The organism is Arthrobacter alkaliphilus (assembly GCF_021483235.1).
Classification (GTDB): Bacteria; Actinomycetota; Actinomycetes; order Actinomycetales; family Micrococcaceae; genus Arthrobacter; species Arthrobacter alkaliphilus.
The window spans coordinates 1-57,671 of the sequence record NZ_JAKEEC010000003.1; the positions used below are offsets into that span (position 1 = coordinate 1).

The following is a 57,671-nucleotide window of genomic DNA, read 5'->3' on the forward strand; positions in this document are numbered from 1 at the left end:
TGAGCCCAGCGAGCTACCGAACTGCTCCACCCCGCGTCGCAACAACTACTTTACCTGCAGGTGAATGTCAGGCCAAATCCACGCGACGTGACATCCGTCTCGTTCGCCGCGGGCTCGGGGAAAACGAAGACCGGGCCAGCCCTGGTGGGGGCTGGCCCGGTCTTGCAAATCCCGGCGAGCCAAAATCGGTCCGCTCGAGAGTCAGCTATTTGCTCGGCGAGGGCGACGGCGTCGGGCTCGCCGAGGGGCTGGCACTCCCCGACGGCGCCGGGGTGACGCCAAGCCGGGACTGGGCGTCGAGCGCCTTCTTGATTGCCGCGGACAGGATGCTCTGCTGGGCGCCGTATCCGGCGAAGTCGCCCTTGGCCAGCGCAGCTTGACCATCCTGGATGGCCTTGTTGGCCTGGTCCAGCGCGGCCTTCAACTGGGCCTGCGCATCGGCAGTCGCCGGTGGCGTAGTAGTCCCCGGCGGAGCGGTGGTCTGGCCGTTGTTGGCCGAGTCGCCCGCCGAGGCTCCTGAGTCTCCCCCGAAGAGGATCTTCAACGCACCGTCAAGGGTGGGCGCGAAGCCCACCTTGTCGCCAAAGGCCACGAGCACGCGTTGCAGCGTCGGGTACGACGTCTCACCGGTGGACTTCAGATAGACCGGTTGGACATAGAGCAGGCCTCCGCCCACCGGCAATGTCAGAAGGTTGCCGTTGAGCACATCGGAGGCACCCTGCCTGAGCAGGTTCAGTTCCCGCGACACTTCAGGATCGGAGTTGAACTTGTTCTGGGCCTGGCCCGGACCCGGAACCTGGGTATCCGTTGGCAACTGCAGTAACCGCAACTGGCCGTAGGTGTCCGCCTTCACCCCCTTCTGGCTGCCGGCGTCGGAATCGGCCGCGAGGAAGCCGTACAGGATGTTACGGGCGGCGCCGTTAACCACCTGCGGGATGAAGGAGGACGTCAGCTGGAAGGCCGGCTTGGTCTGGTCTGGCATCTGCAGGGACATGTAGAACGGAGGCTGCCGCACGGGATCGGTCACTGTGGGATCGTTCGGAACGCTCCACGCGTCGTTGTTCTGGTAGAAGCTGTCCGCATTGGTCACATGGTAACGGCCAAGCAACTCACGCTGGACCTTGAACAGGTCCTCCGGGTAGCGGACGTGGCTCATGAGCTGACCGGACATCTCCGAGTACGGCTTGACGGTGGTCGGGAAAATCTTCTGCCACGATTTCAGGATGGGGTCCTGGTCATCCCAGGCGTACAGCGTGACCGAGCCGTCATAGGCGTCAACGGTGGCCTTGACCGAGTTCCTGATGTAGTTGACGGCGCTGTTCGGCAGGGCTGCCGTGCGTCCGGAGGTGGTCTGGGAATCGGCCGTAGCGTTCCCCAGTTGCTGCTGCTGGGAGTACGGGAAGTACTGGCTGGTGGTGTAGCCGTCCACGATCCATTTCACCCGGCCGTCGACCACCGCGGGATAGGCGCTTCCGTCAACCGTCAGGTAGGGAGCAACCTTTTGAACGCGATCACGCGGAGTGCGGTCGTAGAGGATCTGGGACTTCTCGTTGACGCCATCGGACAGCAGCAGGTCGGAGGACTGGAACTTAATGGAGTACAGGAGGCGGTTGAACCAGTTGCCCACGTTGGGGCCGCCGTTGCCGGTGAAGGTGTACTGGGTTTCAGTTGAACTGTCCTTGCCGGCCGGCCGGTCCTGTTCCCGGTGCGGGGCCCCGTCCGGGGCGCCGACCACCGAGTAGTCGGGCGAACCGGCACCGAAGTAGATGCGGGGTTGGTAGCTTGCGTCGCTGCCAAGGGTGCCCATTGAGGGGATTCCGGACAGCAGGAAGTCCGGCTTGCCGTCAACTGTGAAGGTGTTGCCCTTCGCGGCCACTACGCCGTAACCGTGGGTGTAGACGATGTGCCTGTTGACCCAAGTCTGCTGGCTGGCGTTCAGCCCGTCCTGGTTCAATTCGCGGACAGCAATCACGGTGTCCTGGGTCTTGCCGTCCACGGTGTAGCGGTCAACGTTCAGGGCCTTGGGGAATTGATAGTACGGACGGTACTGCTCCAATTGGGAGAACGCCGAAGAAACGAGGTTCGGGTCCAACAGGCGGATGTTGGCCGCAGTCTGCGCATCCTTGGCAAGTGCTCCCGTCTTCGCGTCCGTAGTGGCGTTGTACGGGCTGACCTTGATCTTGTCCAAACCGTAGGCGGACCGGGTCATGGAGATGTTGCGGTCGATGTACTTGTTTTCCAGAGTCTGCTCAGAGGGGCGGACTTGGAACTGCTGGATGACCCACGGATAGACGCCGCCGGCAAGGATGGACGTGATGATCAGCATGGCTGTGCCAATCACAGGCAAGCGCCAGCGTCCGATCACGGCAGCCACGACGAAGAGGATGGCCACCAGGCCGGCGGCAACGGCCAGGATGGTCTTGGTCGGGATCACGGCATTGACGTCGGTGTAGAGGGCGCCTGCCCAGTGTCCGCCGTTGTTCTGGACGGTGCTGTAGACGTCAAGCCAGAAGTTGACTCCGAGCAGCAGCAGGAAAACGGCACCGGTCACGGCCAGGTGGATCTGGGCGGCACGGCTGGTGAAAATGCCGCGTTCCATGAGCCGGATGCTCCCATAAAGGTAGTGCGTCAGGATTCCCGCGATTCCGGCAATCACCACAACACTCATGAGGAAACCCGTGACAAAGCCAAGGAACGGCAACGTCATGAGATAGAAGCTGATGTCCAGGCCAAACTGGGGATCGGCTTGCCCGAATGGGACCTGGTTGAAGAACAAAAGCACCGATTGCCACTGGCTCGCGGCCGCGCTGCCGGCAAAGAGTCCGAACAGCACGGGGATGCCGATCATGACCACGCGCCGCACGGGCTCAAGCTGGGCCTGGTACCGGTTCAGGTTGTCCCTGACCTCGGAATCCGGAGCGTAGACGGGCCGTGCATGGTAGGCAACGCGGATTGCGTAGAAGACCGGCACGAACATCAGGACAAAACCGGCGAGGAAGATCAGGATCTTGGCAAGGTTCTCCCGGAAATAGACTTCGAAGAAGCCCAGCTGCTGATACCAGAGGACGTCTGTCCACACGTTGGCGAAGAAAATGAATCCCACCACGGCGACGGCGACGATGATCAAAGTTGGAGTGAGCGCACCCCGTCTCCGCTGCGGTCTACCGGGCGGGCTGGTGCTGGCTGGACGGGACAAACTCGATACCTCATCGCTGGTCGTCAGTTAACGGTCGTCAGTGCGTGTGTTCGTCGGCCCCGGTGCCTGGTAGTAATGGCGGAGGGCCGTCATTAGTGCCACGAGTGGCGGTGGAGCTAAGTTCCATCATCAGTCTAATTGTTGGAGCATGTCGGAAGGCGGGACACATCCTGGCCGGAACCGAGTCGCTCCACAGCTGATTTTGCGTCCGCCAGAGTGTCCACCTTGACTACTTGAAGTCCGTCCGGAACGTGCCCTACAACTTCGTCGCAATTGGCGGCCGGCGCGAGGAAAAGGGTTGCACCGCCGTTGCGGGCTCCGCGCATTTTCTGGGCGATTCCACCAATGGGTCCCACCGCACCGTCCGGCGAAATGGTCCCAGTGCCGGCCACATGCTTGCCGCCCGTGAGGTCTCCGGGGGTGATGCTGTCGATGATGCCCAGTGCGAACATCATGCCGGCGCTCGGTCCGCCCACCTGGTCGAGGGAGATTTTGACGTCGAACGGGAACGTGAACTTGTACTGAAGCAGTACGCCCAGGATGTATTTGCCGTTTGAGCCCTTGCCGGGAGTAATGCTCACCGTCACCGGCTGGCCGTTACGGTCGACGACGACGGCGGCAGGCGCGCCCGCCCCTTCGGCCAGTGCGGTTTGGACGACGTTGAGCGACGTGACCGGTTTGCCGTTGATCGACGTGAAGACGTCTCCCGTCTGCAGCTTTCCTGCCGAAGCCGAACCGTCGGACAACCCCGCGACTGCAAGCTTCTGGCCGTACGGAATGTTCTCTTCCTGGAGGGCCGCGGCTATCGCATTCTCCTGGGACGTGGTCATGGCAAGCGCGCTTTCCTGTTCGGACTGCTGCCGGGTGGTGCCTTTGGGGTAGAGGAGCTCTTCGGGGTACACGGACTTCGAACCGTCCAACCAGGCTTGGAAGGCCGCGAAAATGTTCACCGGGCCGTTGGGGCCGCCGTTGATGTAAACGGTGGTCAGGTCCAGGTTTCCTTTGGCGGGATACGTCGGGTGCCCGGTGACGGTGATGACCGGCTTGTTGTGGTCCGTGCCCAAGGTGTTGAACGTCGGTCCGGGAGATTCAATGACATAGGGAACAGGGAGGACAGCAGCGGCGATTCCCAAGACTATGGTCAGGGCCCCGGCGACGAGCATCGCGACGTACCGGCTGTCGCGGCGCCGTTCGGGTTGTGGAGCGTCGGGCGTTTCCTGCCCCGGTTCCCCGGCAGCACCGTGGCTCGGCAAACTAGTCAATGAAGGACCTCTCCGCGCGGGAACCGTATGTCCGACGCTACCGTTTCGACCTCCTCAGCGTGGAGGCGGTAAAAATACCAACGATTCACCCTACTTGCTGTGCGTGCCAGCGGTGCTTTGCCTAGAGCGAACGACGCGTTCTTGAGGCAGACAGCCCCCGGCCATCGCGGTACCTTGAAAGTGATCACCAGTCACACCGACGATCGGCGGCACCATGACTTCCAACCCCAATACTCCCTCCAATGGAGACGATTCACCCGTGGATCCCTTGGCGGAAATGCTGAAGAACCTGATGGGCGGGCAAGGCATGGGCAACATTGACCCCGCCGAACTGGCGAAGGCCGCAGGGCTGCCGAACGATCCCAACATGCTGCAGCAGATGTTCGCCCAGGTGCAGGCCATGATGAGCTCAACTTCGGAGGGCCCTGTCAATTGGCAGCTTGCCCACGAGAATGCGCGCCGGGTTGCTGCGGCGGGCGCGGATCCGTCGGTGAATGCCCAGCAGGCCCGCGAGGTCGACGAAGCGCTCCGGCTCGCAGAGCTCTGGTTGGATCCCGTCACCGATCTTCAGGCAACGGGCCTCATCGGCCGCGCTTGGTCCCGTGCCGAATGGGTGGAAGCCACCCTTGCTACCTGGAAACGGCTCACGGAACCGGTGGCCAACAGCATCGCCAATGCCCTGTCCGACGCTCTCACGCAGCAGATGCCTGAAGAAATGAAGGCCATAATGGGCGGTACCTCGTCCATGCTGCAGAACATGGGCGGAGCAATCTTCGGCATGCAGCTGGGCCAGGCCATCGGTGCCCTGTCGGCCGAAGTGGTCAGTTCGACCGACATCGGCGTTCCGCTCGCTGATCTTGAGATGGCCCTGCTGCCGGCCAATGTGGCGAAGTTCGGCGAAGGCCTGAGCGTCCCGGAGAGTGACGTCCGGCTGTTCCTTGCTGTCCGCGAAGCCGCGCATGCCCGGCTTTTCGTGCAGGTCCCATGGCTGCGCGGCCACCTCCTTGGAGCCATCGAAGCCTACGCCCGCGGAATCCACATCGATTTGTCCCGTGTCGAGGACCTCGCCCGGGACATCGATCCCGGCAATCCCGCGGGGATCCAAGAAGCGCTGTCCCAAGGCGTCTTCATGCCCGAGCGCACTCCCGAACAAGCGGCAGCCCTGGAGAAACTCGAAACTGCCCTGGCATTGGTGGAAGGTTGGGTGGACGAACTTACGGCCGCCGCCACCGAGAAGATGCTGCCGTCCGCCGTCGCGCTTCGCGAAACCGTGCGGCGGCGCCGCGCCACGGGAGGACCCGCCGAACACGCGTTCTCCTCGCTGGTGGGGCTCGAGCTGCGCCCGAGGCGCCTGCGCGAAGCGGCCCCCTTGTGGGCCGCGCTGAAGGACGAACGTGGAATCGCCGGCCGCGATGCCATCTGGCAGCACCCCGATTTGCTCCCCACGGCACATGACCTCGACGATCCGGCGGGCTTCACCGAACGGCGCCGCCTGGCTGAAGCCAGCGACACCGAAGTGGATGATGCTCTGCAGAAGCTCCTCGAAGGTGGCTACGACGCTCCGAAGGATGAGGAGAAAGAGGCAGACAGTCCCGAGGCTCCGAAGCCTGAAGACGGAGAATCGACTGACGACACCGAGCCCGGAGGGCCCAAAGCTTAGCGGCTCTTCAAGCGCCTAATCGGCGTCGGCGTCCCGGCCCCCGGCTGGTGCGCCGGCGCCTTCTTCATCAGGTCCAAGCCCCCGCGAGGTCGCAAAAGCGACACCCTCAAGGAAGGCCTTGGCCCGCTGTGTTTCGGGATAGGCCTCGAGCAGGCGCCAAAACGCGGCGTTGTGCCCGGCAACCAGCAGATGGGCGAGTTCGTGGAGCAACACGTAATCGATGACCCATTGCGGCATGGCCTGGAGCTTGTCCGAGAGCCGGATGGTCCCGTCCGCTGGAGTAGCCGAACCCCACCGTGACCTCTGGTTGCCGACCCAGCGGACCGACGTCGGGCGGGCCCGCCCACCCAGGTACTTTGCGGACAGTTCACCGGCATGGGCCGCGAGGGCAGCATCGCTCGCGGGTTTCCTTCCACCCGGGCGCCGGGCGCCCCTCTCCCCCTGGCGCTTGAGCTTGTCCAGCATCCGCCGGACCCATTCGTTCTCTTGGGCCTTCGTGAAATGGGCGGGGATCGCGACAACGGCGTTTCCGTCCTCCCAGAAAGCCGCAACGGTACGGCGACGGCGGGCTGAGCGACGAACGACGACGGGCGCGCCGTCCTCAGTTGTCAGCGGCGACGCGGGCTGGGCCGTGAGCCGGGGCACTAGGCGGATCCGCTCTCGACCAGAACCGCCAGCACGGCTTCGCCGTACTTTTCCAGTTTGGAGGGCCCGACACCGGCGAGATTTGCCAGTTCCTCAAGGGACGCCGGCCGGGCCTCGGCGATCGCCGTCAAGGTCGCATCCGTGAAGACAACGTAGGCGGGAACGTCGTTGCTCAGGGCCTCTTCCTTGCGCCATTGCCGCAAAGCTTCGAAGGTCTGTTCCTCGTACGTCGGCGGACATTGGCTGCAGCGGCCCACTTTGCGTTCGGCGCCCGTGGCGAGCATCGTGCCGCAGACCCTGCACGACGCCGGCGCTGCCGCCTTCCGCCGAGGCGTGGCGCGGCTGCGCGCGCTGGCCCCGAGCACCGAATCCGGGCGAAGGCCGTCGAGGAAGCGCGAGGGCTTGCGGTTGGCGCGGCCGCCTGGCGTGCGTGCCGTGGACCAGGACAGATTCAGGTGCTCCCGCGCCCGCGTGATCCCGACGTAGAGCAGCCGGCGTTCCTCGTCAACGCTCTCAGGGGTGTCGGCGAAGGAAATGGGCATCAGGCCCTCGCTCAGGCCCACCAGGAACACGGCATCCCATTCCAAGCCCTTCGCGGCGTGGAGCGATGCGAGCGTCACACCTTGGACGGTGGGTGCGTGCTGGGCCACCGACCGTTCCTGGAGTTCGTTGACGAACTCCATCAACGTGAATTCCGGCCCGCGGCTGACGACGAGTTCGTCCGCCAGCGCCACGAGGGCTGCCAGCGACTCCCAGCGTTCGCGGAGTGCGCCGCCACTGTGCGGGGCGGAGTCCGTGTAGCCGAGCGAAGCCACGATGTCCCGGACCAGTTGCCCGAGTGGCTCCTTCGCCGAATCCTCGGCAACGGCACGCGTGGCGGCGCGCAACTGCAGGATGGCGTCGCGGACTTCCTTGCGCGCAAAGAACCGCTCGCCGCCCCGCAACTGGTAGCCGATACCCGCCGAGGCAAGGGCTTGCTCATACGCTTCCGATTGGCCGTTCGTGCGGAACAGCACAGCAATCTCGCTTGCCTTGGTACCGGCGTCGATCAATTCCCGGATCCGGCCCGCGACCACGGCCGCCTCGGCCTCGTCGTCGGGACACTCCATGAACCGCGGCTCTGGTCCGGACGGGCGCTGGGCAAGCAGCTGGAGGGGTTTTGCCCAAGCGGCATCGGCAACCATTCCGCCACTGCGGCGGGAGCCCAGGAGATCGTTGGCCAACTTCACTACTTGCGGCGTGGAACGGTAGTCACGAACCAGTTTGACCACCGTTGCCGAAGGGTATTGGGCCTTGAATCCCAGAAGATGCTTGGGGGAAGCCCCCGTGAAGGAGTAGATGGTCTGGCTGGCGTCGCCCACAACGCAGATTTCGTCGCGCCCGCCAAGCCACAGTTCCAGCAGCCGCTGTTGCAGCGGGGAAACGTCCTGGTACTCATCCACCACAAAATGCCGGTACTGCTCGCGGACCGTAGCTGCCACTTTCGGGTCTTCCTGGAGGATGCCCACGGTGATCAACAGGACGTCCTCGAAATCGATGACGTTGCGGTCAGTCTTTACGTCCTCGTAGGACTGGAAAACCCGTGCGACGGCTGTCAGGTCGAAGCCTCCCGGGGTGCCCCGGCCGTGCGCGTTTTCAAGGTAGTTGGCGGGCGTCAGCATGGAAACCTTGGCCCACTCGATCTCGGCCGCGAGGTCACGGATGGAAGCACGGTCGGTACTCAGCCTGAGCCGCCGCGCGGCTTCGGCGATCATGTTCGCCTTGTGGTCCAGCAGGTTCGGCAGGACGCCGCCGATCGCCTGCGGCCAGAAGAACTGCAGTTGCCTCAGCGCTGCGGCGTGGAAAGTTCGTGCCTGGACGTTCCCCACGCCGAGGTCCCGTAGCCGGCTGCGCATCTCGGCGGCGGCCCGGGAGGTGAACGTGACAGCCAAGAGGCGCTGCGGACTGTAGACGCCGGAGTGGACGCCATAGGCGATTCGGTGCGTAATAGCCCGGGTTTTTCCGGTACCAGCTCCGGCGAGGACACACATGGGTCCCTTGAGGTTGCTGGCGACCTCCCGCTGCTCGGCGTCAAGGCCGCCAAGGATCCGGTCCTCGAGTGAAATGGTGTCGCCGAAAATGCCGCCTGTCACTGCTGGAGGTCCTCGATGACGCCGCCGTACCAGTGCTCGATCAGGGAACGCGCAATCGAAAGCCTCGTTGAGATGGTGATCTCGCCGCTGAGCACCGCCTCCTGGAGTTCCTCGCGGCTGAACCAGCGCGCCCGGGTGACCTCGACGCCGTCGGGCCGGGCCTCGACGTCGTCCGTCGTGGCGGTGAACCCGAGCATGAGAGAGGCTGGAAACGGCCACGACTGCGAGCCGAGGTACTGGCAGGCGGTGACCCGTATGCCCACTTCTTCCCCGATTTCGCGAACAACTGCCTGTTCAAGCGACTCCCCTGGCTCAACAAAGCCGGCCAGCGTGGAGTAATTCTTGGCGTCAAGCGGCCCGCCGCCACCCAGGAGCAGCCTGCCGTCGGATCCGACCACGGTAACAATGATGGCCGGATCGGTCCTCGGATAGTGCTCCGACTGGTCGCGCGGGCAGCGCCGGACCCAGCCGGCGGCTTCGATTTCCGTGGGAGTCCCGCACTTCGGGCAGTGCGTATGGGTGGCATGCCAATTGGAAATCGCGCTGGCCTCGACAAACAAGGCGGTGTCCATGGCACCAAGGCGGCCGGCTACCTCCCGGAATCCCGCCCAGGAGGCGCCGGACGGAAGGCCGGCGACTCCAGGCGAAACCGGCTCAGACGGGACGAACAGGACGATTGGAGTTTGCGCCGACAAAGAGGAATCGGCCAGAGTCCGGCCGAGATAGATGGCAGTGAGCGGTCCGCCGGCGGCCTGAAGGGATTCAAAGAGCGGCGCGGCCTCGCCAAACCACAACTTGTCCTCGACGACGAGGGCTTGGCGCTCCGACAGCACCATGGCCTTGGCCGAGCCTGACGAGATCACTCCGTCAAGCATCCCCGGTTTCAGCCGCTCGGCAGATCCGCGGTCAACCATGGCAGGGCGCACCGGAAGAACGGTATCGATAAGGTGGTTTGCCGGCGCCTGGAACTCGGTGAAACTCATGTACCTACCGTACTGACTCGCACCGACAATTGACATTTGGATCGTTCAGCGGGGCAGGCCCGCGGACCCTGTTTTCCAGTGGATCTGAAGACTCGCCGCACTGCCTCGCTGCGACGGGCGCTTGTCAATCTACCGTGGAGGCGTGAGAAAAACACCGTTCGAACTGGCCGCTATAGCTACTGCGGCGGTGCCCGGCCTGACGCCGATGGCTGCCGCCTCCGCCCCGGATGATGCTGCCGATTTCGATTCGGCGCTTCTCCTGGACGCCGACGGCAAGCGCTGGCGTGTCCGTTCGCCGCGCCATCCGGAAGCCAGCGCCCGGCTGGAAACCGAATTCATGATTCTGCGGGCTTTCACGCCGGCCATCCGGGCGGAGCTGCCCTTCTTGATGCCCACTGTGGCCGGAACCGTTCGCCAAGGTGCGCTGAGCACCTTTGTCTACGCCCACCTGGCCGGGGCCACCCGCAGCATCGAAGAGTTGTCCACCTGCAGCGATGCCTTGGCCAAGGAGATCGGCACGGCGCTGGCCGCCGTCCACGACCTTCCCCAATCCCTCGTCAAGAACGCCGATCTTCCCAGCTATACGGCCAACGAATTCCGCCAGCGAAAGTTGAACGAACTGGACCAGGCCGCCACCACGGGCAAGATTCCGCCCTCCCTGCTCCGACGCTGGGAGCACGCGCTGGAAGACGTGGCCCTGTGGCGCTTCAACCCGTGCGTGGTCCACGGCGACCTCCATGAAGACAATCTGCTGGTCCACGGCGACAGCGTGTCGGCGGTGACAGGATGGACCGATTTGCGCGTCGGCGATCCTGCCGATGACTTCGCTTGGCTCGTGGCGTCAAACGAACAGAAGTTTGTTGAATCCGTCCTCCGTCACTACACGGAAGCCAGACGGGATACCCCTGACAGCCATCTGCTGCGGCGCTCGGCACTTCTCGCTGAATTCGCCTTGGCCCAGTATCTTGTCAAGGCCTTGGCTGCCGGTCACAGCGAGATGACGACTGAAGCCGAGGCGATGCTCAAATCCCTCGCCGAGGACATCGAACAGCAGGAAGCGTTGCTGGCCGAGGAGGCCGAGGCCGCCGCTGCGGAGCGCGCCGCCGCTGCGGAGCGCGCCGCCGCGGAGAGGCTGGCGGCGCCGCCAGTTGTCATTGTTTCGGAAGCAAAAGCTCCGGCGGGCGGCCCAGCGAAGCCCACAGTGAGCGTCACAGCCATCCCGGAGCCTGCTCCCGACGACGTTCCCGAGCTTCGCCCCGAACCCGCCGCCACCACGGCCTCGGTCCCCGTCCAACGGCTGGAGCCCGAGGCCTCCACGGCCTCGGTCCCCGTCCAACGGCCGGAGCCCGATGCCTCGGCGGAAGCCGCCGGGAAGCCTGCAGATGCTTCAGTGACAGGGACCGCCTCGACGCCGGCGTCGGCCTCCGAAGCGGACGACACGTCGACGACGGCCCTCCCGGTAGTGGAGAGCGCGCCGCTCCAGGACGCCAAGGACCGTTAGTGCCTCCCCGGGCAGGCTGCCCGGGTTTCGGTAGCCTAGCGGTTTCGGTTGCCTAGCGGTTTCGGTTGCCTAGCGGTTTCGGTTGCCTAGCCGTTTCGGGTGCTCAGCGCGGAGGCGATGATGTTCTCCAGTTCCTCTGCGGTGTCCAAGTCGTGGGGCCTCACCACCGAGTCGTCGGCAACGTAGTAGAACACGGCGCTGACGTACTCCAACGGCACACCTTTGAGCCGCGCCCATGCCAGCCGGTAGACGGCAAGTTGCACGGCACGGGTCTTCAGTTGCCTTCCGGCCGGCCGCTTGCCCGTCTTCCAGTCCACCAGTTCCCATGTCCCGTCCGCGCCGCGGAAAACGGCGTCAATCCGTCCGCGCACCACAACGTCGCCGATCCTTGTTTCCACAGGAACCTCGACGAAGGCCGGTGACCGGTGTGCCCATTCTGAGTTACGGAACGTCGCCACCATTTCGTCCAGTCCATACGCTTCGTCGATGTGGGAATCAGAGCCGGGCGCTTCGTCGAGGTCCAGCATGCCGGTGGTTCCGTAGTATTCCTCTACCCAGGAATGGAAAGCGGTGCCTTTGCGCGCCGAAATCCCGGGTTGCCGGGGCACCGGGCGCCTGAGCTGGGCCAGGACCGCTTGGGGATCGTCTCCCAGGTCGACGAACATGGATGCTGAGATGTGTCCGGGCAAATGGACGTCCTGGACCGGTTTCCGCTTCAACTGCCGTTCCAGCAACAGCTCGGCTTCGGCGGCCCAGCCGGCGGACGCCCCACGGAGGAATGCCGGAGGGGCATCACTGACCAGGGGCGAATCCGGCCGCAGTCCTTCGATCGAGTCCCTGACCCGGGTTGCCGCCGCCTCCATGGCCGCCCGCCGCCCGGGTACCAAGCGGAGCCGCTCCCCCGTGCGGGGGTCACTCGGGCCCTCAAGCGGATCATAGGGGAAGACGGCCACCTCCATGCCTACGGTCAAGGGACTCTCCGTAGGCAGGGCGTCTTCGCTCAGGGACTGCGGGTGAATTGCGGCCGATGCGGCGCCGTCGCGGCCTCCTGCGTCACCTGCGAGGCAGGCCAGCTCGGCCAGGAAGGGGGACGTCTCGGCAATTCCTGCGCGGGAGCCATTCCACGCGGCGCTCGATGCCCAGAGGAGGAACTTGGCGCGGGTGTAGGCGACGTAGGCGAGTCGCCGTTCTTCGGCCTCGCCGTGGTGCTGTACTTCCGATTTGAAGTCCTTTTCAGCATCCAGCCAGCCCTTCTGGTCGGGCTGGTCGAGATCCCATTGCGGGAGGTCCGCCCTGTCGCCGCGCAGGGGCCACGGCAGGGCTGCGGCACCGCTGGTCCACCGCGAGTCCCGGTTGCTCGGGAAAGCCCCGGCGTTGAGGCCGGGGACGAAGACAACATCCCATTCCAAGCCTTTGGAGGCGTGGACTGTCAGCAACTGCACGGCCTCGTGGTTCACCTCGGCGTCGGCCATGTCCAGTCCGCCTTCCTCGGATGCGGCCGCTTCAAGCCACCCCAGGAAAGCCAGGAGGTCCACGCGCTGCGAGGTCTGCAGGAAACCCGCAGCGGCGTCATGGAACGCATCCAGGTTCCGGCGGGCCTGGTGGATGCTCGTCCCTGGCTTGGCGGCGACCTCGATGTCCAGCAGCATGGCACGTTCCACCTCGCCGATCAGCGTGCTCAGATCGTCTCCGATGAATCCCCGCAGGTTCCGGAGCTCCGCAGACAGCCGGCTGAGACGGTCCAAAGCCGCCGGGCTGAGCGAGCGTCCGTGGCCGGAAGTCCACCCCGGGCGCGGCAGGAAGTCCAGCGCCTCCACAAGGCTGGCCGCATCGGTAATGTCGCTCTCAACGACCGTCTCCATCGGGCTTTCATCCGCCCTCAACGGATCTTCCGCGACGCCGTCTCCCGGACCGCCGTTGGACCGGCGCCTGGCCAGAAACTGGGACCAGTCGCGGAATGCCATCAGATCCGCAGTTCCGATCCGCCACCGGGCGCCCGCCAGCAAACGCATCAAGGCGTCGGAACGGCCGGGATCGGCCAGGACACGGAGCGCAGCCACGAGATCCACGACTTCCGGAGTATCGAGGAGCCCGCCGAGGCCGACAATTTCGTACGGGATACCTTGGGCTTCGAATTCGCGGCGCAAGCACTCCATCTGTGCCCGACGGCGGCAAAGCACCGCCATGGTGGGGGAAACGGGGGTACCGTCGGCCTCGGTTTCAAAGACTGTGCGGCGGTAGCGGCGGACGTCCCCGGCAATCGCCGCGGCTTCGTCTTGATCGGTGGCAAACCGTCCGAGAACAACGGTGCCGTCCACGGCTGCCGGGCTCGGTTGCAGCGGAGGCACTGCAACGGCGCTGTCTCCGGCAGCCGAGCCCGGGGCTCCCTCATTCGCGGCCGCCTTGTTCAGAGGGGTGGAAATGACATTGGCGGCAGCCAGGATGTTGCGCCCGTTCCGCCAGGCAGTGGTCAGATACGAGGTGGGCGCCGTGGCAAGGGATGCCGTTCCAGAGCTGTCTTCCACCCGGACGGGAAATTCCTGGACAAAGTGGAACAGCTGGCCTGCCGAGGCACCGCGGAAGCCATAAATGGATTGGTTGGGATCCCCCACCGCCGTCACGGCGTGCCCTCCCCCGAACAGTCGGGAGAACAGGACCAGTTGCGCGTGTGAGGTGTCTTGGAATTCATCCAGCAACACCACCTTGTAGCGGGCCCGCTCGGTGGCCGCCGCCAAGGGAATGTCCTGCGCGATCTTCGCAGCGAGCGCCACGAGGTCGCCGAAGTCGAGGACTCCGCGGTTTCTCTTGGCCTCTTGGTAGCGTCCCACCATGTCCGCGACGCTGGCCCTGGTCCGCAGCATGGCGCCGAGATCGCCGGCAGCTTGGCTTGGGTTCTTTTTCGCGGCAGACATGTAGGGCAATTGCGCGAATTCAGATACCCGGTCCATGAGCCAGCCCTGAACCTCGGCGGGTTCGCGCAAGTGCTCGGCGCACTCGCCGGCCAACTGCATCACAGCGTTGACCAAGGTGGACTTGGCGGCGGTGAAGTGCTCAAAGTCGCCGTCGTACGCTTCGACCACTTCGCTCGCGAGCTGCCAGGCCTGGGCGCCCCCCAGCAGCACGACGTCGCGCTCGATCCCCAGGCGCAGGCCGTAGTCGGACACGATCCCGCTGGCGTAGGAGTGGTAGGTGGACACCTTGGGTTCAAGCTCATCGGAGCCTGCAACCCCTTCAGGGAAGCCGTACTGTCCGTTGTCCGAGGACGCAATCCGCTGCAGGGTGGCCAGCTTGGCCCGGATACGGCTGGCCAGCTCCCCCGCAGCCTTGCGGGTGAAGGTGACGCCAAGGACCTCTTCGGGGCGAACCCACCCGTTCGCGACGAGCCACACGACGCGGTCCGCCATGGTTGCGGTTTTCCCTGATCCGGCGCCGGCGATGACCAGCCGCGGAGTAAGCGGCGACGCAATAATGGCGGCTTGCTCTTCTGTCGGACGGTTCCGTTCGCCAAGGATTTGGGCCAATTCGCCAGGCGAAAATCGCGGTTCCGGCAGTGCCCGGACGCCTTCTGCGGCGTCGCCCGGCTCGATTCCGACGAGTGTCTGGACGGTCATTCAGTGACCTGCTTTCCCCTGGCGCACAACGGGCAAATATCGGGCAGCCGGCAGCCGTGGCCTCCATGGCTGCCTTTCGAGGGATCGTGCCGTGCTTCGAAGCTTGCTCCGGCCATCAGCACGGAGGCCTCGCTGACGAGGTCCTGCGCCCAGTTGTCTCCCGGATCCAAGGGCTCCTGCACCTGGACCACGGGGGTCTTCGTCTTGGTTCCCAACTGGGCCAGGACGGCACCGCCGGGAATACGCCCCGGGCCGGGCAAGTCTTCGAATGCCCCGTGCAGCACCGCAGCCTGATAGGCGCCGAGCTGGGGGTGCGTGGCGAGTTCGGCCTTGCCGGGCTGGCGTTTGCCCGTCTTGAGGTCAACGATCACCAGCCTGCCCTCGGTGTCTATTTCCAAACGATCCACTTGGCCTCGGAGCACAGCGTTCCGGCCGGTGTCGGGGTCCTCGGTGGCGTGGCCCAGGAGCACCTCAGGCAATGAAACCTCGAAATCCGCTTCGACCGCGGCGAGGCTTCGGCCTTCGCTCCGCATGACAAGGACGTATTGTGCAAGTTTCCGGACCATCTGCTCGGCCCGTTGGAAGTCCAGCCTGCCTTCCCAGTTGTCTTTCATGCCCAGCGTCGGCCAGCGACGGACGAGCTCCGCGACATATTCGGAGCCGGAAGCTTCCGGCAGTTCCTGGGCAATCGCGTGGACCAAGGTGCCCAGGCTGCGGGCAAAGTCGGTAGCGGCTTCGCCACCGGCCGCCTGGACGAACCAGTCCAGCGGCGATTTGTGCACGGTTTCGACCTTCGAAGGAGAAACGAACACCGTGCCGCCCGCCGGCACTACCGGGGCCGCGCTGCTAAGCGGCGCCAGTCCCCACCAGGAATCCGGATGCGCGCCCGGCACCGCGGGCTCCGCGGTGGCGAGGTGGGCGAGCACACGCGCAGCTTCCGCGGCCTCCTCCGCTACGCCGGGACGGCCAAGCGCCGCATCGTCCGGCTGGACGCGCTGCCGCAGCTCAGCCACCAAGGCACGAAGTGTCATAGGGCGGCCGACCGGCGTGTACTCACGCTGGTACTGCCCCGGCTCCAGAGGTGCCACATAGTCGAGAAAGGCCGACTGCTGCTCGTCTTCCGAAGACACCGCCGTGCAGATGAGCACTTCCCGGGCACGAGAAACGGCCGTGGAGAAGCTGCGCAGTTCGTCGTAGCGGATGTCCCGGAGCCTGCTGAGCGGCCCGCGCTGCAAGGCATGCTCCACTCCATGTTCCACTGCGTCGGCAAATAGGGTACTCCCGAGGAGTTCACCCCGGAGCCTGGTATTGGGCCAGACACCTTCCTGCAGTCCTGCCACGATGACCACGGCCCACTCCCGCCCGGCCGCACTGGCAGGCGTCATGAGCTCCACGGCGTCCTCCACCTGGGCCCTGGCGGCAAGGGTGTCCATGGGAAGTTCCTGGCTGAGCAGGTACTCGAGGAACTGTTCGGGACCGGAGCCTGGGAGCTGGTCGACAAAGCGTTCAGCGGTGTGGAACAGGGCCATCATGGCATCGAGGTCCCGGTCCGCGCGCGCGCCGGCCGCTCCGCCGTCGAGCGCCATTTCAGTCCAGCGTGAAGCCAGCCCGGTGGCTTGCCACAACGCCCACAGCACGGTCTCCGCGTTGGCTCCGGGTTCGGCGGCAGCCGAACGTCCTGCCGCGATCATGCGGGCCAAGCGCCGGGCCGAGCTCCCCTCGATGCCGAGAGAGCCCAGCGCTCCCGGCTCCAGCAACGCTTCGACGAGCAACGCGTCGCTGGACCGTCCGCCTCCGCCCAGCAGCTCCTCCCTGCGCAGGGACTGCCGCAGGCGGCGCAACTCGATGGCGGTGGCCCCGCCGATCCTCGAAGTGAGAAGGGAGACGGCAGACTCCGGCGTCAGTTTGGCAGCATCCAGCACCACGCCGTAGACCTCGAGGAGGGGACGGACAGCCACTTCGTCACGGACAGCGGAATCAGCGACGGGGACACGGACCGGTATTCCCTGACCGCTCAGGTAGCGCTGAAGTTGAGCCAATTGCCCACCGTTGCGGACAATCACGGCGATGTCGCCGAACTCGCGGTTCTCACGCAGCTGGGCTTCGAGGATGCGCTGTGCAACGTAGCGCAATTCGTGGACCGTGGACGGAAGGACGTGGGCTTCCACCCGGCCCGCGGCCTGCCCTCCCCCGGAACGGGCCCCTTCGGCCTTTGTGGGAAGCGGGTCCAGGCGCCGGGCCAGTTGGCCCCCCGCACGCTGCGAAATGCGCGCCGCCACGCCGGTCCACGCTTTCGCGACACTCGGGAGGTGGCGGTGAGTGTGCCACAGGGGAAGCTCCCGCACGGTGCCTTCAAGACCTCCAAGGAGCCGCGGCAGTTCGGCGACGAGGTCCGGACGGGCGCCGCGGAACCCCTGGACCACGGTGTCCGGGGAGGACGCCACCAAAACGTCCTTTCCTTCGGCGATGTCCGCGAGCAGTTCAAACACAGCGGGATTTGCCTCTTGGACGTCGTCCACCAGGATCAACTGAAGCCGTTCGCGCTCTGCCGCCAGGAATCCGGGCGAGTCCTGGAAGATCTGGCGTGCGGCGGTGATGATTCCGGCCGGATCAAAGGCTTCCGGCATCCGCAGGTCCAGGACATCCCGGTACTCCGAATAGAGGTCCGCGGCGGCGATCCAGTCCGGCCTGCCGCACTCGTAGGCGAGGGACGTGAGATCTTCCGCCGTCCGGCCGGATTCGATGATCCGGTCGAAAAGCTGCCGGATCTCCTGCCGGAACCCGCGCGTGGGCAGCGCGGCGGACAAGTCCTGCGGCCAAGGTAGTTCAAAACCCGGCCGGGCGTGCCCCTCCAGCAGTTCCTTTATGATGAGGTCCTGTTCGGGCCCCGAGAGCAACTTGGGCGGCCGCTGCAGCGGCAGCGCACCCTCGGCTTTGGCCCGCCGGATCAGATCGAAAGCGTATGACGCCCAGGTGCGCGCCGGCGTCGTGCTCAAGCTGCGGTCCAAGCGCCCGGTGAAGGTGTCACGCAACGCCGACGCCGCATGCCGGCCGGGTGCGAGAATCAGGATCCGTTCCGGATCCAGGCCGTCGCGCTGGACACGCCGGACGGCGGTTTCCACCAGGACGGTGGACTTTCCAGTGCCCGGCGCCCCCGGCACCAGCACCGGCCCGGAGCCGTGCGGGAGCCCGACGACGGCGGCCTGGTCGGCGGACAACTCCGGCGCCGCGTAGTGGACCTCGCGCGGGGGAAGCAGGCGCAAGCGGGCAGACGCGTGCGGCGGCTGTGCTTGCCGCGAATGTGCCTGCCCGGATTGTGGCTGGCGTGCCGGCGGCGTTGCTTCCTGGGGCGTTGCTTCCTGGGGCGTTGCTTGAGGTGGCGGTGTTGGACTCACACGGTCATTTCATCATCGGGTACCGACAATTTATGGAGCTGACGCTCGAGTTGCTCGGAGATCGCGTCGATGCTGTCAAACTCACGCTCGGTCGGAGCCCACCGGGCCAGGGCCAAGTCAACCCGCCAGCGCCCTTCTCCGGTCCGCAGATACTCAGCAAAGGCGCCGAGAAGCGGCGTTCCCTCGTCCAAGTAGTGGCGCAGCGCTTCCGCCTCAAGGCCCGGGGGCGCCTCACCGCTTGCGCGCAGTACCCGCCACCAAGCCACGGCGCTCCCGTGGTGGCTCATGACCGATCCGACCTGGCGGGGACCGCCCGAGCCCAGAAGCTCCGCAACATCTCCGTAGGACACAGCAACTCCCGGCGGCATGAGGTCGACGACGGCCAGGACCGCAGTGACAAACTCCATCCGCATGCCACCAGCCTAACGGCATCGGCCGCCGGATCGGCGCGGAAGGAGTGTCGCTCCGGTTCTTGTCGGAGGGCGCCGGTAGCGTTGACGCATGAGCTCCTGGAACATCCTCCCCCGTGCCGCGTTCGACCTTGAGACCACGGGACGGAACTCCCGTTCCGCGAGGATTGTCACCGCTTCCATCACGGTTGTGGACGACGACGGCGGCATCGTCAAGGAACTCGAGTGGTTGGCGGATCCCGGGGTGGAAATTCCCGCGGAGGCCAGCGACGTCCACGGCATCACCACGGAGAAGGCGAGGACCGAGGGCCGTCCGGCGGCAGAAGTGACGCGCGAAGTCGCCGCCGCACTTCAGGAGCTGTTCGACGGCGGCGTGCCTGTCATCGCGTTCAACGCCAGTTATGATTTCACGGTCCTGGCCGCCGAATCCGCCCGCTATGGAGTGCCGCAACTGAGCCGGTTCCCTGTGCTTGACCCGTACGTCATGAACAAGCAGGTCGACCGGTACCGCAAAGGCAAGCGGACGCTGACCGCGCTGTGCGAGGAATACGGGGTGAACCTTGAGAACGCCCACACCTCCGCTGCCGACGCGCTGGCCACCCTGCGTGTCCTCGATGCCATGGCCGGCAAATTCCCGAAGTTGCAGATGCCGGCCTCCAAGCTGCACCACCTCCAGGTCGATTGGGCCGCCGCGCAGGCCGCCGACTTCCAGAGCTACCTGCGCAAGACCAAACCGACGGCCGTCATCGAAGGGAATTGGCCGGTTCTTCCCCCGGAAGATGCCAGCCGCGGAGACTTCTAAAGCGTCCGGGTCCAGGTCCGTCGGCCCGGCACCCGCGTGATGGGACGCACGTCACATGGCGCGCATTGCCTGAAAGCCACCTGAGCGTCAGTCACGAATTCCCCTCGAGGCTGGAGTGGCGCGGCACTTCGCCTTCGGTTCGCACGCTGCGCTGAATTTAATTCGGATCTTTCGCGAATAGCGCGTCATATCGCCTTCAATTTATCGCTGAATGGGTCGATGACATAATTAAGTTTGGCGGGTCGAGTTCTGATATTGCGGCCCAAACCTGCTTTGGCTGCGTTCCCCGCCCGTCTCGATACGAACGTGTGTTCCCCGATGAAAGTGATTTGCTTGATGAAAATCAAAGCCTTGAAGTGGTTCTCCACTGTCCCCGTGGCTGCAGTCCTCGCCGTCTCCCTGGCCGCCTGCGGTGGCGGAGCGGGCACCAACAGCAGCGCCTCGCCAACCGACGCCCTCCAAGGCAGCGACCAGAAGACGCTGGACAAGTACACCACCAAGGACGTCACCCCGCTGGACAAGATCGACAAGTCCAAGCTGGGCCTCATCACCGATGGCACCCTCCACGTCGGCACCCTCTCGGACGCCCCGCCGAACATCTTCATCGACCCCTCCGGCAAGTTCACGGGCTACGACAACGAACTCCTGCGTGCCGTCGGTGCGAAGCTGGGCCTCAAGGTCGAGTTCGCCTCCACTGACTTCGCGGCACTCCTCTCCCAAGTCAAGAACAAGCAGTTCGACGTCGGATCCTCCTCGATCTCCACCACGGACAAGCGCCGCGAGTCGGTCGGCTTCACCAACGGCTACGACTTCGGCTACATGGCGGTCGTGACCAAGACCGATTCCAAGGTCAAGGGCTTCGCCGACCTCAAGGAAGGCGTCCGCATCGGCGTCGTCCAGGGCACCGTCCAAGACGACTACGTCACCAACACGCTCAAGCTTGAGCCCGTCCGCTTCCCGGACTACAACACTGTTTACGCCAACGTGAAGAGCGGCCAGGTTGACGCCTGGGTCGCTCCGTCGCAGCAGGCCACCGGCCAGGTCAAGGACGGCGACAACACCAAGATCGCCGAAAAGGTGGTTAACACCCAGAACTTCACCGCCTGGGCCGTGAACAAGGACAACAAGGCGCTGATTGACGCGCTCAACTCCGGCCTCGACGCGGTCATCGCCGACGGGACCTGGACCAAGCTGACGGCCGAGTGGTACAAGGACCGCCCGACCACTGCTGAGCAGACGCCGCAGGGCTGGAAGCCGGGCAGCAAGGCCGTCCAGATCCCGGCCAAGTAACCCCGGCGTTCCATGGATCTCCAGGAAATCCTCAAACAACTCGGTGAGACCTTCCTTGATTGGAAGGCGATGGGCGAAGTCATACCCAAGATGTTCGCGGTCGGCTTGCCGAACACGCTCGTCCTGGCTGTGACGTCGGGCATTATCGGATCGTTCCTCGGCATGTTGCTCGCCCTCATGGGGATCTCCCGGAATCCTGTCGCCCGGTGGATCGCCAGGGTCTACACGGATGTCTTCCGCGGGCTGCCGGCCGTGCTTACCATCCTCGTGATCGGCCTCGGGTTCGGACCTATTATCCGGCACATGACGGGCTCGACGAGTCCGTACCCGATGGCCATCGCGGCGCTGTCGTTGATGTCGGCCGCCTACATCGGCGAGATCTTCCGTTCCGGCATCCAGAGCGTGGACAAAGGGCAGCTCGAGGCCACCCGGGCCTTGGGGTTCGGCTACAGCGCTTCCATGCGCCTCGTCGTCGTACCCCAAGGCATCCGGCGGGTCCTGCCCGCACTCGTGAACCAGTTCATCGCGTTGATCAAGGAGTCTTCCCTCGTGTTCGTCCTGGGCCTCTTGGCCTCCGAACGGGAAGTCTTCCAAATCGGCAAGGATCTGGCGTCGCAGAGCGGCAACCTGTCCCCCTACGTGGCAGCAGGGCTGTTCTACCTGGTCATGACGATTCCGCTCACGCACTTCGTGAACTGGCTGGACCACCGCCTGCGTTCGGGCCGGCCTGAAAAGAAAGAGCCGGACGAGGCAGCCGCCGTCGTCGGGAAGGGAGCCCAGGCATGAGCGAATTTGCTTCGGGAACATTAACGGCCAAGGACATCCATTTGTCCTTCGGCTCGAACCATGTCCTGCGCGGCATCGACCTGCACGTCGAGAAGGGCACCACGGCCTCCGTGATCGGCCCGTCCGGCTCAGGCAAGTCCACGCTGCTGCGGGTCATGAACCGGCTTATCGAACCCGAGCGGGGCGACATCCTGCTCGACGGCCGTTCGGTCCTCAAGGACAACCCCGACGAACTGCGCCGGCGGATCGGCATGGTCTTCCAGCAGTTCAACCTATTCCCGCACAAGACGGTCGCGGAAAACGTTTCGTTGGCCCTGCGGAAATTGCGCGGGATGCCCAAGGACAAGGCACGGGAAGAGGCCTTGGCGCAGCTGGACCTCGTGGGACTCAAGCACAAGGCCGACGTCCGGCCAGCCAACCTCTCCGGAGGCCAGCAACAGCGCGTGGCGATCGCCCGCGCGCTGGCCATGAAGCCCGAGGTGATGTTCTTCGACGAGGCAACATCGGCCCTGGACCCTGAACTGGTCAAGGGCGTGCTCGCGCTCATGACCGACCTGGCCAAGGGCGGCATGACCATGGTGGTGGTAACCCACGAAATGGGCTTCTCACGGAACGTTTCCGATTCCGTGACGTTCATGGACGCGGGCGTCGTCGTAGAGACCGGCTCGCCGGAACAGCTCTTCACCGAACCGCGGACCGATCGTTTGAAGGGCTTCCTTTCGGACGTGCTCTAGCGCAGGCCCTGGGAAATCCCCGGCTTCCGGACGTAACACCCGCGTAGAGTATGCGGTGGTGAATCGTCCGGAAGCCGGGGATCTTTCGTACCTGGCTACTTCCCGTCTTTGACCTGGAGGACAGTCAAGGCCGCGGCATCTACTGATTTGCGGAATTCAGGGTCGGCCTGCGCCCGCTGCAGGACCTGGGTGAACATCGCCGGAACTGAAGCAGGGTCCGCGCACAGAACCATGGTGCCGCCCGCGGCGATGAACTTCGTTGCCCTGTCCCCCACGCTCCAAGGCGACAGTTGCACGGCATTGCACAGGTCATCGGACACGATAATGCCGGTGAACGCTGCGTCTTCCCGCAACATCGTGCGCATGATTGCCGCTGAAAACGGAGCCACGTTCTCCGGATCGATTTTGTCGTAGTAGGCGTTCGAAATCATGACCCACCGTAGCCCGGCATCGATCGCCGCCTTGAACGGCATCAGGTTGGGATCAGTCCGGGTGGTTTCCGTGTCGTGGACGTTCGCGCTGACGTCAGTGTTCAGGGTGACGCGCCCCATTCCGGGAAAGTGCTTGGCCACGGGCGCCACCCCGGCGTCCCGCAATCCTTCCGCCATCGCCTTCCCGTGCTCCGCTACCGCCGCGGCATTGAAGCCGAATTCGCGCTTGAACGCCCCGATGGGTTTGTTTGATGGCGCAAATTCGGGGCCGGGCACCGTATCCATTACGGGAGCCAGATCAACATTCACTCCGGCCTGCAGGAGTTGTGACCCCCAGTTTCTGGCGTCTGCGCGCAGCTGTTCGGGACTTGAGCTACCTTGGTCCAGGGCTGCGGGGATGGGCAGGAATCCGGGTCCCTTGAGGACTTGGACCTGGCCGCCTTCCTGGTCAGTCGCGACGGACAACGGTAACCCGCGGCTCGCGGCCGGGGAAACGGCCGCCTTCAGCTTTGACACAACCGATGCTGCCGCAGCAACGCCTGCCTCGCTTCGTCCCGCCAGATAGATATTACCGACGTGGTTGTTCAGGAGGTCGGCCACAGCGCTCGAATCGCTTCCGTCGGCCTTGGCTGCCACCATGAACAACTGGCCTACCCTCTGCTCCAGGGTCAGGTCCGCGAGACGCTGCTCCAGCGTCGGGTGTGGAGGCGGCGGCGGTTCAGCGGGGCTGGCCGGAGTAGCCGACGCAGCCGGCGATCCGCCCGGTGGCGAGGGGGAAAAACCAGGGACGGCATGCGGGGCGCTCGGCTTCGCGGACGGGCCCCCGGCCGCCGACAAACCGCGGTCAACGGTGTCGGCATGCGCCATTCCGGCGAATGCCGCTGCCGTCAGGGCGAAAAGGATGAGCACAGAGGTTCTGGATCGCTTGAGCAGATGAATCATCGCCTTGTCGATTCGGCCTTGTCGATTCGATCGATGCCCGCAGCCTGTTCCCGGCACGCATCGGGCGCAAGGAACAGGCTGCCAGGCATCGGAAAAGAGCGCAGATCAGGCAGTGGCCTCCGCGGCCGCCTTGGCCGCAGCGGGAAGAGCGTCGAAGATCCGGTTCATCGCGGCATCGTCGTGGGCAGCGGAGAGGAACCACGCCTCGAAGACCGACGGCGGCAGGTAGACACCGGAGTCCAGCATGGAGTGGAAGAACGGCGCATAGCGGAAGGCCTCCTGCGCCTGGGCATCTGCGTAATTGTGGACGCCGTTGGCCGAAGTGCCGAAGGCCACGGAGAAGAGATTTCCTGCCCGCTGGATGGAATGGTCCACGCCGGCGGCGTCCAGCGCCGATGAGAGAGCCGCAGAGAGGTCCAGTGAGCGGGCATCCACGAAGCTGTAGACCTCAGGGGTCGCGAGCGACAGGGTGGCAACCCCTGCAGCCATCGCCACCGGGTTCCCGGACAAAGTTCCCGCCTGGTACACCGGGCCCAGCGGCGCAAGGTAATCCATGACGTCGGCACGCCCGCCGAGTGCCGCCGTCGGCATGCCGCCGCCAATGACCTTTCCGAAGGTCAGCAGGTCGGGCACCCAGCCTTCCTGGCGGCCGGTGAGGCCCCAATAGCCTGCATAGCCGGTGCGGAAGCCGGTGAGCACCTCATCCAGGATCAACAGGGCGCCGTGCTCGCGGGTGATGCGGGACAGCCCTGCGTTGAAGCCTTCGTTCGGCGTGACGACCCCCATGTTCGCAGGAGCGGCTTCCGTGATGACGGCAGCGATGTTGTTGCCGTGCGCAGCGAATGCGGCTTCCACCGCGCCGAGGTCGTTGTACGGCAGCACAAGGGTTTCAGCCGCTGCGGCTTCGGTGACGCCGGCCGAACCGGGCAGCGCCATGGTGGCAAGGCCGGAGCCGGCCGAGGCGAGCAGCCCGTCGAGGTGGCCGTGGTAGCAACCGGCGAACTTCACGATCAGGTTCCGGCCGGTGAATCCGCGGGCAAGGCGCACTGCGGTCATGGTTGCCTCGGTGCCCGTGGACACCATGCGGATGCGTTCCACGGCGGATACGCGGTCCTGGACGATCGCGGCGAGGTTTGCCTCATCCGGCGTCGAGGCCCCGAAGGACAAGCCACGGTCGACGGCGGCGTGTACGGCGTCGAGGACTGCCGGGTGTGCGTGGCCCAGGAGCGCCGGGCCCCACGAGCAGACGAGGTCGACGTAGTCGCGGCCATCCGCATCGGTGAGGTACGCGCCCTTCGCCGAAACCATGAACTTCGGGGTGCCGCCGACGGAGCCGAAGGCACGCACCGGCGAGTTGACGCCACCGGGCATCAGTGAACGGGCACGGTCGAACAGCTGGTCGGAGACAGGGGTGTTTGAAGTCATGGTGTCCATTCTTTCAGGGATTCGGGACGGTTCAGGCGCCGGAATGACGGCTCAAGCGCCGGCAAGCTGCTCGGCCACCAGCGGGGCAACCACAGTGCCGAAGAGTTCGATGCAGCGCATCATGGATTCGTGCGGCAGGGTTCCGTTGCTGTATTTGAGGTCGAAACGGTCCACGCCGAGGTTGCGCTTCAGCAACACGATCTTCCGGGCAACCGTTTCCGGGGATCCGACATACAGGGCTCCTTCGGGTCCGCACATTGCGTCGAACTCGTCCCTGCTCGCCGGTCCCCAGCCGCGCTCGGCGCCGATGCGGTTGCGCTGGGCCAGCCAATGCGGGAAGAGTTCCTCCCGGGCCTCTTCGTCGGTCGGGGCAACATGGCCGGGCGAGTGCGTGGCAATTTGCTGCATGGGCTGCCCGTATTTTTCCATTGCCTCGCGGTAAAGCTCCACGAGCGGGGCGAAGCGGCGCGGTTCCCCGCCGATGATCGCGAAAATGATCGGGTAGCCATATTGGGCGCAGCGCAATACGGACTCAGGAGTACCGCCCACACCGATCCATGTGGGCAGCAGGTGGTGTTCAAGCGGCGGAAAGACGCTCATTCCGCTCACGTTCGGCCGGGTGCGGCCTTCCCAATGCACCGGCTTCTGGGCCCGGACCTTGTCGAACAGTTCCAGCTTCTCCTCGAACAGGACTTCGTAGTCCGCCAGGTCCAAGCCGAACAACGGGAACGATTCCACGAACGAGCCGCGTCCCAACATCACTTCCGCCCGGCCGTTGGAGAGCGCGTCAACTGTGGAAAAGCGCTGGAAGACCCTAATGGGGTCATCGGAGCTGAGCACGGTGACCGCCGAGCCGAGTTTGATCCGCGATGTCCGTGCGGCCGCGGCGGCGAGGAAAACTTCGGGCGCCGAGACGGCGAAGTCGCGCCGGTGGTGCTCCCCCACCCCAAAAGCATGGAGCCCGACGGCGTCCGCCAGTTCCGCTTCCGCCAACAGCTCCCGCAGCACCTGGGCGTGGGGTTTCGGGTTGCCTTCGGCATCGACCCCGGCGTCACCGAAAGTATTCAGCCCGAGGAGTATCTCCTTGGGTCCGACAGGGGCTGTGGGCGTGGAAGCGGCGTCGGTCATCAGGACTCCTTAAGCCAGCCGGCAAGCTCTGACGCCCAGTACGTCAGCACCATGTTGGCACCGGCCCGCTTGATGCCGAGCACGGATTCTGTGATGGCGCTCCGGCGATCGATCCAGCCGTTCGCGGAGGCCGCTTCGATCATGGCGTATTCACCGGAGATTTGGTAGGCCGCTACGGGAACAGGGCTCATGGCGGCGACATCGGCGAGGATATCGAGGTAGCTCATGGCCGGCTTGACCATCACCATGTCCGCCCCCTCTTCGAGGTCCAGTTCCACCTCGATGATGGCTTCCCGGCGGTTGGCGGCGTCCATCTGGTAGGTGCGGCGGTCGCCCTTGAGCTGGGAATCCACTGCTTCCCTGAAGGGGCCGTAAAAGGCGGAGGCGTACTTTGCCGCATAGGCCATGACCGCAGTGTTCTTGTGTCCGGCGTCCTCAAGGGCCTGGCGAATCACCGCGATCTGGCCGTCCATCATCCCGGACGGCCCCAGGACCTGGGCACCGGCGTCGGCCTGCGCTACCGCCATTTGGGCGTAGATTTCGAGGGTGGCGTCGTTGTCCACGTAGCCGTTGGCGTCAAGGACACCGCAATGGCCGTGGTCGGTGAATTCGTCGAGGCACACGTCGCCCATGACCACCAGGTCGTCGCCGACTTCTGCGCGGACGTCGCGTATGGCCTTGTTCAGCACGCCGTCGGGATCCAGGGAGGCGGTGCCCCGCGCATCACGGACCGCGGGGACACCGAACAGCATGATTCCGCTGACGCCCCGTTCCACGGCTTCGGCGGCGGCACGCTTGAGCGAGTCCGTGGTGTGCTGCACGACGCCGGGCATCGAGCTGAGCGGGGCCGGTTCGGTGAGTCCTTCGCGGATAAAGGCCGGCAGGATGAGGTCCGCGGGCGCCAGCCGGTGTTCGGCGGTCATCCGGCGGATGGCGGCGGTGGTGCGGAGCCGGCGGGGCCGGTGGTTTGGAAAGCTCAACTTTCGTTCCCTTCGGTGTCGAATACGGTGCAGAGGGCGGCCACGATGCCGGCGGGTGTGGGTTCCTTGGCGATTGCCGCAACGGGGATGCCGAGAGCGTGAGCCTCTGCCGCCGTCGAGCGCCCGATCGCAATGAACCGGCAATCATGCAGCGGTGCCAGTGAGGCGTGAATGCGACGGGCCGCACTGGGCGAAGCGGCGACGACGGCGTGGAGCCGGCCGCCGGAAAGCTCGGCCTTGGCGGCTTCCGGCGTGAGCTCCGGAGCTGCGGGCTCCTTCCCCTCGTGCCACCCGTTCGCTGCTGCCAAGGCGGCAGTCAGCCGGCGTTCGGGGGCCGCCGGATAGTCCACGGTGTGATACGCCGTCAGTGCCTGGACCAGGGCGCCCTTGGCTTCGATACCGTCCGCCAACGTCGCATCGGCGATGTCCGCTTGGGGCAACAACACGCTGGCCGGGCCTGCCGGCCAGACGGAGACGAGCCCGGCGGCCGACTGGACGTCCTCCGGTGCGAGGTCCACGGCAATCCCTTCCGCCTCAAGGACGCGCCGGCTCGACGGACCGATCGTCGCGACCCGGACGGAATCCGGAATCAGGTCCTTCAGCTCCAAGCGACGCTCGGCCGCCTTTTCCGTCAGCGCGCGCACCGTGGTGATGCTGCTGACCACCAGCCAGCCGTACGCTCCCGCTCGGAGGGCGTCCAATGCGACCTCGAGGGAATGCTGGTCGCGGGCACGCTCGAAGTCGATCAAGGGCAACAGGAGCGGCTCGGCGCCCGCTTCGCGGAGGGCAGTGACGAGCGGGGCGGCACGATCCGGGCTGCGCGTCACAAGAATCCGGGCCCCTTCAAGGACCCGGGCTTTACCCGCTTTCGCCGCGCTGTGCCGTCCCATGGTCTCCTGTCGGCTCCGGTTATCGGGACGCCGCAAGATCTGTGATGTCCGCAGCACCAGCGGCAAGCAGGAGCTCCGCGACTTCAATCCCCAGCAACGTCGCCCCCACTTCGGTGAGTCCGTCGGTGGCCTTTTTCTCACGCACCGACTTGCTCCCGTCCACGGCACAGACTACCGCTTCCAAGTAGAGCATGCTGCCCTTGCGGTAAGCGTAGGCGCCCACCGGTGCAGCGCATCCGGCTTCGAGGCGGGCAAGGACAGCCCGCTCCGCGGTGACGGCGAGCCGCGTGTCTTCGTCATTGAGCGCGGCCAGGGCCTGGGCTAGCACGCCTTCGGAACCCTCGGCCGGCCCCGATTGTCCCTCCGAGTCAGCGGTGCGGCACTCGATCGCGAGCGAACCCTGTCCGGGGGCGGGAAGCATGACGTCGGTGTCGAAGAGCTCCGTCACGACGTCGAGCCTACCGATCCGTTCCAGTCCTGCCGCCGCGAGGACGACGGCGTCAAGGTCGCCGCTCTTTCCGGGAACCAGCGCGTCGTCGATGTTCCCCCGGAGGCCCGGCACACGGCCCAGCCGGGTGTCCACGTTTCCGCGGATGTCGACGACGTCGAGATCCGGGCGGACGGAGCGCAGCTGGGCGGCGCGGCGCGGCGATCCGGTGCCGACCTTTGCGCCTGCCGGAAGGTCCGCCAGCTTGAGTCCGTCGCGGGCGCAGAGCGCGTCGCGGACGTCGACGCGTTTGGGGGTCGCGGCAATCGTGAGTCCGGGCGCGGCGCCCGTCGGGAGGTCCTTCAGCGAATGGACCGCGACGTCGCACGCGTTCGCCAACAGCGCGTCACGAAGGGCAGCGACGAACACGCCGGTGCCGCCCATCTGCGACAGGGATCCCGTCCTGACATCGCCTTCGGTCTTGATGCGAACCAATTCCACGGGGAAGCCCCCGACGGCGGCCAGCTGGTCGGCTGCCTGCTGGCTCTGGGTGAGCGCGAGCTTGCTCGCGCGCGTCCCGATCCGTACGGTCATTTCGCGCCTTCTCCCGCGGGGTAGGCATCATGTCCGGTGCCGACTGTGGTGTCCGCACCGGCAATCGTGGGCTTCTCGCCGCGGAAGTTCGCGCAGCAGCCCGGACGGCAGATGTCGTACCACGGCCCCAGACCGGTCACGGCGGGCCGATCGGCGATGTTATTGGCCACAGTCCGCTCGCAGATGAGGTCCACCAGCCCGGAGACGAATTTGCGATGCGTTCCCGGGGTTGGAACACGGGTGGCGGCGAGCCCGAGGTTCTTGCAGGTTTCCAGGGCCTCAGTGTCGAGGTCCCAGGCCACTTCCATGTGGTCGGAGACGAAGCCGAGGGGAACGATCACGACGCCTTTGATTCCCTGACCGGCTAGTTCCTCGATGGCGTCGTTGATGTCCGGCTCAAGCCACGGAATGTGCGGGGCGCCGGAACGGGACTGGTACACGAGGGACCAAGGTGCGGTCAGCCCGGATTCGGCTTCAACACGGCGGACCACCTCGGCGCCCGCCGCCAGGTGCTGTGCGACGTAAGCCGAGTCCTGCTCGAACTCGCGGGGCTCGGCGTCCGAACGCCCGGCGGCCTCGGCGTCACGGGTCGGAATGGAGTGGGTCGCAAACAGGATGTGCACCGGAGCATCCTGGAGGCCTTCCGCCGCCAGTTTCTCCTTGACCTCCGCGAGTCCTGCGGCAGTACCTTCCACGAAGGGTTCAACGAAGCCGGGGTGGTCGAAGTACTGGCGGACTTTGTCCACCTCGAGCTTGCCGTCGAGGCCGGTCTCGGTCAGGGCGATCCCGATGTCCTCGCGGTACTGGCGGCAGCTGGAGTAACAGGAGTACGCGCTCGTGGTGACCATCAGCAGCTTGCGGTGGCCGGCGTCGTAGGCTTCCTGGAGCGTTTGCGGGATGTAGGGATCCCAGTTGCGGTTACCCCACAGCACGGGCAGGTCGATGCCGCGCGACGCCAACTCCGCCTCAAGGGCGGCCTTGAGGTCCCTGTTTTGCTGGTTGATGGGGCTGATACCGCCAAAGGCGCGGTAGTGGTGGGACACCTCTTCCAGACGCTCATCCGGGATGCCGCGGCCACGGGTCACGTTGCGCAGGAACGGAATGACGTCGTCCTGGCCTTCGGGGCCGCCGAAGGAGGCGAGGAGGACGGCGTCGTACTCTTTGGGAGCCATGCGTCCTGCCTCGGTGACCTCATTAACCTCCGTGAGGCTGACCGGGCCGGCGGAGTGGCGGCCGCTCACGCGAGGACCTCGGCGATCTCCGCGGCGGCGATGCGGCGCCCGGTATAGAACGGGATTTCCTCGCGGACGTGGTTGCGGGCGTCGGTGGCCCGAAGGTGACGCATCAGGTCCACCAGGTCAACGAGTTCGGGTGCTTCCAGGCCGAGGATCCACTCCCAGTCGCCCAAGGCGAAGGAGGACACGGTGTTGGAGATGACCTGAGGGAAGTCGCGGCCGAGCAGCCCGTGGTCGCGCAGCATCTTTCCACGCTCCTCAGCCGGCAGGATGTACCACTCGTAGGAGCGGACGAACGGGTAGACGCACAGCCAGGTGCTGGGCTCGACGCCGCGGGCATAGGCGGGAACGTGGTTCTTGGCGAATTCGGCTTCGCGGTGGACGCCCATCGCGGACCAGACGATCTCGGTGCCGGCGAAGAGCGAGCTGCGGCGGATATCGCGGACGGCCTGCTGGAGGGCCTCGGGCTTGGCGCCGTGGAGCCACACCATGACGTCGGCGTCGGAGCGCATGGCGGAGACATCGTAGCTCCCGCGGAGGACCACGCCGCCCTCGGCGAGCTTGGCAGCCAGCTTCTCGAAATCCTGGACAGCGTCGGCGCTGCGCGTGACATCGGCCGACCGCTTGAAGACGGTCCACAGCGTAAAGAACTGCTCTTCGGATTCAGCAGTTTTAGTGACAGATTCGGCGGAAGTGTGGCTCATGGTACAAGTCTGCCCCGTCGATGCCGCTAAGTCGAAATGCACCACTTCTACAGGACGTAGAAGTGGTGCATCTCACAAAACCGCTTCGATTTGGGCAGCAGTGTCTGCAACCACCGCGGCCAGGCCGTTTCCGGCTAGCCAGCCGCCCACAACGGTCAGGCCGTCGGCTCCGGCGCAGATGCGGCGCACCTCGGCAACGCGCAGTTTGTGACCGACAGCGGCGAACGGCAAGGCGCCGGCCCACCGGACGACGTCCCAATCGAGTACGTCCTCCCGAGCGATCGGCACAGTCAGCAAGGCCGAGGCGTCGCGGAGCGCAGCCTCGAACAGGGCGTCGTCATCGAGCGCGGCAGCGGATGAGGCGGGGTCCGCGCCCTCGCCGCGCCCATAGGACAGGCGCAGCACGTGGGTTCCGGGTCCGGCTTCTTGCGCGAGCCAGTCCCATTTGGCCGTGGCATGCGTGAGCGCTTTCGCCTCGATGCCCGCGGTTTGCGGAGCGACGAGAATACCGGTGCCGCGCGGACGGGAGTCCAGTTCGGGCACGTCCACCACCAAGGTCACCAGGCTCACCAAGGGACCCGCGGCGGGACGCAACGCGGACAGCTCCGGAAGCGCCCCCTCGAGCAGCCCGACAGCGGCCGGACCGTCAAGCGCCACCACCAGCCGCCCGGCGTCGTACGTTGTGCCCGCGGCGTAGACCTGCCAGCCGCGCCCGCCGCGGTAGATCGACTCCACCCGCGCGCCGGAGACGAGGATGGCACCCAGCGAGCGCAGCTCCGCCACGAGGGCGGAGACCAGGGTGTTCATCCCGCCTTTCAGGCCGCCGACGGCGGATCCGGCCTTCGCCGTTCCGCTTCCGTTTTGCCGCGAGGCGGCTGCGCGTTGGCTCGCCACGGCCGCGGCCAAGGAACCGTGCTTGCGCAATGCCGCGCGTAGGCCGGGAGCCACCATGTCGACGTCGAGCAGTCCGGGGTCGGCTGAATGCACTCCCCCGACCACCGGTGAGACGAGCCGCTCCAGCACCCGTTTGCCCATCCGCAGCCGGACCAAGGAGGAGACGCTGGTGAGCTCGGCGGAGGTGCCCAACGATGCGGGCAGATAGCGGTCGAGCGAGGCCCGCAAGGAGCCGGCGAAGCCCAAGGAACGCCGCACTTCGGGATCCCAGGGGTTCGCCGGAATTCCGAGCACCCCGGTCTTGGGCAGTTCCTGCGCACCGTCCGGCAACTGCACCCAGGCACCCCCGGGATGCGGTGCCACGATATTGTCCCCGAGCCCGAGATCGCGGGCGAGATCGGCCACGGCAGTGGAGCGCGTGGCGAAGGACTCGGCTCCGCTGTCCAGCTCAAGGCCGGCCACCGTGTGGCTTCCAACGCAACCGCCCCAGGCGTCGCTCGCTTCGAGCACGGTGACGGCGAATCCGGCTTTGGTCAGCTCCCGGGCGGCGAGCAGGCCGGAAATGCCGCCGCCTACCACGACGGCGGTGGTGCCGGGCTGGGTGTGCCCGCGGCCCATGACCGCTAACCCGCCGGGATCGAGTGGATGAGTTCCACGACCCGGGTGAGGACCGCGGGGTCCGTCTCCGGGGGCACGCCGTGGCCCAGGTTCAGGACGTGGCCCGGGGCTTCGGAACCTGCGGCGATCACCTCGCGCACATGGGCTTCCAGGACCTCCCACGGCGCGGAGAGCAGCGCGGGATCAATGTTGCCTTGCAAGGGCACGGTGCCGCCGAGCCGCCGGTTTGCTTCGTCAAGGGGCAGCCGGTAGTCCACACCGACGACGTCCACGCCGACATCGCGCATGGCGACGAGCAACTCGGACGTTCCCGTACCGAAATGGACCAGCGGCGCGCCGAGGTGCCGGACGTGGTCAAGGGCGCGGGTCGAGGCGGGTGCAACGCACTTGGCGTAGTCGGCCAAGCCAAGGGAACCGGCCCACGAGTCGAACAGTTGCCCTGCGGAAGCTCCCGCTTCCAGCTGGGCCCGGAGGAACATGCCGGAGGCGTCGGCCGCCCAGTTCGCCAGGGCCGTCCAGGTCTCCGGATCGGCGTGCATCATGGTGCGCGGGCCGAGGTGGTCCCGGGAAGGCTTGCCCTCCACCATGTATGCGGCGAGCGTGAACGGCGCACCGGCGAAGCCGATCAACGGCGTAGTGCCAAGCTCCGCCACCGTCAGCCGCACGGCCTCACGGATCGGCTCGAGGGCGTCCCACGTCAGTTGCGGCAGGGCGGCCACGTCGGCAGCGGTGCGGACGGGCTTGTCAAGGACCGGGCCGACGCCGGGGACGATGTCCACGCCAACGCCCGCCAGCTTGAGCGGGATCACGATGTCGGAGAAGAAGATGGCGGCATCGACGCCGTGGCGGCGCACGGGCTGCAGGGTGATCTCGGAGGCGAGTTCGGGCCGGAGGCAGGAATCCAGCATCGCGACGCCTTCACGGACTTTCAGGTATTCCGGCAACGAGCGGCCGGCCTGTCGCATGAACCACACCGGACGGCGGGACGGCTTGCCTCCGCGGTACGCCTGGATCAGCGGGGAGTCGGCGGTGCGGCCATCCATGAGCGGGTGGCTCGCATCGAGGCTCGGGGCGGTGCCGGAAACGCCGTCGACCGGCACAGAGTGAGGCAGTGCGGAACTGGAAGTCATGCCATCGATTGTGCCGAAGATCCGGGCCAAAAGATAACGACAGCCTGTCCCACACCAACCCGGGTGACGGGCATCACTCCTGACAGTGCGGAGAAGCACCTCTGTCCGTTGTTCTACAGGGCACCGAAAAAGCTATGATTGCTTTGCTGTGGTTCTTTTCTCATTGGTGGCTACACACGCCGACATCGATCTCGAGACCGTCGCTCAGTTGAGCAACGGTTCATCCGAGGTTGCCTCGTCCGCCCTGGCCGATTCCCAACTTGTCTCCGGCGCCGTGGTCCTCGCCACCTGCAACCGCTACGAAATCTACGGCGAAACGCCGCAGGCCGAGAATCTCGAAGCTGCCCGCTCCGCGCTTGTCACGCAGATCAGTGGCCTGAGCGGACTCAACGAGCAACTCGTCTCACGCGCCTTCACCACGCACACCGGTCCTGAGGTCAGCAGGCACCTCTTCGCCGTCAGCGCCGGACTGGACTCCGCCGTCGTCGGCGAACGCGAGATCGCCGGCCAAGTGCGCCGGGCCCTCATCACCGCCCAGCACGAAGGAACCGCGAGTTCCGGGCTGGTCCGCTTGTTCCAGGCCGCCTCCAAGACGGCCAAGGATGTCGGAGCCCAAACCGCCCTCGGTTCGCGGGGCCTGTCCATCGTTTCCGTTGCCCTGGACCTCGCCACCGACCTCTCCGAGAATGCCGACTGGAGCACCAAGAAGGTAGTTGTCTTCGGGACGGGGGCCTATGCCGGCGCCACGATGTCGCTGCTTCGCGATCGCGGCTGCACCGATGTCTCTGTCTACTCGTCTTCCGGCAGGGCCGAGGCTTTCGTGGCGACCCGCGGCGGGACCGCGCTCGACGCCGAAACCCTTCCCGCCGCAGTCGCAGCCGCCGATGTCATGATCGGTTGCAGCGGATCGGACACCCGCGTTGAGGCTTCCGAGCTTGCAAGGGTCCGGGCTGCGTCCACGCAGCCGCTCATCGCGATCGACCTCGCGCTCAGCCACGACTTCGATCCCGCGGTCGGCGAGCTCGACGGCGTCGAACTCCTGACGCTCGAATCGGTGCGGCTCGCGGCGCCGCAGGAGCAAGCGGAGTCGCTGGCACAGGCAAGCACCATTGTTTCCGGCGCGGCTGAGGCCTTCGAGCAAGAGCGCGAAGCCCGCTCCGTAGACTCGGCCATCGTGGCCCTTCGTCGCCACACCATGAACGTGCTCGACGCCGAGATGGAGAAGGTCCGGGCCCGGCACGGCTGCACCGCCGCGGCCGAAGAGGTCGAGTTCGCGCTCCGCCGCATGGTCAAGCAACTGCTCCACATCCCCACGGTCCGCGCACGCGAACTCGCCGCCAGCGGCCAGCAAGACGAATACGTGGCCGCCCTCGAAGCCCTATACGGCATCCAGGTGGAGCAACAACCGCCTGCGGCACCAGCAGCTGAGTGCCCGGTGGACCACCACCAGTCACCTGGCCAGGCTGAAAGCGCGTAGCCCCCTCGACGCCGCCCCTGCCTGGGATGCGCTGCCCACCCCCACACGAGCATGCCCTCCCTTGGCCACCAGCAAGGGACATAACAGCAATATGTCCAACCCTCAGGACCAACGAGGGGCATGTCCAACCCGTGACAACCCACCCCCACACGAGCATGCCCATCCTTGGCCACCAGCAATGGACATAACAGCAATATGTCCAACCCTCAGGACCAACGAGGGGCATGTCCAACCCGTGACAACCCACCCCCACACGAGCATGCCCATCCTTGGCCACCAGCAATGGACAGAACAGCAATATGTCCAACCCCCAGGACCAACGAGGGGCATGTCCAACCCGTGACAACCCACCCCCCCACGAGCATGCCCATCCTTGGCCACCAGCAATGGACATAACAGCAATATGTCCAATCCCCAGAACCAACGAGGGGCATATCCCTTGGTGGCGGGCGCGGAACCGGGACCGCGCAGTCCTACGCGAAGGCGTTGACGCCCGTCATTTGCGCTGACACGGCCCACAGCCTCGTTGCGGCTTCCGGGTCCACAGCGTGCGCATCCACTCCCTGGTACCGGGCGAGCGGGGAGCCCGGATCCGTGGGCTTGGCGATGTCGCAGTCTTCGCAATACACCCCGCCCATGCCTTCCAATGCCGGCGACGTCGCTGCCCACGTGGACGTCGCGGCGCCCTGCTCCGGAGTCTTGAAACCCTCCCGGACGTTGCCCGCGTCGTCCATCCAGCCCGCCGCGACCATCTCTTCGCGGGGCAGGTAGCGCTGGAGTTCGGTCATGATGCCGCCGGGGTGGACGGCGAACGCCCGCACCCCGGAGGAGCGGCCCAGGCGGTCAAGCTCGACGGCGAACAGGGCGTTGGCCGTCTTCGCCTGGCCATAGGCCTTCCATTTGTCATAGCCGTTCTCGAAGTTGATGTCCTCGAAACGGATGGGCGAGAGTTTGTGTCCGGTGGAGGACAAGGCCACAACGCGGGCCGAACCCGCGGCCGCGAGGGCGGGCCACAAAGCGTTGAGGAGCGTGAAGTGGCCCAGGTGGTTGGTGGCGAACTGGGATTCCCATCCCGGACCCACACGCTTTTCCGGGCTGGCCATGATGGCGGCGTTGTTGATCAGGATGTCCAGGGTCGGGTTCGATTCCAGGAAACGTGCCGCGAAATCCTTCACTGCGTCCTGGTCGGCCAGGTCCAAAGCGTCGACGGCCACTTGCTCAGGTCCCAGGCCGGCCGCGGCAAGGACTTCCCTCGCGTGTTCGGGACGACGGGCAGGCACCGTGACCCGGGCTCCGGCGGAGGACAATGCGCGGACAGTCTCCAGGCCAAGCCCCGAATACCCGCCCGTGACAATCGCGGTCTTGCCGTGAAGGTCCAAACCGGCAATGACCTCAGCTGCGGTGGAGCCGTGGCCGAAACCCGATCCGATGGGAGTTTGAGGCGTGGTCGTGGATTCCTGGCTCATATCGGGACCTTTCGTGCGTATCGGTGGTGGGGTTTCAGTAAACCGGCTTGCCCGGCTCGACGTCGTGAACCCAAGCCAGGATCCCGCCGTCGAGGTGGCTGACGCGCGTGTAGCCGGCGCGCTGTGCGGCCGCGAGCACCGCGGCGGAACGGGTGCCGGCCTTGCAGTGGAACACGATGTCCTTGTCCTGCGGCAGCTCCGCCCAGGCCTCCCCGGCGAGGATGCGCCCTTGCGGGATGAGCACCGAACCGTCGATGCTCACAATCTCGTGTTCACCGATCTCGCGGACATCGACCAGTTCGAAGTCGCGCTCCCCCGCCGCCCGGGCGCCGAGCATTTCCGAAAGTTCGGTGGCAGTGACGGTCGGAACGGAGTCCTTGGCGGGTGCCGGAGTGATGCCGCAGAAGGCTTCGTAATCGGTCAATTCGGTGACCGGTTCCGCCTCCGGATCCTTCGAAACCTTGATTTCACGCCAGCTGCCGCCGAGCGCGTCGAAGAGCGCCACTCGCCCCAGCATGGAGCGCCCGACGCCGGTGATCAGCTTGACTGCCTCCGTCACCATAAGGGACCCCACGGCGGCGCACAGCATGCCGAACACGCCGCCCTCGCCGCAGGACGGAACCGAGCCTGCAGGAGGGGCCTCCGGGTAGAGATCGCGGTAGCTGGGTCCGTGCTTTTCCCAGAACACGCTGACCTGGCCGTCGAAGCGGAAAATCGATCCCCAAACATACGGTTTGCCGAGAATCGCGGCGGCATCGTTGACGAGGTACCGGGTGGCGAAGTTGTCCGCGCCGTCGAGGATGAGGTCGTAACCGGAGAAAATCTCCAACGCATTGGAGGAGTCCAGGCGGACGCTGTGCAGTTGAACGTTGACGAGCGGATTGAGTTCCTTGATGGCGTCCCGTGCCGACTCGATCTTCGGCCGTCCGACGTCGCCCACGCCATGGATGATCTGGCGTTGCAGGTTGCTGAGGTCGACGTTGTCGTCGTCCACGATTCCGAGGGTTCCCACGCCGGCGGCCGCCAGGTAGAGCAAGGCCGGAGAGCCCAGCCCGCCTGCCCCGATCACGAGAACTTTTGCGTTCTTGAGCCGACGCTGCCCGGTGGCGCCGATTTCGGGAATAATAAGGTGGCGCGAGTAACGTTCGACCTCTTCGGTGGTCAGCTCAGCAGCCGGTTCCACAAGGGGCGGCAGTGTTGACGAAGAAGAGGGCGGCAACGTTTGGGCAGCAGAAGTAGTGGCCATACTCCAAAGTATGCCTGCCGCTGGCGCCCGGTCACATTACTGCGAAGTATTGTGGTCATAACTGCAAAGGAAAGGCGGCAGACAAGTGGCTGAGGGCGCACGTGTCAAACAGGAGGCACAGGTCAGGCAAGATCGGGCCGGTTCCGCACGCTCGGCGAGGCTGCCGCGCGATGAGCGCCGGGCCCAGCTCTTGAACGCCGCTTTGGAGGTCTTCGTCGCCAACGGTTTCCACGGCGCGGCGATGGACGAAATCGCCGAGACCGCCCACGTCAGCAAGCCGGTGCTGTACCAACACTTCCCGTCCAAACGGGAGCTTTACATGGCGCTCCTCGACAGCCATTTGGCCATGCTCACGGAAAAGATGCTCACGGCACTGAATTCGACGACGGACAACAAGGAGCGCGTCCAGGCCGTCATGCGCGCCTATTACCGTTTCATCGCGGCCGATGACCAGGCCCACCGGCTCGTCTTCGAATCCGACCTCATCAACGACCCTGATGTCAGCTCCCGGTTGGAGACCTTCAACCGGACCTTCGCCGACGCCGTCGCCAAGGTCATCGCGGAAGACACCAAGCTGCCGCCGCTGGAGGCCCAGTTGCTGGGCCGGGGCCTGGCCGGAATGGCACAGGTCAGCGCCAGGTACTGGCTCGAAACCGACGGCGATTTGGACCTCGATGTCGCCAGCGACCTGATCTACCGTTTAGCTTGGCGCGGAATCAGTCGATTCCCGAAAGAGTCCTAGGCTAGAAATAAAGGACTGAGTAAATTCTTGATTGGCTGGGAGGCCCTGCTGTGGAAGTAAAGATCGGCATTCAGAACGTTGGCCGTGAGATCGCGCTGGAGTCCGCACTGGATGCCGAGGCTGTTGCGAAAATCGTGAGCGATGCGATTGCCAATGGCACGGACCTGCGTCTGGCCGACGAAAAAGGCCGCCAGGTCATCGTGCCCGGCAGCGCCCTCGGGTACGTGGAAATCGGCGCCGAGGAAGTACGCAGGGTCGGCTTCGGCGCTCTCTAAGCAACACGCAGAAGACCACTGAGCCAGGAGTCCACATGCTCTCACTTGTCATCGTGGCGCTAGCCACCATCGCTTCAGGCTTCATTGTCTGGGGAAACGACAAACGCCGTGGAACGTACGGAATCACCCTGCCCGCGGGCGTTTCCGTGGCCGTCGCCATGCTGAGTTGGATAATTTTCATCCAACTCGGCTTTGGCTACCAGCCCGGCTTGACGTGGATTCCATGGGTCCTGCCCATCATCTTAGGAACCGTCGCGGCTGCGGTGGCGTCCTACTTCCTGGGCCGCCGCCGGAAGCGGCACGACACCGCCCAGCTGACCGCGATCCTGCGGCTCTAACCGGCGCCGGGGCTCTAGCCGGCACCGGGCTCTAGCCAGCGCCACGGCGCCGGCTGCCCGCCGGCCGGCTCAGGTTGAGGTTACCGGTTCGGCCGTAGCCCCCACCGCCGCAGCAGCTCCGCTTGCGCTCGTGGCGGCTTTGACATCGCGCCGGGTCACCTCGCTCCCGGCGTCATGCGACACATAGCGGATGATCACCCGGTTGTAGCGCCAGTCCAGGTCCGGGTGATGGTTTTGCTGCTCGGCGATGCGCCCGACGGCGGCAATCAACTCCAGCGCGGCAGCGGACGTCGGGCATTTATAGACGGCAACGAGGGCACCTTGGCGGTACTGCCAGCCGGGCAGCGCCGCCAGGGCGTCGTCGATAGCTGACCCGGTGAGAATGTCATCCTTGCCGGCCATCGGGGCTCCTTCACAGACGCGGAATCTTCGCAGGAATCGCCAGGCCGGCCACTGACGGCCGCTAGAGGAACTCGGCCCGGCCTTCCATGGCCGAGGAGGCCAGGGCATGTTCCCGCCGCGGAATGCGGCCCGCCTGCTTCGCCAGCCTACCGGCGATGACCGCGTGTTTGAAGGCCTCCCCCATCTGCACCGGGTTCTGCGCACGCGTCACCGCGGTGGCCAGCAGCACGGCATCGCAGCCCAGCTCCATGGCCAGTGCGGCGTCGGACGCGGTGCCGATGCCGGCGTCGAGCACTACCGGCACCGAAGCGCGGGACACAATCAGCTCGATGTTGTGGGGATTCAGGATTCCCAGGCCGGTGCCGATGGGCGCGCCCAAGGGCATCACCGCGGTTGCGCCGAGGTTTTCCAGGCGAAGCGCCAGTACAGGGTCGTCGTTCGTGTAAGCGAAGACCTTAAAGCCGCGGTCCACGAGTTTCTCCGTGGCATCCACCAGCTCCACCGCGTCGGGCAGCAGGGTCTGTTCGTCGGCGATGACCTCGAGCTTCACCCAGTCCGTTTCCAAGGCCTCCCGGGCAAGCTCGGCCGTCATGACGGCATCTTTGGCGGTAAAACAGCCGGCCGTGTTGGGCAGGACACGGATGCCGTGGTCTACGAGCAACTGGAACAGCGAACCGGTTTCCGTCGGAGAATACCGGCGCATGGCGACCGTGGTGAGTTCGGTGCCGGAAGCCAGCAAGGCTGCCCCCAGGCCGTCCAGGCTGGGCGCTCCGCCGGTACCCATGATGAGGCGCGAACCGAACTCGACGCCGTCGATGACCAGGCCGTCGGCAACGGTCTGGGTGCTTGCTGTGGTCATGGTTCAGCCTCCCTGTACTGCGGTGACGATTTCGAGTTCGTCGCCTTCTGCGAGCGCGGTGGCAGCCCACTGGCTGCGGGGCACCACTTCGGAATTGCGTGCGACGGCGACGCCGATCTTGCGTCCGTCGGCCGCCTGGCCCTTGGAGTCCACGTCTCGTCCCGTGATGTGGCTGACGAGCGTGGTGACGGAAGCTCCGTTGCTCAGGGTGTGGTCTTCGCCGTTCAATTTGATCTTCATGCGTGGTCCTTCGAATGGGCTAGGGTATCGGCCGACGGGCCGTCTGTGGGGGTCCTTGCTGCCGAGGGCTGGCCGGAGAAGCGGTCCGGACGGAATTTGTTCCACCGGGGGTCCGCCGTGCCATCCATGAGTCCGACGCTGATTCTCGCCGCTGCCGGAGTCAGGAGCACTCCGTGGCGGAAGAAGCCGCTGGCCACGAGGAGGCCGGGTACCGTTCCTTCGGAGCCTTCCACGCGGCCGAGCAGCGGTGCGTTGTCCGGAGTGCCCGGGCGGGCACGGGCAGTTGCTTCCATGAGTTCCAGTTCGGCCACAGCCGGAACCAGTACCTGGGCGTCGCGCAGCAACTGGTAGACACCGCCGGCGGACACCGGATTGGCTGCTCCCGCGGAAGCCGCCAAGTTGTCCTCACGTTGCGTTGCGCCGATCACCACGGTCCCGTCGTCGCGGGGGACGATGTACACAGGCACGCCGCGCACTATTCCACGGACCGTGGCCGTGACCAGGGGTTGCAGGTGGCCCGGCACCCGCAGGCGCAGGATGTCGCCGTACACCGGACGCAACGGGAGTGCCAATCCATCCGGAAGGCCGTTCAAGCGGGAAGCATCCAGCCCGTTGGCGACAACTGTTTCGGTGGCAAGCACTTCGCTGCCTGAGCCGAGCCGCACCCCGACGACGCGCCCGTCCTCCCAGAGGAGGCCCGACGCAGTGTCGCGGACCGCGAAACCGCCCTCGGCCCCCGCAATCCAGCTCGAATCCCCGGGCTGGTGGTCCGCCAGGGCGCCCAGGATGGCGGCCGAGAGCCGGCGCGGATCCACTTGGTGGTCGCCCGGAATGTCGAAGGCGCAGGAAATCTGCGGGCTCAAAAGCGGCTCGCGCTCACGTGCTTCGCGCAACGGCACGGATTCCACCACCAGCCCATGGGCCAGCTGGACGTCCCGGAGGTCCGCGAGCGCACGGCGGTCCGCAGCGTCCGCACCGACGGCGAGGGTCGGCGTCGTACGGTATCCCGTGCTGCGTCCGGCGCGTGGCCCGGTCACATTGCGTTCGAATTCCGGCCACAAGGCCGCCGATTCGAGCATGAGCTCCAGGAGGTCCTCTTCCTGGTAGTGCAATTCGCTGACGGGTGCCAACATGCCGGCCGCCGCGAACGTTGCGCCGCTCGCCGGTGCGGGATCGATCAAGGCAACGGAGCGGCCGGACCTTCGGGCTTCCCATGCGATGCCCAAGCCAATGACGCCGCCCCCGATGACCGCCACGTCGGCACGCAGGGGCCGGTGCCGGGTACTTATTTCGTTCATGGAGTCCTTCCCTACGCCGGTACTAGCCGGATCAGGTCAAGCGGTCGGCGCTGAAGCCCTCTCAGCCGCGCGGCGAATGTGACCGCCGCCGCAGCTCCCGCGGTACCAGCCCAGTTTAGAGGAACTAGTCTGTTTCCATGACCCAGCACGATGTCCACACCACTGCCCGCCTGTACCTTTGCACGGACGCCCGCAAGCAACAGGGCGACTTTGAGCAATTTGTCGATGCCGCGTTCGAGGGCGGAGTGGACATCATCCAGCTGCGTGACAAGACGATCGAAGCGGCTGAGGAACTGGAGCTGCTGGAGATCCTGCAGTCCGTGGCGCACCGCCACGGACGGCTCTGGGCAGTCAATGACCGCGCGGACATAGCGTCCCTGTCCGGCGCACCGGTGTTCCACATCGGCCAAAAGGACCTTCCGCTGCGCTCCGCCCGGAAGCTGCTTCACGACCCCACCATCATCGGGCTCTCCACGCACACTCCGGAACAGATCGACGCTGCCATCGCCGCGTCGCCCGGCCGCAGCGGCCTGGACTACTTCTGCGTCGGGCCGGTGTGGGCCACGCCCACCAAGCCTGGACGTTCCGCCGTCGGGCTTGATCTGGTGAAGTACGCCGCCAATGCGGTGAAGCGTGCGGACGAAGAGACCGTCGGCGGGGTCGTGCTCCCTTGGTTCGCGATCGGCGGCATCGATCTCGGCAACGTGGAGGAAGTGGTCAGGGCCGGCGCGAGCCGCATCGTGGTGGTCCGCGCCATCACCGATGCGGAGGATCCGACGGCGGCGGCACGGGCGCTCCTGGCCGCTTTGGACGCAGCGGCGGCCTAGCGAGACGCCGGGAGGATTTGGAGTTACCCTGACTTTCGTGTCACATCAGCGGATAGCCCCGAACGTCAGTGAGACGTCGAACCAGCTCGCGGCAGCGCTGGCGGCGCTTCGGACTGAACTCGAACTGCCCGCGGGTTATCCGGCTGAAGCGCTGCGCGACGCAGAAGCCGCGGTTTCCAGTCACACGCTTCCGGCACAGGACCTCACGGACGTTCCGTTCATCACGATCGACCCGCCCGCTTCAACCGACCTCGACCAGGCCCTCTTCATTGACCGGGACGGCGACGGTTACCGGGTCCTCTACGCCATCTCCGATGTGCCTTCCTTTGTGCCACCCGGCGGAGCGCTCGACGCCGAGACCCGCCACCGCGGGCAAACGTACTACGCCCCTGACGGCCGCATACCGCTGCACCCCGAGATCATCAGCGAGCACGCCGGAAGCCTCCTGGCTGGCCAGGACTGCGGCGCGTTCGTGTGGGACTTCGAACTCGATGCGGAAGCGGAGTTCCGCAGCGTCTCGGTCCGCCGGGCAACGGTGCGCAGCCGCGCCAAGCTCGACTACAAGGGCGTCCAGTCGGCGATCGATTCCGGCACAGCTGATCCCGTCCTGCAGTTGCTCAAGGAAGTCGGCCTCAAGCGGGTGGAACTCGAGCGCCGCCGCGGCGGAGCGAGCTTGAACATGCCGGAACAGGAAATCGTCCAACTGCCCGACGGCGGTGGCTACAGGATCGTCGCAGCTCCCTCCCTCCCGGTGGAGGACTGGAACGCCCAGATGTCGCTCATGACCGGGATGGCCGCCGCCCGGCTGATGCTCGAGGGCAAAGTCGGAATCCTGCGCACGATGCCCGCCCCCGATGAGCGCTCGCTGCTCCACTTCAAACGGCAGGCCGCGGCACTCGGCAAGCCATGGACCGAGGGCACCAGCTACGGCGAATACCTGCGGACCCTCGACGGCAAGGACCCCCGGCAATTGGCCATCCTCCATTCCGCGGGGCTGCTCTTCCGCGGCGCCGGCTATACGCCTTTCGACGGCGAAGTACCTGGAAGCGTGATGCAGTCCGCCATCGGGGCACCGTATGCCCACACCACGGCCCCGTTGCGCAGGTTGGTCGACCGTTTTGTCCTGGTCATCTGCGAAGCGCTGAGCAATGGAACAGCGATACCCGCATGGGCCCGGGATGCGTTGCCGAGCCTGCCGGAGATCATGGCATCATCCGACCAGCTTGCAGCCAGGATGGAGCGCCTCGCTTTGGACACCGTGGAGGCGGCACTCCTGGTGAACCACATCGGGCAGGAGTTCGACGCCGTGGTCATTTCCGGGTCGAAGCCGGCCAAGAACAACGGAAACGGCAACGGGAACAACATCAACGGCAACGGAAACGGGAACGGAACCTCGCACGGCCCTTACGGGGTCGTCCAGATCGCCGAGCCGGCCGTCACAGCCCGCTGCGATGGCGAAATGGAGTCCGGCACGAAAGTCCGCGTGAAACTGCTTGACGCGCACATTCCCACGCGCCGGGTCACCTTCGAACTGCTCTCCTAACCGCAGCCGTTTACGGGCATAAGGCCGCGATCCGGGATTTATTGCCCCCAGCCGCTAGACTGTGTGAGTAGTAATGGATGCCCGGTCGTTGATTCAGTTAATTTTTTGACATCAACAAGCCCGCCCCTACGCGATCTTGAGATACACCTGCTGGTCCCCAGTGCCAGTATTCAGATAGCCCGCGATCGGCTTCCACTGGATTTGCTTGCGCCCATCCGTGCTCCGGAACGGCCCTGCCACAACCGTTGAGCACGCAGCGCAGCCCAAATGAATAAGGAAACTCCCAGTGAGTGAATTGCACACCCATGAAGTTCTGACAGACGGAACCGAGACGATCGAACCCGAGGAAACCATCTCCTCGGACGAAACACCCCACGAGATCGCAGAGAAGTCCTTCGCCGACTACAACGTCCGCGCCGACATCGTCGAGTCCCTCGCCGACGCCGGAATCACCCACCCCTTCCCCATCCAGGCCATGACCCTCCCGGTGGCCTTGGGTGGTCACGACATCATCGGCCAGGCCAAGACCGGTACCGGAAAGACACTCGGTTTCGGCATTCCCGCGCTGCAGCGCGTAGTGGGGCCCGGCGACGATGGTTTCGACAAGCTTGCCGTCCCCGGCGCCCCCCAGGCCCTGGTGATCGTCCCCACGCGCGAGCTCGCCGTCCAGGTGGCCAACGACCTCCAGACGGCATCCCGCAAGCGCAACGCGCGCATCGCCACGATCTACGGTGGACGCGCCTACGAGCCCCAGATCGAAGCGCTGCAAAAGGGCGTCGAAGTGGTTGTCGGTACTCCCGGCCGCTTGATCGACCTTTACAAGCAGCGCCACTTGAGCCTCAAAAACGTCAAGATCGTGGTTCTCGACGAAGCAGACGAGATGCTCGACCTCGGATTCCTCCCCGATGTGGAGACCCTCATCGCCGCGACGCCGGCGGTGCGCCAGACGCTGCTCTTCTCCGCGACCATGCCCGGCCCGGTTATCGCCATGGCCCGGCGCTACATGACACAGCCCACGCACATCCGGGCGGCGGACCCGAACGACGAAGGCCTGACCAAGCGCGATATCCGCCAGCTCATCTACCGGGCCCACAGCATGGACAAGACTGAAGTGGTGGCCCGCATCCTCCAGTCCCGCGGCCGTGGCCGGACCATCATCTTTACCAAGACCAAACGGACCGCAGCGAAAGTGGCCGAAGAACTGGTGGATCGCGGATTCGCCGCGGCAGCCATCCACGGCGACCTCGGACAGGGTGCCCGTGAACAGGCGCTGCGGGCCTTCCGCAACAACAAGGTCGATGTCCTGGTGGCGACCGACGTCGCGGCCCGCGGTATCGACGTCGAAGATGTCACCCACGTCATCAACTACCAGTGCGTCGAAGACGAGAAGATCTACCTGCACCGCGTCGGCCGCACTGGTCGCGCAGGTAACAAAGGCACTGCCGTGACCTTCGTCGACTGGGACGAAGTTCCCCGTTGGGCGCTGATCAACAAAGCCCTGGGCCTCAACGTCCCCGAGCCCGTTGAAACCTACTCTTCTTCTCCGCACCTGTACACGGACCTCGACATCCCGGAAGGCACCAAGGGCCGCCTGCCCCGGAACCAGCGCACACTGGCGGGCGTCGACGCCGAGGTCCTGGAGGATCTTGGCGAGACCGGCAAGAAGAACTCCCGCTCCGGCGGCGGTTCCGGTCGTGGACGCTCCGGCCGCGACGGCGGTCGTGAGGGCGGGCGCGAGGGCGCACGCCGCCGTCCCAAGTCGGGCGACGCTCCGGCCCGCGACGGCGATGGTGAGGGCGGACGCAACCGCACGCGCCGCCGTCGTACCTCGGAAGGCGAAGCAGCCCCCGCTGAGGCAACGGCCCAGACTGCCGAGCCACAGTCCGGCGAGGGCGCGGACAAGCCGGCCCGCGCACGCCGTTCCCGCACCCGCCGCCGCAACGGCGAAGTGGTGACCTCCTCCGGTGGTTCCACCGAGAGCACTGAGGCTTAACGGCCTCGATGATTGACACTGTTTGGGCGCCGGACGGCGGCAACCTGGTGGTTCACGCGGACAACGCGCTTTTCCTCCCGACGCTGCCGGACGGCGCCTTCACACTGATCTATGTGGACCCGCCCTTCAACACGGGCCGCGTCCAGAGCCGCCAGGAAATGCGCATGGTCCGCAACGCCGAGGGCGAGGGCGACCGCGTCGGCTTCAAGGGACGCTCGTATGACACCATCAAGGGCGCCCTGCACCGTTACGATGACGCGTTCAGCGACTACTGGTCGTTCCTTGAACCCAGGCTTGTGGAAGCCTGGCGCCTCCTCGCGGACGATGGCACCCTGTACCTGCACCTCGACTACCGCGAAGTGCACTACGCCAAGGTCATGCTGGACTCGATCTTCGGCCGGGAGTGTTTCCTGAACGAGATCATCTGGGCCTACGACTATGGCGCACGCGCCAAGAACCGCTGGCCCACGAAGCACGACAATATCCTCGTGTACGTCAAGAACCCCGCCAAGTACCATTTCGACAACGCCGAGGTCGACCGTGAGCCGTACATGGCGCCGGGCCTCGTGACTCCGGCCAAGCGCGAACTGGGAAAGCTCCCAACGGACGTATGGTGGCACACCATCGTCTCCCCGACCGGCAAGGAAAAGACCGGCTACCCCACGCAAAAGCCTGAGGGCCTCGTCCGGCGGATCGTCACCGCATCCAGCAGGCCGGGAGACTGGTGCCTCGACTTCTTTGCCGGCTCGGGAACACTCGGGTCAGTGGCATCCAAGCTCGGGCGCAAGTTTGTGTGCGTGGACCAGAACGCCCCGGCTATCGACGTGATGCGCAGGCGCCTGGAGGGCAAGGCCACTTTCTACCCCAACTAGCGGACCACCGAACTCCCCGTGCCCAGTTCCTCGATACGGGCCAGGACATCGGGGGACGTCAGGTTCTCCCCGAGCACGTTGGGCTTGCCCGTCCCGTGGTAGTCGGACGAACCCGTCATCAACAAGCCATGCTCTGCAGCCAGGCGGCGCAAAAACACCCGGCCTTCCTCGGGATTGTCGCGGTGCTCCACTTCCAGGCCCAGCAGCCCTGCGTCGATCATTTCCAAGTACGTCCGTTCCCCGACCACGCGGCCGCGGGCCGACGCCACCGGATGGGCGAAGACGGGGACCCCGCCCGCAGCCCGGACGAGTTCGACGGCGAGCGCCGGGTCCGGTGCGTAGTGCTGCACGAAATAGCGCGAGTGCGAAGTCAGGATCGCGGTGAACGCCTCGGAGCGGCTCGCTACCGCACCGGCAGCTACAAGGGCGTCCGCGATGTGGGGCCGGCCCACCGTTGCGCCCGGAGCCACATGGTGGATGACATCGTCCCAGCTCAAGGGGTAATCCTCGGCCAGGAGCGTAACCATCCGTTTGGCGCGGGTGAGCCGCGCGTCCTTCGCCTTGGTGATTTCCTCGAGCAGGCCGGGGTGTGCGGGGTCGTGGAGATAACTGAGCAGGTGCACGCTGATCCCCTCCTGCGTGCGGCACGAAATCTCTATCCCCGGCACGAAAGCCATCCCGAGTTCGAGGGCAGCCGCGGAGGCCTGCTCCCAACCGTCGGTGGCGTCATGGTCGGTCAGTGCCACGACATCCAGGCCCGCCGCGGACGCGGAAGCGATCACTCCCGCGGGAGCCTCGGTTCCGTCGGAAACGTTGGAGTGCGCGTGCAGGTCGATCTTCACTTTCCAAGCCTATTTGATCCGAGACAGCTTGGACCGTTTCAGCGTTGGCCTAGTGTCTGCCTTGATGGGACTATGGGACGGTGAACGATGCACAAAACACCCAAAACGGTGAAACCACAGCCTCCCAGCCACTGGAGGAGCGCGTCAACAACCGCTCCCAGCGGCCCACATCCGATGCCTTCAAGGCGTTCATGGCCAGCAACTGGGCGCCCGCGCCGCAGGTGACCCCTGCGCGTGACGCCGTCGCAGACCACGCCGCCGCTCGTCGTCGGGCCATCTCCGACAAGTTCCCGGGCCTGCGCCTCGTCCTGCCGGCCGGCCCCCTCAAGGTCCGCTCGAACGATACCGACTACCGCTTCCGTCCCCACTCCGCATTCGCCCACCTCACCGGTTTGGGCCTGGACCACGAGCCCGACGCCGTGCTGGTCCTGGAACCTGTTGAGGAGGGAACCGGCGACGACGGCGGCAACCACCTCGCGACGCTCTACTTCCGTCCGCTGGCCGGCCGGGACACCGAACAGTTCTACGCCGACTCGCGTTCCGGTGAGTTCTGGATCGGCGCGCGTCCGACCCTCGCCGAATTCGAGGCGCGTCTCGGACTCAGGACAGCGCACATTGACGAACTCGAGATGGCCATCACCAAGAACGTGGGAGCCCCGGAAATCGGCGGCATCTCCATCCGCCTGGTCCGAAAAGTAGACGAGAACATCGACGCCCTCGTGGACACGGCCCGCTACAACACAGCCAAGGATCCGGAGAACCTGGACCTCGGCGAACTTGATGCCTTGGACGAACTGCTCAGCGAGGCGCTCTCCGAGTTGCGCCTGGTCAAGGACGACTGGGAAATCGAGCAGATGAAGATCGCCGTCGCAGCCACGGTGGAGGGGTTCGCCGACGTCGTCCGTGCCCTCCCCCGCGCCATGACCCACCACCGCGGCGAACGCGTCATCGAAGGCGCCTTCTTCGCACGTGCCCGTGAGGATGGCAACGAGCTCGGCTACGACACCATCGCGGCTGCCGGAAACAACGCGACGGTGCTGCACTGGACCCGGAACACGGGCAAGGTCAACGCCGGGGAACTCGTGCTGCTGGACGCGGGGGTGGAGGCGGACTCGCTCTACACAGCCGACGTCACGCGCACCATTCCGGCCAACGGACAGTTCTCGGACGTCCAGCGCAAGGTCTATGAAGCGGTGCTTGACGCCGCCGACGCCGGATTCGCCGCAGCGCAGCCCGGCGTGAAGTTCCGCGACATCCACACCGCCGCGACCACGGTCCTCGCCGAACGCCTTGCCGAGTGGGGCCTGCTGCCCGTCTCCGTGGAGGAGGCCACCAGCGCGGAAGGCCAGCAGCACCGCCGCTGGATGCCGCACGGCACCAGCCATCATCTTGGCCTGGACGTCCATGACTGTGCCCAGGCCAAGCGGGACCTTTACCTGGACGGCGTGCTCACCGAAGGCATGGTCTTCACCATTGAACCCGGGCTCTACTTCAAGGACGAGGACCTCGCCATTCCGGAGGAATACCGCGGAATCGGCGTCCGGATCGAGGACGACATCCTGATGACGGCAGACGGTCCCGTCAACCTCAGCGCCGCGCTCCCGCGCAAGGCCGACGACGTCGAGTCCTGGATGGCGGGCATCTACCAGGAAGCCGAGGCGTAGCGGCCGGCAGGCACTGACGAAACGCGAGAGGAGGGCTACCGGATTGATCCGGTAGCCCTCCTCTTTTGCTTTGGAGACGGCCTGCTGACAGCTACTGCTTGGCCGGATCCTCACCCTTCGCGGCTTCCTCGCCGGTCCCGGGTTCGTTCACTCGGACACCGTACTGCGGGCGGCCGTCCGGGAGGTCCGGGTAGCGGACGCCGGTGGTTGGCCTTGCGGCGGGGGCAGGGCCACCTGCTGCAGGCTGGGCGGCGTCGGCCGTTCCCTGTCCGGCTTCAGGACCACGCTGTCCGTAGGGATCCTGCCAAGACGCCGGGCGCTCGGGAGCCCCACCCTGTGGTGCACCGGGATGAGTCGGCGGGTTTCGGTAGTCATGCGGCGTGTATGCCTGCGGCGGCCGGCCGAAAGCGGCTTCGGAAGGACTCATCGGCAATTGGTGAAGGAGCCTGCGCGCCTCGTGCGATGCCTCAAAGGCGACAATGACGTCATAGTTCGTCGCCACCACCTGGCTGGTGGAGGTGAAGTCCCGCTTCCCGCGCTGGGCAGCATAGGTGACGATCCCGAAGAGCATGAAGAACGCAGCACCCATGAGGACCGACGTCACGATCGAGAAGGGCCCGCCGGCGGGGGTGAAGAACGAAAGCATGACGCCCACGAACAGGCCGAACCACATGCCGCTGAGGGCACCGGACAAAGCGACCCTGGGGTAACTGAGCCGTCCCGTTACCCGCTCGACCATTTTGAGGTCGTTTCCAACGATGGAGACATGCTGGACCGGGAACTGCTGGTCGGCAAGATAATCCACCGCCTTCTGGGCATCAAGATAGGAAGTGTAAGAGCCCACGGTGTCGCCCTTGGGGACGCTGCGGGATTCCTCCGTGGCCTTAGGAGCACCGAAAATGTTCGCCATACCCCCATTCTGTCCCATACAGATGAGAACCGGCTGAAATTCAGCTAAAAGAGAGCAGACTCGGTAGCCTGTAAAGGTGAGCACAAATCCTTCACGCATCTTTGTTGCGCGCTTGCTCGGCCTCGACGTCTTCGATCCCCTGGGTGATCGCCTGGGCCGACTGCGCGACGTCGTGGTGCTGTCGCGCGGACTGCGCGGGGCTCCGCACGTGGTGGGCATCGTCGTCGAAGTTCCGGGCAAGAAGCGCGTCTTCGTTCCCATGACCAGGCTGACTTCCATGGACCAGAGCCAGATCATCTGCACGGGCCTGGTCAATTTGCGGCGCTTCCAGCAACGCGGCGCCGAGCAACTGGTGGTCGGCGAGCTCTTTGACCGCAAGGTGACTCTCAAGGACGGCAGCGGCGACGCCATCATCGAAGACATCGCCATGGACCAGCAGCGCAACGGTGACTGGCTCGTCTCCAAGCTTTTCGTTCGAATGGGCACCTCGACTTCCAGGCTCCGGGGGCTGCGCCGCGGTCACACCCTGCTGGTGGACTGGGCGGACACACTGCAGGGCTCCGAAAACGACCCCCAGGGCGCAAGCCACTTCGTCGCCACGCACGAGGACCTCAAACCCGCCGACTTCGCGGACGCGCTCCAGGAGATGTCGGACAAACGACGGATTGAGGTGGCCAGCGAGCTCCAGGACGAGCGCCTCGCCGATGTGCTCCAGGAATTGCCGGAAGAAGACCAAGTCACGCTGTTGTCCGCTTTGGACAACGAACGCGCAGCCGACGTCCTCGAAGAAATGGACCCGGACGACGCCGCGGACCTGCTGGCGGACCTGCCTTCCGCGAAGGCCGAGGAACTGCTGCTCCTGATGGATCCCGACGAGGCCGACGACGTCCGCAGGCTTCTGCAGTATGACGAAGACACGGCGGGCGGTCTCATGACCCCTGTTCCTGTCATCCTTCCACCGGAAGCCACCGTCGCAGAGGCGCTGGCCCATGTGCGCGGCGAGGAACTCTCCCCCGCCCTGGCCTCGGCCATCTTTATCTGCCGCCCGCCACTGGAAACACCCACAGGCCGATTCCTCGGCGTCGTGCATATCCAGCAGTTGCTCCGCAGCGCCCCGCCCGAGCAGCTGGGCAGCATCGTGGACAAGAACCTGGAGCCGGTTTCCGATCACGCCAGCATCAGCGAGGTCAGCCACATCATGGCCTCCTACAACCTCAACTCCCTCCCCGTCGTGAATAGCGCCGGACGCCTCGTGGGGGCGGTGACTGTTGATGACCTCTTGGACCATTTGCTCCCGGACGACTGGCGAACCCACGACGACGGAGCCCCGATCAGGAAACTAGGAGGCCGAATTGGCTGAGAAGCCCACCAGCGGAGGGCTGGACACCCCGCTCGAGCTGCGCTCCCGCATGCTGCCGAGTTTCAGCAGCGACCCCGATGCCTTTGGCCGCTTTGCCGAGCGCTTCGCCCGTTACATGGGCACAGCGAATTTCCTGTTCTACATGACGATCTTCGTGGTCGTCTGGATAGCGCTCAACGTCATCGGCTTGTTCGGCTTCCAATGGGATCCCTACCCGTTCATCCTTCTCAATCTTTTCTTCTCCACGCAGGCCTCCTACGCGGCGCCCTTGATCCTGCTGGCCCAGAACCGCCAGGACGACCGGGACCGCGTGACCATCGAGCAGGACCGGGCCCGTGACGAGCGCAACCTGGCTGACACCGAATACCTGACGCGCGAGGTCGCGGCTCTTCGCATCGCCCTCCGCGAAGTTGCAACCAGGGACTATGTACGTGCCGAACTCCGTTCGCTGTTGTCAGATCTGCTCGAAGCGCAGGAAGAGTCGGGGCCAAATGGCTCCGGGAGCTCAGGCAACGGCGAAACGGCCAAGGACAAGCGCAACAAACAGCGCAATCCCCCCACTCAGCAGATCCCCAAGGTCCATGCCGGACCTTCGAAAGCAGAGCACGCTGCGCCCGACCTTTCGGCTGTAGGCACTTCGCCGGCGCGCCACTCAAGTCCTCCCGCACAGCCCGAAAGCTGACCACCCGAACATGAGCACACCATCTGTCGAGGCCCTCAACGGTGCCTTGGCAACCGTAATCGATCCCGAGCTGCGCCGGCCCATCACTGAGCTGGGGATGCTGGATTCCGTGGAAGCCAGCGAAGACGGCAAGGTCCGGGTAACGGTGCTGTTGACCATCGCAGGCTGCCCCCTGCGTGAGACCATCACGGCCGATGCCACCGCCGCCCTCACCAAAGTTCGGGGCGTGACCGGCGTCGAAGTCGAGCTCAAGGTCATGACCCAAGCACAGCGCGACGCGCTCAAGGAACAGTTGCGGGGCCCAGGCGGGCAACGCGGCATACCCTTCAACGAACCGGGCTCCCTGACGAAAGTCTTCGCCGTAGCCAGCGGCAAGGGCGGCGTAGGCAAGTCCTCGGTAACGGTCAACCTCGCGTGCGCGCTTGCTGCGCAGGGGCTGCGCGTGGGAATCGTCGACGCCGATGTCCACGGGTTCTCCGTTCCTGCGCTCATGGGAATCACGCAGCAGCCCACCCCGGTGGATGACATGATCCTCCCGCCCGTGGCCTTCGGCGTGAAGGTCATCTCGGTTGGGATGTTCGTCTCCGGGAACAAGGCCGTTGCCTGGCGTGGGCCCATGCTGCACCGTGCCTTGGAGCAATTCCTCACGGATGTCTATTTCGGCGATCTTGACACCCTGTTCCTGGATCTTCCACCGGGCACGGGCGACATCGCGATCTCGGTGGCGCAGTTGCTTCCGAACGCCGAAATCCTCGTGGTGACCACCCCGCAGGCAGCGGCGGCGGATGTTGCCGAGAGGGCCGGAACGATCGCAACGCAGACGGGCCAGAAGCTTGCCGGCGTCGTGGAGAACATGTCCTTCCTCGAGATGCCCGACGGCGGCAGGATGGAATTGTTCGGAAGCGGCGGCGGGCGGGTGCTGGCTGAACGGCTGAGCGCCGCCGTCGGGACCGACGTTCCGCTGCTGGGACAGATCCCCTTGGACATCCGTCTGCGTGAAGGCGGAGACGCTGGGCGCCCGCTGGTGCTGTCGGCTCCGGAGACGGCCGCCGCACAGGCACTTCAAGGCATCGCGGCAAAGCTCCAAGCCAAGCCGCGTGGCCTGGCCGGCATGTCCCTCGGGATCCAGCCGAAATAGCCTACTTAGGTGGCCTCGGAGTCGAAGGGCGCCTTTTCGCCGGCGGAAAGCCGTTCGACAACCCGCGCCGGAGCCTTCGCGGTTGCTACAGCGACAGGCCCGCCCTCGCTGACAGGCTTCGTGTCGTCGTCGAGCAGTGCTTCTTTGATGATCCGGCGCGGATCGTACTGGCGCGGGTCATACTTCTTCCAGTCGACATCATCGATGTCGATGCCGACTTCTTCCTTGATCTGCTCACGCGCTCCGGAAGCCATGCGCCGAAGCTCCTTGACCAGATTGGTCAGTTTCCGCGTGTATTCAGGCAAACGGCTGGGCCCGATCACGATGACGCCGATGATCAGCAGGACGAGAAACTCCGAGCCATTGATTCCAAACACGTATCGAAGGTTACCTTGTCCGTTGGTCCGCTCAGAAACCTGCGAGGCCCGCCAAGGCATGGAGTCCGCGCTGCAGCCGTTCGTCCCAAGTCTCTGTATTGTTTTCGGCGGGCCGGGCAACGACCAGCGAGTCGCCTGCCTTCACAAGCTCCGGCACGGCTCCCGCCGCCTGGCTGGCCGGCACGTCGGAGGAATAACGCAGCACAGCCACCGGCGAGGAGTAGACGGCCTGCCACGGAGCCCCTTGCGTGATCGACAGGTGCGTCCCCGAAGTGCCGCTTCCCTCCAAGTGCTCCTCCACCAGGGTGGCGTGGTGGTCGCCGTCGCTGAGGTGCAGTTCAACGGCAGGGTGCCCATCCTGCATCAGGGCCCGGGCGGAAACCACGTGGTAACCCATGCTTGCCATTTCGGGACATGCCCAGCCGTCCTTCCGTAGTTCGGACAGCTGCTGCTCGTTCAGGCTTACCGTCCCGGCAACGCCAACGGGCAGGCTCAACTGCGAACCTGTCACGGGAAGTTTCTCGCCGGCGTTTCCGGGCACCGTTGAACTGACCAGGGTCCGGACTTCCTGCTCTCCGCGGTCGGAAGCTTGCGGCGCAACTTCGCCACCCAACGCGTACGCTGCGACGGCCAGGATTCCGGCGCTGACGGCAAGGCCGCCCGCCGTCGCGCTGGCGAGCCGGATACCGTGCCACACGCTTCGCTGGGGCACCGTACGCTCGTCAGCATCGGCCTGCGCCAGCCGCTGGGTGTGCTCGATCAGCCTGTTGGTGAAGTCCTGGCTGGCCTCGGGGACGGCGGCACGGCGAAGCCGCTCGAGGTACTGGCGTTCCCGCAGGACCGCGGCATGGCATTCAGAGCATCGCTGCAGATGGCCGGGGGCCCGGCTGTGCCGGATACCTCCCCTGGTCAATCCACTGCGTCGTCCTCTCAGCAGACCCATCGGCGACTACAGGAGGCCGGCGATGCGCGGCATCTTGAGCCGCGGTTTGCGTGCCTGGACCGGACGGGGATCCCGGTGCGCCAGCTTTTCACGCAGCATTGTCCGGCCGCGGTGGATACGGGACCTGACGGTTCCCAGCTTCACGTCCAGCGCTTCGGCAACTTCGTCGTAAGAGAGGCCCTCAAGGTCGCAAAGCACGACGGCGGCGCGAAAGTCCGGGGGCAGTTCTTCCAGTGCGCGCTGGACATCGAGATCGAGGTTGTTCAGCTCGAAGGTCTGTTCGGGTCCGGGTTCATGCCCGGGCAGCCGGGATTCTGCATCCTCGGCCAAAGCGTCGAAGCGGATGCGGCTCTTCCGACGGGCCTGGTCAAGGAAGAGGTTGGTGGTGATGCGGTGCAGCCACCCGTCCAGTGTGCCTGGCTTGAAGTTTTCGAGCGAACGGAAGACCCTGACGAAGACCTCCTGGGTGAGATCCTCGGCGTCGAACTTGTTTCCAGTGAGCCGGTACGCAAGGCGGAAGACCTTGGCGGAGTGGTTCTCAACCACTTCTTCCCAGCTTGGCCTGACCCATTCTTCCGCCGGCGGGGCCGTGTCGATGGAACTCAGGACTGCTGCCGTTGCCTGGACTGGCGCAGCTTTTGATGCCCGCATCGTCCGCTCCCCTCAAACTGTTTGTCATCCTGCCGGTCACTCAGGAATTCGTTGCCGGCCGTCACTTGGATGGCTGGATATACATCATCCCAGTGTTCCCTGAGATTTTGCTGATCGCGGGCAGTCTTTTCCCGCAGAGCGAACATCGTCCGGAGCGGGCCGGGAAGACACAAAATCAGGGGCCCGCAGGCGTCCGGGCTGGGCGGCCCGTAACCAGTAGTCTGGAAGCAATACCCCTCTGTCTGGAAAGCGAACCCCATGAGTGCCGACAAGTCAACCAGCTGGTCCTACGCAGAAGATCTGCCTGCCGAGGACGACGTGTTGCTTCGCGCCCGTGAACGCTCCTTCGAGCTGGGTGTCACTCCTGTGAGCCCGGGTGTGGGCGCAGTGCTCACGGTCCTGGCGGCGGCGTCGAAAGCCCAGACAGTCGTCGAGGTCGGGTCGGGGGCAGGCGTCTCCGGTGTGTGCCTGCTGCGTGGCCTCAGCCCGCAGGCCGTCCTGACCACCATCGACGTCGACGTCGAGCATCTCAAGGCCGCCCGCGAGGCATTCCTTGAATCCGGCAGCCCGGCGAACCGCACGCGGACCATTTCCGGCCGGGCGGCCGACGTTTTGCCGCGCCTCACCGACTCCGCTTACGACCTTGTGTTCATCGACGCCGACAAACCGAACTTTCCCGGTTACGTCGAGCAAGCCATCCGGTTGCTCAAGTCGGGCGGAACGCTGGTCATCAATGACGCGCTGGACAAGGACAGGGTTTCCAACCCGGCTGCCAGGGACAGCACCACCGTGGTATTGCGCCAGATCGGCAAGGCCATCCGCGACGACGAAAGGCTCTCCTCTGCGATGCTTCCCACCGGCGACGGCTTGCTGGTAGCGGTCAAGAAGTAGCCCGCAGCCAGCTTTCAGGCTTAAACATGAAAGCAGGGCTCCGGCTCTCTGCCGGGCCCTGCCCAGTGAATCTATTCGGTAACGCCTACCAGGCATTCCTTGAGGTTTGCCGCCTCCGCTGCGTTGAGCTCGACCACCAGCCGTCCTCCGCCTTCGAGCGGCACACGCATGATCAGGCTGCGGCCCTCTTTGGTTACTTCCATAGGGCCGTCGCCAGTACGTGGTTTCATAGCCGCCATTAGGAAAATCCCCTCCAGTTGTCCCATCCCGCCAACCCGGCCGGGCTGGCTCCGCGTGGAATGTACGGCGTCGACAGTCATCACAGTTCGGTCGTCGTCGCCTGGCACCCAAGAGTGCCTTCGTCCTTGCTTGTGTCCATTATCTCGTAATTACCCGCCCGTAGCTAATTGATGGACTTTTCCCGGGTGGCCGTGATCGCGCTTGAACAGGCGAAACGGAGCGTGCGCATCAGGGAGGGTAGTCCCCGCCGCCGGGCAACGGGGCCCAGGCCCACAGCCAGACGATCCACACGATCTGGAGAAGGAAGAACATGACCAACACCGTGCCGCGGTAGGCCTTCGAGCGGGACAACCAGGCTGCGCTGAGTGCCAAGGGGAACAAGGGCAAGAGCATCCGGAATGTGCTCGTCTGGGGGTGCAGGAAGACCAGAAGGTACCCCATGTAGCAGGTGCACCAGAGCCTCAGCTCGGTTCCCAGTGCCCGGACGGGTTTACTGAACATCAACAACGCAAAGAGCGCAACGAAGACAAACGGCGCCAGAATACCGAGTACCGGGCCGAAGAGCATTTGGCCGGTCTCAAACCATGGCT

The 57,671-nt window shown here is 65.4% G+C and carries 50 protein-coding genes and 1 riboswitch (1 of these 51 running past the window's edge); of the genes, 19 read left to right on the top strand and 31 right to left on the bottom strand.

The features are described from left to right. Positions 1-205 precede the first annotated feature (205 nt). A complete protein-coding gene (locus tag L0B83_RS03425; protein ID WP_234756997.1) occupies positions 206-3,196 on the bottom strand; it encodes a UPF0182 family membrane protein in 2,991 nt (996 codons plus the stop codon). Between the two features lie 134 nt (positions 3,197-3,330). Continuing rightward, positions 3,331-4,458, bottom strand: coding sequence for a YlbL family protein (locus tag L0B83_RS03430; protein WP_372461128.1), 1,128 nt, complete (start codon positions 4,456-4,458; stop codon positions 3,331-3,333). Between the two features lie 214 nt (positions 4,459-4,672). Here L0B83_RS03430 and L0B83_RS03435 point away from each other — a divergent pair, with 214 nt between their 5' ends. Continuing rightward, a complete protein-coding gene (locus tag L0B83_RS03435; protein WP_234756999.1) occupies positions 4,673-6,118 on the top strand; it encodes a zinc-dependent metalloprotease in 1,446 nt (481 codons plus the stop codon). A 15-nt stretch (positions 6,119-6,133) separates the two neighbouring features. On the opposite strand, the gene L0B83_RS03440 is transcribed toward L0B83_RS03435, so the two are convergent. The 3 genes from L0B83_RS03440 to nudC are packed head-to-tail and all read right to left on the bottom strand — an operon-like array spanning position 6,134 to position 9,878. Further along, on the bottom strand, positions 6,134-6,763 hold the full coding sequence (locus L0B83_RS03440; RefSeq protein WP_234757001.1) for a M48 metallopeptidase family protein: 630 nt from the start codon (positions 6,761-6,763) through the stop codon (positions 6,134-6,136). After that, positions 6,763-8,895: an ATP-dependent DNA helicase UvrD2 gene (locus L0B83_RS03445; RefSeq protein ID WP_308193949.1), complete on the bottom strand. Its 2,133-nt coding sequence runs from the start codon at positions 8,893-8,895 to the stop codon at positions 6,763-6,765. The genes L0B83_RS03440 and L0B83_RS03445 overlap by 1 nt, the downstream gene beginning before the upstream one ends. Next, positions 8,892-9,878, bottom strand: a complete 987-nt coding sequence (gene nudC, locus L0B83_RS03450; protein WP_234757003.1) for an NAD(+) diphosphatase — start codon at positions 9,876-9,878, stop codon at positions 8,892-8,894. Before nudC ends, L0B83_RS03445 begins: the two co-directional genes overlap by 4 nt. Before the next feature lie 142 nt (positions 9,879-10,020). Between nudC and L0B83_RS03455 the strand changes: the two genes are divergently transcribed. Then, a complete protein-coding gene (locus L0B83_RS03455) occupies positions 10,021-11,379 on the top strand; it encodes a phosphotransferase (RefSeq protein ID WP_234757005.1) in 1,359 nt (452 codons plus the stop codon). Between the two features lie 86 nt (positions 11,380-11,465). Here L0B83_RS03455 and L0B83_RS03460 read toward each other — a convergent pair whose 3' ends face one another. The 3 genes from L0B83_RS03460 to L0B83_RS03470 all read right to left on the bottom strand — a co-directional run bounded on the left by L0B83_RS03460 (position 11,466) and on the right by L0B83_RS03470 (position 18,798). Beyond that, complete coding sequence (locus L0B83_RS03460; RefSeq protein WP_234757007.1) at positions 11,466-14,990, bottom strand: ATP-dependent helicase; 3,525 nt, start codon at positions 14,988-14,990, stop codon at positions 11,466-11,468. Further along, a complete protein-coding gene (locus L0B83_RS03465) occupies positions 14,987-18,253 on the bottom strand; it encodes an ATP-dependent helicase (RefSeq protein ID WP_234757205.1) in 3,267 nt (1,088 codons plus the stop codon). The genes L0B83_RS03460 and L0B83_RS03465 overlap by 4 nt, the downstream gene beginning before the upstream one ends. A 128-nt stretch (positions 18,254-18,381) precedes the next feature. Further along, a complete protein-coding gene (locus L0B83_RS03470; protein WP_234757009.1) occupies positions 18,382-18,798 on the bottom strand; it encodes an MGMT family protein in 417 nt (138 codons plus the stop codon). Between the two features lie 88 nt (positions 18,799-18,886). Here L0B83_RS03470 and L0B83_RS03475 point away from each other — a divergent pair, with 88 nt between their 5' ends. The 4 genes from L0B83_RS03475 to L0B83_RS03490 all read left to right on the top strand — a co-directional run bounded on the left by L0B83_RS03475 (position 18,887) and on the right by L0B83_RS03490 (position 22,407). Next, positions 18,887-19,597: a 3'-5' exonuclease gene (locus L0B83_RS03475; RefSeq protein ID WP_234757011.1), complete on the top strand. Its 711-nt coding sequence runs from the start codon at positions 18,887-18,889 to the stop codon at positions 19,595-19,597. Positions 19,598-19,933: 336 nt separating this feature from the next. Further along, a complete protein-coding gene (locus L0B83_RS03480; protein ID WP_234757014.1) occupies positions 19,934-20,887 on the top strand; it encodes an ABC transporter substrate-binding protein in 954 nt (317 codons plus the stop codon). A gap of 12 nt (positions 20,888-20,899) precedes the next feature. Beyond that, entirely contained in the window at positions 20,900-21,673 is a 774-nt protein-coding gene (locus L0B83_RS03485) for an amino acid ABC transporter permease (protein WP_234757016.1), read from the top strand. Continuing rightward, complete coding sequence (locus L0B83_RS03490) at positions 21,670-22,407, top strand: amino acid ABC transporter ATP-binding protein (RefSeq protein WP_234757018.1); 738 nt, start codon at positions 21,670-21,672, stop codon at positions 22,405-22,407. The genes L0B83_RS03485 and L0B83_RS03490 overlap by 4 nt, the downstream gene beginning before the upstream one ends. 95 nt (positions 22,408-22,502) lie before the next feature. Here L0B83_RS03490 and L0B83_RS03495 read toward each other — a convergent pair whose 3' ends face one another. The 10 genes from L0B83_RS03495 to hemE all read right to left on the bottom strand — a co-directional run bounded on the left by L0B83_RS03495 (position 22,503) and on the right by hemE (position 33,805). Next, entirely contained in the window at positions 22,503-23,780 is a 1,278-nt protein-coding gene (locus L0B83_RS03495; RefSeq protein WP_234757020.1) for a glycoside hydrolase family 3 N-terminal domain-containing protein, read from the bottom strand. A gap of 105 nt (positions 23,781-23,885) precedes the next feature. After that, positions 23,886-25,205, bottom strand: a complete 1,320-nt coding sequence (gene hemL, locus L0B83_RS03500) for a glutamate-1-semialdehyde 2,1-aminomutase (protein ID WP_234757022.1) — start codon at positions 25,203-25,205, stop codon at positions 23,886-23,888. Positions 25,206-25,256: 51 nt separating this feature from the next. After that, positions 25,257-26,333, bottom strand: a complete 1,077-nt coding sequence (locus tag L0B83_RS03505; RefSeq protein WP_234757024.1) for an LLM class flavin-dependent oxidoreductase — start codon at positions 26,331-26,333, stop codon at positions 25,257-25,259. Beyond that, complete coding sequence (gene hemB / locus L0B83_RS03510) at positions 26,333-27,313, bottom strand: porphobilinogen synthase (protein WP_234757026.1); 981 nt, start codon at positions 27,311-27,313, stop codon at positions 26,333-26,335. Before hemB ends, L0B83_RS03505 begins: the two co-directional genes overlap by 1 nt. After that, positions 27,310-28,203 (bottom strand): uroporphyrinogen-III synthase, encoded by an 894-nt coding sequence (locus L0B83_RS03515; RefSeq protein ID WP_234757028.1) that lies wholly within the window; start codon positions 28,201-28,203, stop codon positions 27,310-27,312. Before L0B83_RS03515 ends, hemB begins: the two co-directional genes overlap by 4 nt. Positions 28,204-28,222: 19 nt before the next feature. Continuing rightward, positions 28,223-29,224: a hydroxymethylbilane synthase gene (gene hemC / locus L0B83_RS03520; RefSeq protein ID WP_234757030.1), complete on the bottom strand. Its 1,002-nt coding sequence runs from the start codon at positions 29,222-29,224 to the stop codon at positions 28,223-28,225. After that, positions 29,221-30,396 (bottom strand): ferrochelatase, encoded by a 1,176-nt coding sequence (locus tag L0B83_RS03525; RefSeq protein ID WP_234757206.1) that lies wholly within the window; start codon positions 30,394-30,396, stop codon positions 29,221-29,223. The genes hemC and L0B83_RS03525 overlap by 4 nt, the downstream gene beginning before the upstream one ends. Before the next feature lie 65 nt (positions 30,397-30,461). Then, positions 30,462-31,163 carry a hydrogen peroxide-dependent heme synthase gene (hemQ, locus tag L0B83_RS03530; RefSeq protein WP_234757032.1) on the bottom strand — a complete coding sequence of 234 codons (702 nt, stop codon included), beginning with the start codon at positions 31,161-31,163 and terminating at the stop codon, positions 30,462-30,464. A gap of 72 nt (positions 31,164-31,235) precedes the next feature. Beyond that, entirely contained in the window at positions 31,236-32,675 is a 1,440-nt protein-coding gene (gene hemG, locus L0B83_RS03535) for a protoporphyrinogen oxidase (RefSeq protein ID WP_234757035.1), read from the bottom strand. A 5-nt stretch (positions 32,676-32,680) separates the two neighbouring features. Then, entirely contained in the window at positions 32,681-33,805 is a 1,125-nt protein-coding gene (gene hemE, locus L0B83_RS03540) for a uroporphyrinogen decarboxylase (protein ID WP_234757037.1), read from the bottom strand. Positions 33,806-33,953: 148 nt separating this feature from the next. Here hemE and L0B83_RS03545 point away from each other — a divergent pair, with 148 nt between their 5' ends. Further along, the gene (locus L0B83_RS03545; protein WP_234757038.1) at positions 33,954-35,282 is read left to right on the top strand and encodes a glutamyl-tRNA reductase; all 1,329 of its coding nucleotides are present in this window, start codon (positions 33,954-33,956) and stop codon (positions 35,280-35,282) included. Positions 35,283-35,755: 473 nt separating this feature from the next. Here the strand turns inward: L0B83_RS03545 and L0B83_RS03550 are convergent, their stop codons facing one another. Further along, positions 35,756-36,748 carry an SDR family NAD(P)-dependent oxidoreductase gene (locus tag L0B83_RS03550; protein ID WP_234757039.1) on the bottom strand — a complete coding sequence of 331 codons (993 nt, stop codon included), beginning with the start codon at positions 36,746-36,748 and terminating at the stop codon, positions 35,756-35,758. 34 nt (positions 36,749-36,782) lie between these two features. After that, positions 36,783-37,994, bottom strand: coding sequence for a molybdopterin-synthase adenylyltransferase MoeB (moeB, locus tag L0B83_RS03555; protein WP_234757040.1), 1,212 nt, complete (start codon positions 37,992-37,994; stop codon positions 36,783-36,785). An 85-nt stretch (positions 37,995-38,079) separates the two neighbouring features. Here moeB and L0B83_RS03560 point away from each other — a divergent pair, with 85 nt between their 5' ends. The 3 genes from L0B83_RS03560 to L0B83_RS03570 are packed head-to-tail and all read left to right on the top strand — an operon-like array spanning position 38,080 to position 39,349. Continuing rightward, the gene (locus L0B83_RS03560) at positions 38,080-38,736 is read left to right on the top strand and encodes a TetR/AcrR family transcriptional regulator (protein ID WP_372461130.1); all 657 of its coding nucleotides are present in this window, start codon (positions 38,080-38,082) and stop codon (positions 38,734-38,736) included. A 50-nt stretch (positions 38,737-38,786) separates the two neighbouring features. Beyond that, positions 38,787-39,011: a DUF3107 domain-containing protein gene (locus tag L0B83_RS03565; protein WP_234757041.1), complete on the top strand. Its 225-nt coding sequence runs from the start codon at positions 38,787-38,789 to the stop codon at positions 39,009-39,011. A 35-nt stretch (positions 39,012-39,046) separates the two neighbouring features. After that, positions 39,047-39,349, top strand: a complete 303-nt coding sequence (locus tag L0B83_RS03570; RefSeq protein WP_234757042.1) for a hypothetical protein — start codon at positions 39,047-39,049, stop codon at positions 39,347-39,349. Between the two features lie 69 nt (positions 39,350-39,418). Here the strand turns inward: L0B83_RS03570 and L0B83_RS03575 are convergent, their stop codons facing one another. The 4 genes from L0B83_RS03575 to thiO all read right to left on the bottom strand — a co-directional run bounded on the left by L0B83_RS03575 (position 39,419) and on the right by thiO (position 42,148). Next, positions 39,419-39,751: a 4a-hydroxytetrahydrobiopterin dehydratase gene (locus tag L0B83_RS03575; RefSeq protein WP_234757043.1), complete on the bottom strand. Its 333-nt coding sequence runs from the start codon at positions 39,749-39,751 to the stop codon at positions 39,419-39,421. A gap of 61 nt (positions 39,752-39,812) precedes the next feature. Then, positions 39,813-40,610: a thiazole synthase gene (locus L0B83_RS03580; RefSeq protein ID WP_234757044.1), complete on the bottom strand. Its 798-nt coding sequence runs from the start codon at positions 40,608-40,610 to the stop codon at positions 39,813-39,815. Between the two features lie 3 nt (positions 40,611-40,613). Further along, positions 40,614-40,850: a sulfur carrier protein ThiS gene (gene thiS / locus L0B83_RS03585; protein WP_234757045.1), complete on the bottom strand. Its 237-nt coding sequence runs from the start codon at positions 40,848-40,850 to the stop codon at positions 40,614-40,616. Further along, entirely contained in the window at positions 40,847-42,148 is a 1,302-nt protein-coding gene (gene thiO, locus L0B83_RS03590; protein ID WP_234757046.1) for a glycine oxidase ThiO, read from the bottom strand. The genes thiS and thiO overlap by 4 nt, the downstream gene beginning before the upstream one ends. Next, a riboswitch (TPP riboswitch) is annotated at positions 42,140-42,259 on the bottom strand. It overlaps the preceding gene by 9 nt. Before the next feature lie 26 nt (positions 42,260-42,285). Here thiO and thiE point away from each other — a divergent pair. The 4 genes from thiE (at position 42,286) to L0B83_RS03610 (ending at position 47,383) form a co-directional block, all read left to right on the top strand. After that, entirely contained in the window at positions 42,286-42,975 is a 690-nt protein-coding gene (gene thiE / locus L0B83_RS03595; RefSeq protein ID WP_234757047.1) for a thiamine phosphate synthase, read from the top strand. Positions 42,976-43,012: 37 nt separating this feature from the next. Further along, the gene (locus tag L0B83_RS03600; RefSeq protein ID WP_234757048.1) at positions 43,013-44,518 is read left to right on the top strand and encodes an RNB domain-containing ribonuclease; all 1,506 of its coding nucleotides are present in this window, start codon (positions 43,013-43,015) and stop codon (positions 44,516-44,518) included. A 286-nt stretch (positions 44,519-44,804) separates the two neighbouring features. Next, positions 44,805-46,511, top strand: a complete 1,707-nt coding sequence (locus tag L0B83_RS03605) for a DEAD/DEAH box helicase (protein ID WP_234757049.1) — start codon at positions 44,805-44,807, stop codon at positions 46,509-46,511. A gap of 8 nt (positions 46,512-46,519) precedes the next feature. Then, positions 46,520-47,383 carry a DNA-methyltransferase gene (locus L0B83_RS03610; RefSeq protein ID WP_234757050.1) on the top strand — a complete coding sequence of 288 codons (864 nt, stop codon included), beginning with the start codon at positions 46,520-46,522 and terminating at the stop codon, positions 47,381-47,383. On the opposite strand, the gene L0B83_RS03615 is transcribed toward L0B83_RS03610, so the two are convergent. Continuing rightward, a complete protein-coding gene (locus L0B83_RS03615; RefSeq protein ID WP_234757051.1) occupies positions 47,380-48,225 on the bottom strand; it encodes a PHP domain-containing protein in 846 nt (281 codons plus the stop codon). The genes L0B83_RS03610 and L0B83_RS03615 overlap by 4 nt on opposite strands. 80 nt (positions 48,226-48,305) lie before the next feature. On the opposite strand from L0B83_RS03615, the gene L0B83_RS03620 reads away from it, so the two are divergent. Then, positions 48,306-49,889 (top strand): aminopeptidase P family protein, encoded by a 1,584-nt coding sequence (locus L0B83_RS03620; RefSeq protein WP_234757052.1) that lies wholly within the window; start codon positions 48,306-48,308, stop codon positions 49,887-49,889. Between the two features lie 91 nt (positions 49,890-49,980). Here L0B83_RS03620 and L0B83_RS03625 read toward each other — a convergent pair whose 3' ends face one another. Then, entirely contained in the window at positions 49,981-50,799 is an 819-nt protein-coding gene (locus L0B83_RS03625) for a YflT domain-containing protein (protein WP_234757053.1), read from the bottom strand. 76 nt (positions 50,800-50,875) lie between these two features. Between L0B83_RS03625 and L0B83_RS03630 the strand changes: the two genes are divergently transcribed. Genes L0B83_RS03630 through L0B83_RS03640 form a run of 3 tightly spaced genes read left to right on the top strand, consistent with a single transcriptional unit; the run spans position 50,876 to position 53,979 of the window. Beyond that, a complete protein-coding gene (locus tag L0B83_RS03630; protein WP_234757054.1) occupies positions 50,876-52,159 on the top strand; it encodes a magnesium transporter MgtE N-terminal domain-containing protein in 1,284 nt (427 codons plus the stop codon). Positions 52,160-52,208: 49 nt separating this feature from the next. Continuing rightward, positions 52,209-52,841: a DUF1003 domain-containing protein gene (locus L0B83_RS03635; protein WP_234757208.1), complete on the top strand. Its 633-nt coding sequence runs from the start codon at positions 52,209-52,211 to the stop codon at positions 52,839-52,841. 10 nt (positions 52,842-52,851) lie between these two features. Continuing rightward, positions 52,852-53,979 (top strand): Mrp/NBP35 family ATP-binding protein, encoded by a 1,128-nt coding sequence (locus L0B83_RS03640; protein ID WP_234757055.1) that lies wholly within the window; start codon positions 52,852-52,854, stop codon positions 53,977-53,979. Between the two features lie 5 nt (positions 53,980-53,984). On the opposite strand, the gene L0B83_RS03645 is transcribed toward L0B83_RS03640, so the two are convergent. From L0B83_RS03645 to sigE, 3 genes are read right to left on the bottom strand one after another with little or no spacing between them, the layout of a single operon-like run. After that, positions 53,985-54,356 carry a twin-arginine translocase TatA/TatE family subunit gene (locus L0B83_RS03645; protein WP_234757056.1) on the bottom strand — a complete coding sequence of 124 codons (372 nt, stop codon included), beginning with the start codon at positions 54,354-54,356 and terminating at the stop codon, positions 53,985-53,987. A 31-nt stretch (positions 54,357-54,387) separates the two neighbouring features. Further along, positions 54,388-55,269 (bottom strand): hypothetical protein, encoded by an 882-nt coding sequence (locus tag L0B83_RS03650; protein ID WP_234757057.1) that lies wholly within the window; start codon positions 55,267-55,269, stop codon positions 54,388-54,390. 36 nt (positions 55,270-55,305) lie between these two features. After that, positions 55,306-55,950 (bottom strand): RNA polymerase sigma factor SigE, encoded by a 645-nt coding sequence (gene sigE, locus L0B83_RS03655; protein ID WP_234757058.1) that lies wholly within the window; start codon positions 55,948-55,950, stop codon positions 55,306-55,308. A 258-nt stretch (positions 55,951-56,208) separates the two neighbouring features. Here sigE and L0B83_RS03660 point away from each other — a divergent pair, with 258 nt between their 5' ends. Continuing rightward, positions 56,209-56,841, top strand: coding sequence for an O-methyltransferase (locus L0B83_RS03660; protein WP_234757059.1), 633 nt, complete (start codon positions 56,209-56,211; stop codon positions 56,839-56,841). A gap of 71 nt (positions 56,842-56,912) precedes the next feature. On the opposite strand, the gene L0B83_RS03665 is transcribed toward L0B83_RS03660, so the two are convergent. Both L0B83_RS03665 and L0B83_RS03670 read right to left on the bottom strand, forming a co-directional pair. Beyond that, entirely contained in the window at positions 56,913-57,080 is a 168-nt protein-coding gene (locus tag L0B83_RS03665; protein ID WP_009357720.1) for a DUF3117 domain-containing protein, read from the bottom strand. Positions 57,081-57,309: 229 nt separating this feature from the next. Beyond that, on the bottom strand, positions 57,310-57,671 hold the 3' end of the coding sequence (locus L0B83_RS03670; protein WP_372461133.1) for a putative hexosyltransferase. The gene runs 910 nt beyond the window's last position; only the last 362 of its 1,272 coding nucleotides appear in the window; the start codon falls outside the window, past its right edge — the gene reads right to left on this strand; the stop codon is at positions 57,310-57,312.

Coding starts and splice junctions, on each gene's coding strand:
- L0B83_RS03610 (WP_234757050.1), top strand. CDS start 46,520: ATGATTGACACTGTTTGGGCGCCGGACGGCGGCAACCTGGTGGTTCAC.
- L0B83_RS03550 (WP_234757039.1), bottom strand. CDS start 36,748: ATGAGCCAGGAATCCACGACCACGCCTCAAACTCCCATCGGATCGGGT.
- hemE (WP_234757037.1), bottom strand. CDS start 33,805: ATGACTTCCAGTTCCGCACTGCCTCACTCTGTGCCGGTCGACGGCGTT.
- hemL (WP_234757022.1), bottom strand. CDS start 25,205: ATGACTTCAAACACCCCTGTCTCCGACCAGCTGTTCGACCGTGCCCGT.
- sigE (WP_234757058.1), bottom strand. CDS start 55,950: ATGCGGGCATCAAAAGCTGCGCCAGTCCAGGCAACGGCAGCAGTCCTG.
- nudC (WP_234757003.1), bottom strand. CDS start 9,878: ATGAGTTTCACCGAGTTCCAGGCGCCGGCAAACCACCTTATCGATACC.
- L0B83_RS03470 (WP_234757009.1), bottom strand. CDS start 18,798: ATGCGGATGGAGTTTGTCACTGCGGTCCTGGCCGTCGTCGACCTCATG.
- L0B83_RS03515 (WP_234757028.1), bottom strand. CDS start 28,203: ATGGGACGGCACAGCGCGGCGAAAGCGGGTAAAGCCCGGGTCCTTGAA.
- L0B83_RS03660 (WP_234757059.1), top strand. CDS start 56,209: ATGAGTGCCGACAAGTCAACCAGCTGGTCCTACGCAGAAGATCTGCCT.
- L0B83_RS03495 (WP_234757020.1), bottom strand. CDS start 23,780: ATGATTCATCTGCTCAAGCGATCCAGAACCTCTGTGCTCATCCTTTTC.
- L0B83_RS03635 (WP_234757208.1), top strand. CDS start 52,209: ATGCTGCCGAGTTTCAGCAGCGACCCCGATGCCTTTGGCCGCTTTGCC.
- L0B83_RS03575 (WP_234757043.1), bottom strand. CDS start 39,751: ATGGCCGGCAAGGATGACATTCTCACCGGGTCAGCTATCGACGACGCC.
- moeB (WP_234757040.1), bottom strand. CDS start 37,994: ATGGCCACTACTTCTGCTGCCCAAACGTTGCCGCCCTCTTCTTCGTCA.
- L0B83_RS03580 (WP_234757044.1), bottom strand. CDS start 40,610: ATGACCACAGCAAGCACCCAGACCGTTGCCGACGGCCTGGTCATCGAC.
- L0B83_RS03435 (WP_234756999.1), top strand. CDS start 4,673: ATGACTTCCAACCCCAATACTCCCTCCAATGGAGACGATTCACCCGTG.
- L0B83_RS03570 (WP_234757042.1), top strand. CDS start 39,047: ATGCTCTCACTTGTCATCGTGGCGCTAGCCACCATCGCTTCAGGCTTC.
- L0B83_RS03665 (WP_009357720.1), bottom strand. CDS start 57,080: ATGGCGGCTATGAAACCACGTACTGGCGACGGCCCTATGGAAGTAACC.
- L0B83_RS03640 (WP_234757055.1), top strand. CDS start 52,852: ATGAGCACACCATCTGTCGAGGCCCTCAACGGTGCCTTGGCAACCGTA.
- L0B83_RS03475 (WP_234757011.1), top strand. CDS start 18,887: ATGAGCTCCTGGAACATCCTCCCCCGTGCCGCGTTCGACCTTGAGACC.
- L0B83_RS03460 (WP_234757007.1), bottom strand. CDS start 14,990: ATGACCGTCCAGACACTCGTCGGAATCGAGCCGGGCGACGCCGCAGAA.
- thiO (WP_234757046.1), bottom strand. CDS start 42,148: ATGAACGAAATAAGTACCCGGCACCGGCCCCTGCGTGCCGACGTGGCG.
- L0B83_RS03625 (WP_234757053.1), bottom strand. CDS start 50,799: ATGGCGAACATTTTCGGTGCTCCTAAGGCCACGGAGGAATCCCGCAGC.
- L0B83_RS03485 (WP_234757016.1), top strand. CDS start 20,900: ATGGATCTCCAGGAAATCCTCAAACAACTCGGTGAGACCTTCCTTGAT.
- hemC (WP_234757030.1), bottom strand. CDS start 29,224: ATGACCGTACGGATCGGGACGCGCGCGAGCAAGCTCGCGCTCACCCAG.
- thiS (WP_234757045.1), bottom strand. CDS start 40,850: ATGAAGATCAAATTGAACGGCGAAGACCACACCCTGAGCAACGGAGCT.
- L0B83_RS03490 (WP_234757018.1), top strand. CDS start 21,670: ATGAGCGAATTTGCTTCGGGAACATTAACGGCCAAGGACATCCATTTG.
- thiE (WP_234757047.1), top strand. CDS start 42,286: ATGACCCAGCACGATGTCCACACCACTGCCCGCCTGTACCTTTGCACG.
- hemQ (WP_234757032.1), bottom strand. CDS start 31,163: ATGAGCCACACTTCCGCCGAATCTGTCACTAAAACTGCTGAATCCGAA.
- L0B83_RS03505 (WP_234757024.1), bottom strand. CDS start 26,333: ATGACCGACGCCGCTTCCACGCCCACAGCCCCTGTCGGACCCAAGGAG.
- hemG (WP_234757035.1), bottom strand. CDS start 32,675: ATGGGCCGCGGGCACACCCAGCCCGGCACCACCGCCGTCGTGGTAGGC.
- L0B83_RS03480 (WP_234757014.1), top strand. CDS start 19,934: ATGAAAATCAAAGCCTTGAAGTGGTTCTCCACTGTCCCCGTGGCTGCA.
- L0B83_RS03525 (WP_234757206.1), bottom strand. CDS start 30,396: ATGGCTCCCAAAGAGTACGACGCCGTCCTCCTCGCCTCCTTCGGCGGC.